Below are 57,671 nucleotides of genomic sequence, written 5' to 3' on the forward strand. Positions count from 1 at the left end.
CGGTCGTCGAAATCGAACGTGAGATCGGCATTGACGCGAACTGGCACGAACGGCCCGGCGGACTCACCAACCGGCAAACCCATGAGCTCGGCGAAGAACGCCGCCGCAGCGGTTCGATCGGTGGCGCGAACGATCGTGTGATTCAAAACGATGGACATCTCGACCTCCTCGATTGAATGCGATACGCATACATATTACATGTGATTCGCATGTAACTGCCGACGTGCGACTACCCTGAACCTCATGAACAGGACCCCCACCCCGGACACCGCCGTCGACGGCGGACCCGCACTGTTCCAGGTGGTCCGGTTCTGGTCTCGGCGGTGGATCAACCGCAGCTCGGCGCGCCTGCCCGAGGAACTGCGGCACGTGCAGCACATCCAAGTCGTGGAGGCGGTGGCGACGGAGACCGAGCGCGACGGTGAGCCCACCGTCACGGCCGTCGCGCACCAACTCGGGCTCGATCAGTCCGGCGCCAGTCGCATGGTGCGCGACGCGACGGCGGCGGGATTCATCGCCCGATCGGAATCGGAGGTCGACCGCCGCCGCACCGCCCTGCGCCTCACCGCCAGCGGCGAACGCCTGCTCGCCGACGCCCGCGACTGGCAGCGGACCGTCTTCGCCGAGCTCACCGCCGACTGGTCCGCCGACGACCGCCGCCGCTTCGCCGGCTACCTCCAGCGCCTCGGGGCCGAACTACGCGACTGAGTCCGGTTTGTTAGATCACACCCAATTGCCTTGACGCTCTTCTGAAGCCGCCCGTCGGCCGGTAAGTTGTCGGCGGACAAACCGGACATCGTGAACCGGACGGCGCGACAGGAAGCACAGGATGAGGATCAGCAGAATCACCGCGACGGCGTTGCTGGCACTGGCGGCCACCGGTCTCTCCTCGGGCGTCGTGCACGCCGAGCCCGCGGACCCGCCCGCGCAGACCGCACCGGCCGCGGCGGCGCTGAACCTCAGCGGCGCGTTCCACGAGATCGCCTACCGCGTGGCCGTCGCCGAGGACCGCCGCTCCACCGTGACCACGCTGGAGGAGGGCACCTTCGGCCTGGTCAACGACGATCGCATCGTCACCATCGCCGACCGGGCGGGCCAGATCGTCGCCGCCCTGCCGATGACGTTGCACATCGAGGGCCACCGCGTCGATCTCACCCCGACCGTTGACGAGGCGGGCACCCGGCTGACCCTCGCGCCGACCGCGATGCCGGAAACCCCGGTGCGCGAGATCAGTTCGCAGGAGCGCTTCTTCGCCGAGGCCGAGAAGGCCATGCCGCAGATTCTCGCGGGCGCCGCCATCGGCGCGGGCATCGGCTTCCTGGTCGGATTCCCGCTGGGATTGTTCGTTCTCGACTTCATCACGGTCCCGATCACCACCGTCGTCGGCGGCGTGATCGGCGCGTTCGCCGGGCTCTACCAGGCGGGCGGTCAGCCTGCCATCGATGCGGCCCAGGCGTACCTCACCGGCCAGCCCTGACTCACGTCTCGTTCGAGGGCGCAGGGGTGAGCTCCTGCGTCCCGACGACCCGCGGCAGTTCCCTCTTCTCTGCGGCGTCGGTCCCCGGCCACGGCTGGAGCGAACGCGGAGGTGCGCAAGACGCGCATGGCCGGAGCGAACGCGGAGGTACGCCTACTTCCTTCTCGGCCTGATGACAGCGGTGAAAGCCGCTGCGGCAACCGGCTTTCCGGAGCCGTCGGCGATCTCGACCGGCACCTCGAGCTCTACCGCCACGCGTCCCGCGATATCCGAGCGCAGGCGCTCGAGGGTGTCCGCGTCGAATTCCGAGGTGGCGTGGAAGGGGCCGGCCGAACCCTTGGCCCGCGCCAGATACTCGATGCGGCCGTCGCGGGCGACGATGAACGTCTCGCCCATCAGGTCCACGATGCCCGAGACGGCTGCGCCCATCGCGGCCGTCTCGGCTAGGCCGAACAGCACGGCCGCGTGCAGATCGCCGTTGTGGTTGAGGTGTTCGGCGCGCGGGGCGATGGATACGACATTGCGCCCCGCGGCGAACTCCACGCCCTCGATACCGGCGTACTGGATGAACCCGAGCTTCTGGAACCCGGCCATCACCAGGTTGCCCATGGTCGCGCTGTCCATCCGAACTCCCACCGGGTCGCGGCAATTGAAACGTGTTCCAGTTTTACCGCGTCGCCACCGGGCTTGTCCACTTCGGGCGCGGCGCCCGCGCGGTAGTCGATCGGATTCGTGCGCGGGTATTGACTCGCGGACGCCAGGTCGCAATACTGAACCTGATGGTTCAGTATGACTTCCTCGACGCCTCGTTCGGGGCGCTGGCGGACCCCACCCGACGTGGGATCCTCGAGTGCCTCGGCCGCGGGCCCGCGACCGTCAGCGAACTGGCCGAGCGTTTCGAGATGACCCTGACCGGCATCAAGAAGCACATCAGCCTGCTGGAGGACGCGGGCATGATCGTCACGGAGAAGCGGGGCCGGGTCAGGTATTGCCGACTCGGCGAGAACGTCTTCGACCGCGAAGTGGCGTGGCTGCAGGGTTATCGGCGAATGGTGGAAGCCCGGATGGACCGTCTCGGTGAATTCCTCGAACGAACGGAGCCAGACCAATGAGCACGACAACCCGCGATGCCGACATCACCACTCCCGTCGATCGGGAGATCCACGTCGAGCGGATCTTCGACGCCCCGCTGGACCGGGTGTGGGACGCCTACAGCCGGATCGAGCAGCTGGTCCAGTGGTGGGCGCGTGGCAATCGAATGGACGTGGAGCGCTGGGAATTCCGCAAGGGCGGCCACTACCGCTTCGTGGAGAACTCCGAGGACGGTTCGCACGGCTTCGAGGGGCGGTTCCGCGAGATCACCCCGAAGGAGCGGATCGTGCAGTCCTTCGAGTGGGACGGCATGCCCGCGCACGTCGCCATCGACGCGACCACGTTCATCGACCTCGGCGACGGTCGCACCAAGGTCGTCACCGACAGTCAGTTCCACACGCCGGAAGAGCGCGACGGCATGCTGCAGTCGGGCATGTCCGAGGGCCTCAACGCCAGCTACCGCGCGCTGGACGAACTGCTCGCCAAGTCGGCCTGAGCCGGATCGCCCGCGGGCGGGGTCGAGCTGCCTGTCGACTCCGCCCGGCGGGTCCAGCGATCGTGCGGGGTTCGGCTGCCGGACGATCTCGTCTGGGGTCACGCACGGTCGGCGCGCGGGTCGCCGAGTCCGACCGATACGGCCTCCGCGGAGCCTCGGGGCGGAACCTGATTCAGGAACGATCCGTGCCGATGCGCCGCTTGCGCGGCTTCAGGTGCAACGCGGGCATCGGCGGCGCGGGGATGCGTTGCTCGGGCGAGTGACCGGCGATGTCGGCGAATCGCTCGACGCGGCGGTTCTCCCAGTCCTCGCGGGCCGCCACGATCTCTTCGTGACTGCGCCCCACGAAGTTCCACCACATCACCAGTTCCTCGCCGAACGGCTCGCCGCCGATCAGCGCGAAGTGCGCGCCGGTGCCGCTGGCCAGCCGCAGCTCGGTGCGGTCGGAACCGAGGTAGAGCAACGGACCCGGCTTGACCTCGGTGTCGGCGGCGGTCACCTCGCCCTCGATCACCAGCAGCGCGTGCTCGAAGGACGGGTCGAGCGGAATGGTGATCCCCGTGCCGGGATCGATCCGGACGTCGGCGCCGACGATCGGGGTGTAGGCCTTGGCGGGCGAGGTCAGCCCGGCGAACGAGCCGATCAGCACGATGGCACGCACGCCTTCGGCTTCGTAGACCGGCAGGTCCCGATGCTGCTCGAAGTGCGGGTCGATGCCGGTGCGGTCGCCGGGCAGTGCGATCCAGAGCTGGAGACCGTGGCCGGCCGGGGCGTCGGGAACGCCGTATTCGGAATGCGCGATGCCGCGGCCGGAGGTCATCAGGTTCAGCTGACCTGGATTGATCTCGACATCGGATCCGACCGAGTCCCGATGCCGGATGCGTCCCTCGAACGGCCAGGTCACGGTCTGCAGGCCGATGTGCGGGTGCGGATCGATGTCCGGCGGCGCGTCGGTCTTGGTGACCGTCGGCGAGCCGAAATGATCGAGAAAACACCAGGCGCCGACCGTCGGCAGATCCCGTTGCGGGAGCACCCGTTCCACGAAAACGCCGCGCACGCCGCCAAGTGGTACCTCGCGCGCGGGGTAGAGCTCGGCGATCGGGCCGGGGCCCGGCGCCGGTTCGCACACCGACTCCGCCGGATGTGGATCGAGATCGCTCACTGCTCGCCGCTCTTGCCGGTCAGGTGCTGGCCGTACTCCGGGTGCTTCTCGATGAACGCCTTGATGAACGGGCAGTGCGCGGTGATGGTGCGGCCGCGCGCGACCACGTCGTCGAGCGCCTCCTTGGCGAGTTTGCTGCCGAGGCCCTTGCCCTCGAAGGTCTTGTCGATCTCCGTGTGCACGAAGTCGCTGTCGATGCCGCGTTCGACGTATTCGGTGAAGCCCGCGAGCTCGCCGCCGTAGTAGATCTCGTAGCGGTTCTGCTCGGCATTGCGCGCGACCTTGATCTCCGCGAGATCGGTCATGGTTGCCTCCTCGTTGTGCGCCCGGACCGGGTGCTTGCTCATGATCGACACGCGGTTGAACGCGCCGATCGTGGTGGCTACCCAGACGATTACCGACATCTGGTCATCCGACAAATGCTCTCGTGCCAAAGCGTACTCACGCTCGAGTGTCGCTTCATCCGGCAGAACGGCCGTGACCTCGGCGAGGGCGAGCGCGGCGCGGTCCACCGCCGAGTAGGGTCCGCCGCGCCGCCAGCCGGGCAGGACCGCGATCTCCTGCTCGGTGGCGCCCGCCCGCAGTGCCGCCCGGTGATGGACGTCCAGGCAGTGCGTGCAGCCGTTGAGCTGGGAAACCCGCACGTTGACCAGTTCGACGAGCCTGCGGTCGAGCCCGGCCGCCGCGGCCGCGGCCCTGACCTCTTTCGCCGTGGCGAGCAGGGCGCGGTAAGCGACTGGTGTTTGTTTGTCGACCCACACCCGGTTGTCGAGGTTCATGGTGTCGAATCGTAGTCGCAATTGGTTGACATGTCACCCTGATGCCGAGCAGTCGACCGCCGCCCGGCCGTTTCCGGGCCGGGCGACGATCGCGCGAAGTGTCCTACTCCCGTCCGGCGGACGTGAAAGACATGTCCGCGTACCGGTTTCCGGCCACCTGCGCCGCGATCGGCTCGAGCGTCGCGAGCTCGTCGGCGGACAAGACGAGCGCGGCGGCGGCGACGTTGTCGGCCAAGCGCTTGCGGCTGCGGGTACCGGGAATCGGGATCACCGGCAGATCGTGCGCGGCCGCCCTGCTGTGCACCCAGGCCAGCGCGACCTGCGCGGGCGTGACGCCGCGCTCCTCGGCGATGGCGCGCACCGGGGTGAGCAGTTCGGCGTTGCGAGCCGCGTTGTCGCCGGTGAAGCGCGGCATCGCCCTGCGGAAGTCGTTCGCGTCGGCCAATTCGCTCGCCGCCTTGAACGATCCGGTCAGGAAGCCGCGGCCGAGCGGCGAATACGGGACGAAGGCGACGCCGAGCTCGGCGGCCGCGGGCACCGCGGTGTTCTCCACGTCCCTGGAGAACAGCGACCACTCCGACTGCACCGCGGCGATCGGGTGCACGGCATGCGCCGCGCGCAGCTCCGCGCCGGTCACCTCGGAGAGGCCGAGCGCGCGCACCTTGCCCGCCGCCACGAGCTCGGCGAGGACGCCGACCGTGTCCTCGATCGGCACCCGCACATCGCGGCGGTGCATGTAGTAGAGGTCGATGGTGTCGATGCCGAGCCTGCGCAAACTGGCGTCGACGGCGGCGCGGATGTACTCGGGGGAGTTGTCGATGCCGCGGAAGGTGGGGTCGTCGGCCTTGCGGACGATGCCGAACTTGGTGGCCAGCACCACCCGATCGCGATTGGCCCGCACGAAATCGCGGAGGAATTCCTCGTTGTGTCCGGAGCCGTAGACGTCGGCCGTGTCGAACAGGGTGACACCGAGTTCCAGCGCCCGGTCCAGAGTGGCGCGCGACTCGGTGAGGTCGGACTCGCCGTAGAACTCGCTCATGCCCATGCAACCCAGGCCCTGCGTCCCCACCTCGATGCCGCCCGCGCCGAGCGCGGTGGTGGGGAGCGTGTCGGTGGTGGTCATGCCTTGATCCCTTCGCTGTCGTCCGTGGCGAGCGCGGCCGGTCCGGTCCAGGCGGATTTGCCCTCGTAGATGGCGATCTTGTAATCCAGGACGGCCACGGTCTGTTGCAGTTCGGCGATCTTGGCGAGTACTTCGGCGCGCGTATCCCGGAACATCGCGAGCCGCTCGGGGAAGGTGGAGTCACCGGCGCGGACCAGCTCCGCGTAGCGGAGCATGTCGGCGACCGACATGCCGGTCGTGCGGAGTTTGCCGATTAGGGCGAGCCACTCCAGGTCCCGATCGCTGAACCGGCGCTTGCCCGTGTGGTCGCGGCCGACGTAGTCCATCAACCCGATCCGCTCGTACCAGCGCAGTGTGTCGCGACTCAGACCCGACCGCTCGGCGGCCTCGCCGATCGAGTACCTCGGCCGTTCCCGGTCGCTGTCCCCGACGCGTGGTGCCGTCGCGGTCACGACTTCGCCCCGCTGGCGCGCGGCTTGGTTGTGCCCGAGAGCGCACTGTGCAGACGACTCACTCGCTGACGCTCGCTCACTGAAATTCGCCCCTCTCGTCGAACACGGACGACGCTAGTCACCTGGAGTGCACTCCAAGCAAGACTGATTCTGCCGAACGCCCGCGACGTGTGCGAAGGGCTGTCAGTTGTACTTCGGCAGCTCCTGTACGGCCCACTTGTTGCCATCGGGATCGCTGAAGAAGGTGAACAGGCCCCAGCCCATGTCCTGGACGGGTGTGGCCTCCACACCGGCCTCGACCAGCTGCTGATAGGCCTTCTCGGCGCTGGCGACCACCATCTGCATGCCCTCGACGCTGCCGGGAGCCGCCTCGGTGATGCCGCGCCCGACGCAGATCGAACAGCCCGAACCGGGTGGCGTCAGCTGCACGAAGCGGATGTCCTCGCTCGGCGAGTGGTCGTGGTCGGCGTTGAAGCCGATGCGGGTGTAGAAATCCTTGGCCCGGTCGACGTCGGTGACGGGAATCGCGACGAGTTCGATTTTCCAATCCATCGGGTCAGCATCCCACCGCCCACCGACACTGATGGCCGATATCGGCGGTTCCGGGTCGGCGGGTCGAAACGGGCCTACCCTGGTGGCATGCCTGGAAAGGAAATCGACCGGATCCGGGCCCGCTCGGCCTGGGCCACGGTCAAGGAGAGTCCCGTCATCACCGCGATCGCGGTGGCGCCGTTCGTCGTCGCGCTCGGCGTCGTCTGGTGGCTGACAAACGGATTCGTCGCGTTCCTGCTACTGATCCTGCTCGGCGTCGTCGTCGTGGTCGGTGGCAGGCTGCTGAAGTGACCGCGGGAGCCCAGCACGGTAGATAGCTTCAGCGGGGGACGTGAAAGCGCACGAGTTCGCCGGTGCCCGGGTCGATGTCGGACCACGGGCGGTCGAATTCGAGGACCGCGAGCGCCGAGGTGGGGAACTTCCTGCTCAGCTCGACGGCCTGGTTCGAATTGCGGTTGGCCGCGAGTTCCCATGCGGTCCACGGCATTCCGGGTGCGTGGCCGATCAGCAGCAAGGTCTCGACGTCGTCGTCGCTGAGCTGGATCAGTTCGATGAGGGTCCGCGGCGACGCCTCGTAGATGCCGCGTTCGTAGACGACCGGCGCGGTGATCCCGGTGGCGGCCAGCGTTTCGCGGGTCCGAACGGCGGTCGAACAGCGCACCGCGTCGATCGGCGGCTGGGTCTCGCGCAGCCAGTCGCCCGCCAACCCGGCCTCCCGCTGGCCGCGCGGCGCGAGCGGGCGCTCGTGATCGCCGACGCCGTCCGGATAGCTGGACTTGCCGTGCCGCATCAGGATCAGGGTCCGAACCATGGCAATACCGTAAGCCTCCGCCTGTGACCGGGGTGTGATAGGCACGTAGGCAGTCCGAAGAGAGGCGTACGCCACTCTCGAGGCACACTGAAAGCGGCGTCACATATCGCTATCCGCTCGCTGTGACACCGCGGCCCACCACCGCAACCCAGGGTGGCACCAGCCCACGCACATTTTCGAGGATCTGCACAATATGGCCTACGTAATCACGCAGCGTTGTTGCAACGACGCCAGCTGCGTCTCCGAGTGCCCGGTCGACTGCATTCGTCCCACGCCGGACCAGCCGGAGTTCGCGACGACCGAAATGCTCTACATCGACCCGGACACCTGCATCGACTGCGGCGCCTGTGTGGACGCGTGCCCGGTCGAGGCCATCTACTCCGAGGACGATCTGCCTGCCACTCTCGCGCGGTTCCGCGACATCAACGCGGCCTACTTCGAACGGCATCCGCTCGAATCCAACTTCGACCCGATCGTGGCTCCGCAGCGGCCGCCGAAGGAACTCGGCACCCTACGCGTCGCCATCGTCGGCGCGGGGCCCGCGGCCTGCTACGCGGCCGACGAACTGTTGCGCCGCTGCGACGCCGAGGTCGAGATGTTCGACCGGCTACCGACGCCGTGGGGTCTGGTGCGCGCGGGCGTCGCCCCCGACCACCCGGGAACCAAGACGGTCTCGGGCATGTTCGAGTCTGCGTTCCGCCGCGAGACCCTGCAGTACTACCTCAATGTCGAGGTGGGCACGCACATCTCGCACGAGGAACTGCTCGGGCACCACCACGCGGTGATCTACGCGGTCGGCGCGGCCAGCGATCGCCACATGAACATTCCCGGCGAGGACCTGCCGGGCAGCCACTCGGCCACCGAGTTCGTCGCCTGGTACAACGGCCACCCCGACTACGCCGAACGGCAGTTCGACCTGTCCGGCGAGCGCGCAGTGATCGTCGGCAACGGCAACGTCGCGCTGGACGTGGCGCGGGTGCTCACCGTCGACCCCGACGAACTCGCCAAGACCGACATCGCCGACCACGCGCTGGATGCCCTGCGCGGCAGCAATATCCGCGAAGTCGTCGTGCTCGGCAGGCGCGGTCCGCTGCAGGCGGCCTACACCTCGCCGGAGTTCCTCGCGCTCACCCACCTGAAGGGCGTCGACGTGATCGTCGACGAGGCCGAACTCGAACTCGACCCGAGCAGCAGCGCGCTGCTGGACGACCCGGACGTCGAGCCCTCGTTGCAGCTGAAGTACACCCTGGCCAAGGAGTACGCCGCGGGCCGCCGCGATCCCGCCAACAAGCGGATCGTCTTCCGCTACTTGGCTTCGCCGACGGCGGTCACCGGCGCCGAGCGCGTCGATGGCATCGAATTCGTGCGCAACGAACTGGTCGAGGAGGGCGGCCAGCTGGTCGCCCGCGCGACCGACCAGACCGATCGGCTGGACGCCTCGCTGGTGCTGCGCTCCATCGGCTACCGCGGCGAGCCGGTCGCGGGCCTGCCATTCGACGAGCGCCGCGCCGTGGTGCCCAACGAGCACGGCCGGGTGCTCGGCGAGGACGGCGTCCCGCTGCCTGGCGTGTACGTCAGCGGCTGGATCAAGCGCGGCCCGCGCGGGGTCATCGGCTCGAACCGCGTCGACTCCGAGGAGACCGTCGAGCAGCTCGTCGCCGACTTCATCTCGGGCAAACTCGCTGTGCCGCAAGGCGATCGCGCCGCGCTGAAGGCACTGATCGCACAGCGCCAGGCCGACCTCGTCGACCGCGCGGGGTGGAAGTCGATCGATCAGGCGGAGAAGGCGGCGGGCAAGGCCGCGGGCCGTCCGCGCGTCAAGTTCACCACTCGCGAGGATCTGCTGAAGGCCGCTCGGGGCTGAATCCGGGACATGAGGCCGTCGGACGGGTCCGCGTGATCCGCCCGGCGGTCTCCTGGTGAGCGGGGATCGGCCGTCGTCGCGTGTCAGCCGGGCAGCGGCATGATGCGCACGACGGTCGTGGTCGTCCCGCCGACCACGAACCACAGCCGCAGCACCGGCCGCCCGTTGCGATCGCCCGGTTCGTAGCGGCTGCGCACGCTGATGTGCTGGCGCGCGAGCACCGGGGCGACGTACTCGATCACCGCGCGGTGCGGACCCGCGACCAGCTTCGGATAGTCCACCAGGAACTGCTCGACGGCCTGCCAGTAGCAGGCGTTGTTCACGTGGTTGTACGAGTCGATGTCGGTGGCCCGCACCGGAAATGGCAGGTCGGTGTCCGATTCCGGGGGAGTCGAATCGGTCAGGTACGGCCGCCACCGCAGCCGGTGCTCGCCCGCGGTCCTGGCCAGGTAGGACAGGCCCTCGTCGCTGATCCGGGTCGGCCGGTTGGTCGACTCGTTGATATTGATCCAGAAGCCCTCGGTCTCGATCAGCCCGCCGTTGTCGCTGGTGATCCGTACCCGCATATTCGTCCACCTGGTCGACATGCTCGAACACCAGCGCAGCAGATGCACCTGGTCCGGCCAGACGATGGGGCGGATGACGTCGATGACCGTGCGGCGAACGATCCAGCTCGGATCAGACCGGTGCAGGAACGTCTGATGCAACTGTTCCCAAGCGATATCCTGCAGGTATCTGGCGACGGCGTCGAACCTCAATCGGTCGTACGGATCCACATCGCCAGCCCGTACCGGCCACGCCGAGGCATAGCCCATGCCCTCCTGGCTCAGCGGGGCGAGTGGCTGATCGAGTGACACTGGTGCTCCTCGCGCTGCACGTTGTGCCGCGTCTTCTTGCGGTGCTGTTGTGAGACGACTTTACGGGGCGTACGTCACACCCTCGCGTCGAGCCGCCTGTACTCACTGGTATGCGAACCGGCGCACCGCATCCGGAATCGTCCTCCGACCGGCGGCTCGGCGAATCGTCCGAGCCGTGAACCCGCTGGTGATCAGTAGCCGACGTACCCCTCTCCCCGGCTCATCGCCGCGATGCCTGGAACGTTGCTGAGCGATCCGTACCGTTCGATGGCGTAACGCGTTCCGGCGATGATGTTGTCGACGGGGTTCCAGATGTCGTCGTGGCCGGGCAGCTTGTAGGAGTTGAACGTCGGGTCGATGGTCTGCATCATGCCCTTCGAGGGGATGCCCGCCGCGGCGTTGCTGTCCCAGAGGTTGATCGCGTGTGGGTTTCCGCCGGATTCCTTGTCGATGATCATCGAGATGATCGCGGCGTCGCTGTCGCTGATGTCGTACCCCTTGGCGCGCAGCGCTTGGATCGCCTCCTGGATCCACTTGGCCTTGTCGCCGGTCGGCATTGGCCCGGTCGGGGCGCTCGAGGACGACGGGCTGCCCGAATACGACGAATCGGAGGACGAGCCGGAGTAGCTGTTGTTGCCGCCGGACATCACGTAGTTCGGCTTGCTCGGGGATTGCGTCGTGGGTGGGGTGGTGGCGGCCGGTGCAGTGGTGGTCGACGGGGGTGGGATGAGGTTGGTGTCGGCGAGGCCGTCGAGGGCCGACTGGAGTTTGGTGATCGCGGTGTCGACCTTGCGCTGTGCTTCGGTGGCCACGTTCTCGGCGGTCTGCAGCGCGGTGGTGATCTGGGTTTCCCAGTTCGCGGCGTCGGTGCGGATGCGCAGGCGCAGGTCGTCGGCGGCTTGGCCGGGGAGGCCGCGGAGCAACTCGTCGGTGCGCGCGGTGGCGTCGACGGTGCCGTTGTCGTTCACGGTGAAGCCGGTGATCAGTCCCATGCCCGCGCCGGGGACGGGACCCGCGTTCGCCGCCTGGTCGCGCAGCCGCAGGACGTTGGATTTGGCTTCGTTCAGGTTGCCGACCTCGGCCTCGAAGGCGGTGGCGAGCTCGAGCAGGGCGGCGCTCACCGCGCCCGAGCGGGTCTTCTCGGTGTCCATCCGCTGGTTGGCGGCGTCGGCTGCCGCGCCGGACCACACCTTGTCGGTACCGAGCCGGGCGGTGTCGTCGGAGCCTTTGCGCACCGCGGCGTCGAGTTGCTCGGAGAGCTTGCGTGCGTTCGCGCCCGCGGTGCCGACCTGGTCGGGCTGCCAGGCGGAGACGTTCCCGATGGTGAGCGTCATGGCAGCTCGAGTGCGATGGTGCGGAGGCGGGCCGCGAAATCGTCCTCGGCGACCTCGTAGGCGCCCGCGGCGGTGCGGGTGCTCTGGGCGACCTTGTCCAGCCGGTCGGCGATGCGGTGCAGGCACTGGTTGGTCAGGTCGGTGGCGCGGCCCGCGGAGTTACCGAAGGGGGTGCCTTGCAGGGCCGATACAGCCGGATTGAACCCATTGCCGATGTTGAGCCCGCGAATCACCCCCGCCTCGGCGCCCAAATCGTTCGCGAACGTCTGTAGCGCTTGCGGATTCACCTGCAATTGTGCAGGCGGCTGTGCGCCGTCGACCATGGAAAAGCCCCCTTCTCCCCGACCTGAAAGTCGCGCCCAGCTTAGCGTTATGTTGGTCACGGTGTCATCGACGACGACCGATGTCGTCGAATCGGACAGAGAGGTCGGCACATGCGCGCAGCCCAGGTCAGCAAGCTGGAGGGACCGGAAGCGGTCGAGGTCGTCGAGATCCCCGAGCCCGCCTCGTATCCGGGCGGTGTGGTGATCGACGTGCACGCCGCGGGCGTCGCGTTTCCCGATGTGCTGATGACGCGCGGGCAGTACCAGATGAAGCCGGAACTGCCGTTCGTCGTCGGCGGCGAGGTCGCGGGCGTGGTGCGCGAAGCGCCCGCCGACGCGCACGTGCGGGCCGGTGACCGGGTGGTCGCGTTGACGCTGCTCGGCAACGCCATGGCCGAGGTCGCGGTGGCGCCCGCGCAGATGGTGTTCAAGCTGCCGGACAACATCTCCCTGGAGGCCGGCGCCGGCATCCTGTTCAACGATCTGACGGTGCACTTCTGCCTGCGCAACCGCGGCAGGCTGGCCGAGGGCGAGACCGTGCTCGTGCACGGCGCGGCGGGCGGCATCGGCACCTCGACGCTGCGGATGGCCGCGGCGCTCGGCGCGGGCCGGGTGATCGCGGTGGTGAGCACGCCGGAGAAGGCCGAGGTGGCCAAGGCCAACGGCGCCACCGACGTGGTGCTCACCGACGGCTGGCTCGCCGCGGTGAAGGAGCTGACCGGCGGCCGCGGCGTCGACATCGTGCTCGACCCGGTGGGCGGCGACCGCTTCACCGACAGCATCCGCTCGCTGGCCTCGGCCGGTCGGCTGCTGGTCGTCGGCTTCACGGCGGGTGAGATCCCGACGGTGAAGGTGAACCGCCTGCTGCTCAAGAACGTCGAGGTGACCGGCGCTGCGTGGGGCGAATGGGTCATGACGCACCCGGGCTACCTGGCCGAACAGTGGGCCGAGGTGGAGCCGCTGCTGGCCTCGGGCAAGATCGCGCCGCCGCAACCGGTGCTCTACCCGCTGGACCGGGCCGCCGAAGCCGTCGCCTCGCTGGACAATCGCACCGCGACCGGCAAGGTCGTCGTCACCCTGCGCTGATCGCTGCTCGCGCGTCATGACGCTTTCCCGCCGGGTGTTGAACCGGACCTTGTTGCAGCGCCAGCACCTGCTGGAGCGATCGTCGCTGACGGTGGCGCAGATGTGCGATCACCTGGTCGGCTTGCAGGCGCAGGATGTGCCGCCGCCGTTCGTCGGATTGTGGAGCCGCCTTGCGGATTTCGATCCCGAGGTGGTCTCGGCGGGCCTGGAGGACCGTTCGCTGGTCCGGATCACCTTGATGCGCGGCACCATTCACCTGGTGACGCCGCCGGACGCGCTGCGCATCGCGCCGCACATCCAGCCGGAGTTGGAGAAGGTCCCGTTCCGCAAGGGCTTCAACTACGGCGCGATGGTCGGCCTGGATCCGGACGCGGTGCGGGCCCGCGGCGAGGAGGCGCTCGGTGACGAGCCGACGCCTGCCGCCGAACTGCGGGCCCGCGCCGCCGCGTTCTGGCCGGACCGCGATCCCGGCGCGGTGGTGCAGACCTGGCTGTATCAGCTGCCGGTCTTGCAGACACCCCCGCGCGGGAAGTGGAAGGACAGCAGTCGTCCGGTGTGGTCGCGGGTGGAGCCGTGGCTCGGCGCGCCGCTCGACCCCGGCTACCCGCTCGCGGAGCTGCTGGTCCGGTATCTGCGGGCGTTCGGTCCCGCGACGACCATGGACATGCAGACCTGGTCCAAGCTGACCGGATTGAAGAAGGCCGTCGACGCGCTCGGCGACCGGCTGCGCACCTACACCGACGAGCGCGGCCGCACCCTCTACGACCTCGCCGACGCCGAACTGGCCGACCCGGATCTGCCCGCGCCGGTCCGGCTGCTCGGTTGGTACGACAATGCCGTTCTCTCGCACCAGGATCGGAGCCGGATCGTGCCGAACGGCGCGCCACCGACCCTGCGCGCCTACGCGACCGCGGTGTCTCCGGTGCTGGTCGACGGTTTCGTCGCGGGTGTGTACAAGGTCTTCCCGCAAACGGGGGTCGCGCGGCTGCGGATCAGCCCGAGCCGCGCGTGGTCGGCCGCCGAGCGAGCCGAGGTCGAGGCGAAAGCGCTTGCGCTGCTCGGCTTCCTGGAGGACGACAAGCGGCCGAGCGTGGAGATTCTCGAGGTCGGCGCGGATCTGCGGCTGTGAGATGGGCTAGTGAGGGTCGCGGTAGGCGGGAGCCTTGCTGCTTCCGGTCGGCGTCAGCGTGCGCAGCAGTGGCAGCGTCCGGCGCGGCACCACCGTGGACAGCACGATGACGCTGTGCGACCGGTCCACCGAACTGGTCCGGTCGATGCTGAGCAGTACCGCTTGCAGCCCGGCGTGCGAGTCGGCGCCGATGCGGCACAACACATCACCCGATCCGGTCGTCGCGTACGCCTCGAGCACGCCGGGGATGGCCTCGAGTTCGGCGGCGACGGTGTCGAGCGCGCCCTGGGCGATCTCCAGCGTGACGAACGCTTGCACGTCGAAACCCGCTGCGGTGACATCTATTTGCGGGTCGTAAGAAGCGATCACGCCCGCCTCCTCCATGCGCCCGATGCGCGACTGCACGGTGGCTCGCGCGACGCGGGTGCGCCGGGAGAGCTCCAGGATTCCGGCCTTCTGGTGCTCGTGCATCGCGGTCAGGATGGCGAGGTCGAGTTCGTCCAGCTTCGCTGGAGTACGTGACATGGCGACCTCCTGTGGGGCGCGGGCGAGGGCAGCGTGGTGTCCCATCGGTACTATTCAAATTGTCCAGCATCGCGCGGCCTTTGCTAGCCGAATCCGCCACTGTGTCTACAGAAAATCGGAGCGGTTGCCTACCGGTTGGCGGCCGATATTTCCTTGATTCATGACCATCGAGCACCTGCCCACCGATGGCGAGCTACGCGGGCTCGTCGGCCTCGTGGATCACGACGACAGTGTCGACCCGTTCCCCGTCATCGGCTGGGATGCCCTGGTCTGGGTGGTCGGCAACGCGACGCAGACCGCGCACTTCATGCAATCGGCGTTCGGGATGCGGCTGGAGGCGTACTCCGGACCCGAGACCGGCAATCGCGACCACAAGGCGTTCGTGCTGCGTAGCGGCGCGGCGCGGTTCGTGATCACCGGCGCGGTGCATCCGGAAAGCCCGCTGATCGCCCATCACCAGCGGCACGGCGACGGCGTCGTCGACATCGCGCTCGAGGTGCCCGACGTGGACCGCTGCATCGAGTGGGCACGCACGCACGGCGCGACCGTCCTCGTCGAACCGCACGACGAGACCGACGAGAACGGCACCGTCCGCACCGCGGCGCTGGCTACCTACGGTGAGACCAGGCACACCCTCGTCGACCGTTCCAACTATTACGGTCCGTATCTGCCGGGCTATGTGGCGCGCCGCTCCGGCTACCAGCCGCGTGCGGAGGCGCCGACCCGGCTGTTCCAGGCGATCGACCACGTCGTCGGCAACGTGGAACTCGGCATGATGGACCGCTGGGTCGAGTTCTACCGCCGCGTCATGGGTTTCACGAACATGGCCGAGTTCGTCGGCGACGACATCGCCACCGAGTACTCGGCGCTGATGAGCAAGGTCGTGGCGAACGGAAACCACCGGGTGAAGTTCCCGCTGAACGAGCCCGCCGTCGGCAAGAAGCGCTCCCAGATCGACGAGTACCTGGACTTCTATCGGGGGCCCGGCGTCCAGCACATCGCGCTGGCCACCAGCGACATCCTGACCTGCGTCGACAACCTGCGCCGGGCGGGCGTCGAATTCCTCGACACCCCCGACACCTACTACGAGGACCCGGAACTGCGCGCCCGCATCGGACGGGTGCGCGTGCCGGTCGCCGAATTGCAGCACCGCGGCATCCTCGTCGACCGCGATGAGGACGGCTACCTGCTCCAGATCTTCACCAAGCCGCTTGCCGACCGCCCCACCGTCTTCTTCGAACTGATCGAGCGCCACGGCTCCCTCGGCTTCGGCAAGGGCAACTTCAAGGCCCTGTTCCAAGCGATCGAACGCGAGCAGGCCGCCCGCGGGAATCTTTGACCCGGAGGTCGCGCCCGCCGAACAAGTAGAGTTCGAATCATGCGGATCGCGTCGGCGCTCATCACTTGTCTCGCCCTGACATTGACGCTGTCGGCGTGCGACTCGGACGACGATTCCGGGTCCTCGAACACCCCGCTGCGCCCGCCGCCCAAGGTCGCGACGCTCGGCCCGTTCGTCGGAGAATGCGGGCACGTCACCGACGACGAGGTGCGCGAGCTGGCCGGGCTCGGCCAGCTCTCGACCGTGTTCAAGAACTCGGTCGGCTGCAACTACCAGTCCGCCGGATTGTCCTCGCCCAGCGTCACCTTCGCGTCCTACCGTGGCAGTCCGATCGACCGGGAGAAGGCATGGGTGGCGAGCGTCGGCCGGGAGCCGGACAAGATCGAGGTGGGCGGCAGGCCGGGATTCCAAGCGCTGGATCCCAGCGGCACGGTCTGCGATCTCGCCGTGCAACTCGACGACGACTTCTTCGAATGGTCGATGTCGTACGGGGCGTTCGCGGCCGCCGGGAATCCGTGCGAGAAGACGCGCAAGCTCGCCGAGCTCACCGTGCAGCGGCTGAAGTGAGGGGGACGGGCATGAGTGCACATCCGAAGACACGGAACGTGGTGCTCGCCGCGACGGCGGCCGCGCTGGCGCTCACGATGACGGGCTGCGGCAGGACCATCGAGGGCGAGGCGTTTCCGGCGGGCGGCAGTCAGCAGATCAACACGAATTTCGACAAGCTGCTGCGCGAATGCGAGGTCGTGGAGCCCGACAAGATCGGCAAGGCGGTCGGCGACGCGCGGTTCGTGCAGGGCTCGTTCAACGGTGCGGTGTGCATGTGGGACGTCGAGGACGCGCCCGGCGGGCGGGCCATGGTCACCCTCAACTGGTACGAGATCGGCTCGCTGAACAACGAGAAGGCGACCAACGACAAGCTCGGCTACAAGTCGGAGAACACGACCGTGCAGAGCAGCCGCGCGTTGCAGACCCGCCGCCCCGGCGACCCCGATTCCTGCGGCGTCAGCGCGAGCGCGGCCGACAGTGGCGTGGTCGGCTGGTGGATCAACTACCGCGCGGGTTCGACGCATCCTGATCCGTGCGGCGCGGCCAAGCAGCTGGTGGAGCTGACACTGAATTTGGCCAGGTAAACCGCCACGCGCCGGACCCCGCTTTGACCCTTCGCGAAGCCCGCGAGTATCGTGGATCGCTGTGCCCGGAAGCATGCGGGCAAGTTCGTGCGTTCGACGTAGGCCAGCGAAAGCGGCCGACCTCCCCGGCGTGCCCGGAATCAGGGTCCTGTCTCACGCACGACACGCCCGACCTCGGGACGCGAGAAACGTGGTTGGACGTGCGAGTGAAGACTCGATGAACACAAGACATAAGTTCCAGACACCGCGTTAGACAACAAGGAAAGCCGGTCTATGCCAACCATCAACCAGCTGGTCCGCAAGGGTCGCCGTGACAAGGTCGCCAAGACCAAGACCGCGGCCCTCAAGGGGAGCCCGCAGCGTCGTGGCGTGTGCACCCGCGTGTACACCACGACCCCGAAGAAGCCGAACTCCGCGCTGCGTAAGGTCGCGCGTGTTCGCCTGACCAGCGCGGTCGAGGTCACGGCTTACATCCCCGGCGAGGGCCACAACCTCCAGGAGCACTCGATGGTGCTCGTCCGTGGCGGTCGTGTGAAGGACCTCCCCGGTGTCCGCTACAAGATCATCCGTGGCTCGCTGGACACCCAGGGTGTGAAGAACCGCAAGCAGGCCCGCAGCCGCTACGGCGCCAAGAAGGAGAAGAGCTGATATGCCGCGCAAGGGCCCCGCTCCCAAGCGTCCGTTGATCAACGACCCGGTCTACGGGTCGCCGCTGGTCACCCAGCTGGTCAACAAGATCCTGCTGGACGGCAAGAAGTCCACCGCCGAGCGCATCGTCTACGGCGCGCTCGAGCAGGCGCGCGAGAAGACCGGCACCGACCCGGTCGTCACCCTCAAGCGCGCGCTGGACAACGTCAAGCCGTCGCTCGAGGTGAAGCCCCGCCGCGTCGGTGGCGCCACCTACCAGGTTCCGGTCGAGGTTCGTCCCGGCCGTGCCAACACCCTCGCGCTGCGCTGGCTGGTCAACTTCGCCCGCGCGCGTCGTGAGAAGACCATGGTCGAGCGTCTGGCCAACGAGCTGCTCGACGCTAGCAACGGCCTGGGCGCTTCGGTGAAGCGTCGCGAGGACACCCACAAGATGGCCGAGTCGAACCGGGCGTTCGCGCACTACCGCTGGTGATTGCCGGCCGGCCCGTCGCTCCGTGTCGGCGCCGGAAGGCTCACAGTCGCGAGGCGGCACTTCGGTGCCCCTCCCGGCGTTGACATAGTGATGACCCGACAGGGTCTGGAACCCGAAGATCCCAACTAGCTACGAGCGGGGAAGATTTCCGTGGCACAGGACGTGCTCACCGACCTGAACAAGGTCCGAAACATCGGCATCATGGCCCACATCGATGCCGGTAAGACCACCACTACCGAACGCATCCTCTTCTACACCGGTATCACCTACAAGATCGGTGAGGTCCACGACGGCGCGGCCACGATGGACTGGATGGAGCAGGAGCAGGAGCGTGGTATCACCATCACCTCCGCGGCTACCACGTGCTTCTGGAACGACAACCAGATCAACATCATCGACACCCCCGGGCACGTCGACTTCACCGTGGAGGTGGAGCGGTCGCTGCGCGTGCTCGACGGCGCCGTCGCGGTGTTCGACGGCAAGGAAGGCGTCGAGCCGCAGTCCGAGCAGGTGTGGCGTCAGGCCGACAAGTACGACGTGCCGCGGATCTGCTTCGTCAACAAGATGGACAAGCTCGGTGCGGACTTCTACTTCACCGTGCGCACCATCAAGGAGCGCCTCGGCGCCAAGCCCCTGGTCATCCAGCTGCCGATCGGCGCGGAGGACACCTTCGTGGGCATCGTCGACCTGGTCGAGAACAACGCCAAGGTGTGGCGCGGTGAGACCAAGCTCGGTGAGCAGTACGAGGTCGTCGAGATCCCGGACGACCTGAAGGAGCAGGCCGAGCAGTACCGCCAGGAGCTGCTCGAGACCGTCGCCGAGTCGGACGAGGCGCTGCTGGAGAAGTTCTTCGGCGGCGAGGAGCTCACGATCGAGGAGATCAAGGGCGCCATCCGCAAGCTGACGGTGACCTCCGAGCTCTACCCGGTGCTCTGTGGTTCCGCGTTCAAGAACAAGGGCGTGCAGCCCATGCTCGACGCGGTCATCGACTACCTGCCCTCGCCGCTGGACGTGGAGGCCACCACCGGCCACGTGCCCGGCAAGGAAGAGGAGCTGCTGACCCGCAAGCCGAGCGCCGACGAGCCGTTCGCGGCGCTGGCGTTCAAGATCGCGGTGCACCCCTTCTTCGGCAAGCTGACCTACGTCCGCGTGTACTCCGGCAAGGTCGACTCCGGCGCCCAGGTCATCAACTCGACCAAGGGCAAGAAGGAGCGTCTGGGCAAGCTGTTCCAGATGCACTCCAACAAGGAGAACCCGGTCGGTGCGGCCTCCGCGGGCCACATCTACGCGGTCATCGGCCTCAAGGACACCACCACCGGTGACACCCTGTGCGATCCGCAGAACCAGATCGTGCTGGAGTCCATGACCTTCCCGGACCCGGTCATCGAGGTCTCCATCGAGCCCAAGACCAAGTCCGACCAGGAGAAGCTGGGCACCGCGATCCAGCGTCTCTCGGAAGAGGACCCGACCTTCTCGGTCAAGCTGGACGCCGAGACCGGCCAGACCGTCATCGGCGGTATGGGCGAGCTCCACCTCGACATCCTCGTGGACCGCATGAAGCGCGAGTTCAAGGTGGAGGCGAACGTCGGTAAGCCGCAGGTGGCCTACCGCGAGACCATCACCAAGACGGTCGAGAAGCTCGAATTCACCCACAAGAAGCAGACCGGTGGTTCCGGTCAGTTCGCGAAGGTGATCATCGCCCTCGAGCCGTTCGTCGGCGAGGACGGCGCGCACTACGAGTTCGAGAACAAGGTCACCGGTGGCCGTGTGCCGAGGGAGTACATCCCTTCGGTCGACGCCGGTGCGCAGGACGCCATGCAGTACGGTGTGCTCGCTGGCTACCCGCTGGTCAACCTGAAGGTCACCCTGCTCGACGGTGCCTACCACGACGTCGACTCGTCGGAAATGGCATTCAAGATCGCCGGCGCGCAGGCCCTGAAGGAAGCGGCCCGTAAGGCCGGTCCGGTGATCCTCGAGCCGATGATGGCTGTCGAGGTCACCACGCCCGAGGATTACATGGGCGACGTGATCGGCGACCTGAACTCCCGCCGTGGCCAGATCCAGGCCATGGAGGAACGCAGTGGTGCCCGTGTCGTCAAGGCGCTGGTTCCGCTCTCGGAGATGTTCGGTTACATCGGTGACCTGCGGTCGAAGACCCAGGGCCGGGCGAACTACTCCATGGTGTTCGATTCGTACGCGGAGGTTCCGGCCAACGTGTCGAAGGAGATCATCGCCAAGGCGACCGGCGAGTAGTCCCCTCCGGGGCAGGTGGCACACTTGCCCCGGAACTCACCGGGAGTCAGCAAGACCCCGAATTCCCGCACTCGCGGGGATGACCCCCGCACTGCTGCAACTGCAGGAACCAACACAGTCCAGGAGGACCCAAAGTGGCGAAGGCGAAGTTCGAGCGGACGAAGCCCCACGTCAACATCGGCACCATCGGTCACGTCGACCACGGCAAGACCACGCTGACCGCGGCGATCACCAAGGTGCTGGCTGACAAGTACCCCGATCTGAACGCGGCCTTCGCGTTCGACCAGATCGACAAGGCGCCGGAGGAGAAGGCTCGTGGTATCACGATCAACATCTCCCACGTCGAGTACCAGACGGACAAGCGCCACTACGCGCACGTCGACGCCCCGGGTCACGCCGACTACATCAAGAACATGATCACCGGTGCGGCGCAGATGGACGGCGCCATCCTGGTGGTCGCCGCCACCGACGGCCCGATGCCGCAGACCCGTGAGCACGTGCTGCTCGCCCGCCAGGTCGGCGTGCCCTACATCCTGGTCGCGCTGAACAAGTCGGACATGGTCGACGACGAGGAGATCCTCGAGCTCGTCGAGATGGAGGTCCGCGAGCTGCTGGCCGCCCAGGAGTTCGACGAGGACGCGCCGGTCGTGCGTGTCTCCGGCCTGAAGGCGCTCGAGGGCGACCCGAAGTGGGTCAAGGCCGTCGAGGACCTCATGGACGCGGTCGACGAGTCGATCCCGGAGCCGGTCCGTGAGACCGACAAGCCGTTCCTGATGCCGGTCGAGGACGTGTTCACCATCACCGGTCGTGGCACCGTCGTCACCGGTCGCGTCGAGCGTGGCGTGATCAACGTGAACGAGGAAGTCGAGATCGTCGGCATCCGTCCGGAGAAGACCAAGACCACGGTCACCGGTATCGAGATGTTCCGCAAGCTGCTCGACCAGGGCCAGGCGGGCGACAACGTCGGTCTGCTGGTTCGTGGTATCAAGCGCGAGGACGTCGAGCGCGGCCAGGTCATCGTGAAGCCGGGCACCACCACCCCGCACACCGATTTCGAGGGCCAAGCGTACATCCTGTCGAAGGACGAGGGCGGCCGCCACACCCCGTTCTTCAACAACTACCGCCCGCAGTTCTACTTCCGCACCACCGACGTGACCGGCGTCGTGACCCTCCCCGAGGGCACCGAGATGGTCATGCCGGGCGACAACACCGAGATGAGCGTCAAGCTCATCCAGCCGGTCGCCATGGAAGAGGGCCTGCGCTTCGCGATCCGCGAGGGTGGCCGCACCGTCGGCGCCGGCCGCGTCACCAAGATCATCAAGTGATTCGCTGAATCACCGATCTCCCCACGGCGCCGCTCCGCAAGGAGCGGCGCCGTTCGGCGTTTCCGGGGAGGAACTGTAATTCGGTGGACGGCCGGATGGGTGGGGCGGTAGACATGGGACATGGTTACTTCGGGTCCGCGAGCGCGGGGGTAGATCGGCGGCGTGTCTTCGGCGCCGGTCGGCGTCGCGCGACACGATGCTCGTGCCGTCACCGGAGCGCACCAACTAGGCGAGCGTCGACATCTTCGACGAAACCAGTTGGGGGATCCCATGACTCGCGGGACGCAGGCCGATCTCGGCCGGGTACGCAATATCGGCATCATGGCGCACATCGATGCCGGAAAGACCACCACTACCGAACGAATCCTGTTCTACACCGGCGTCACTCACAAGATCGGTGAGGTGCACGACGGCAACGCGGCGATGGACCGCATGGTGCAGGAGCAAGAGCACGGCATCACGATCGCCGCTGCCGCCACTACCTGCTTCTGGAAACAGCACCGCATCAACATCCTCGACACGCCAGGCCATGTCGACTTCACCGTCGAGGTGGAGCGTTCGTTGCGCGTACTCGATGGCGCCGTAGCGGTTTTCGACGCCAAAGAGGGTGTCGAGCCGCAGTCCGAGCAGGTGTGGCGGCAGGCCGACAAGTACGACGTGCCGCGGATCTGCTTCGTGAACAAGATGGACAAGCTCGGTGCGGATTTCGATTTCACCGTGCGCACCATCGCGGAGCGTCTCGGCGTGACACCGCTCGTCGTGCAGCTGCCGATCGGCGCGGAGGACGCATTCACGGGCGTCATCGACCTGGTGGAGTGGAAAGCGATTGTGTGGCACGAGGATACGGAGCTCGGTGCGCGCTACACCGTCGCCGACGTCCCGGCCGAGCTGCGCGAGCGGGCCGAGCGCGAACGCGAGCGACTGCTCGAAACCCTCGCCGACACCGACGAGGAACTGCTCGAGCAGTATCTCGCAGATGCGCCTACCTCCGCATTCGCTCCGGCCGTGCGCTCTGTGCCGACGATCGCGCAGATCAAGGCCGCCATTCGGCGGTGCACGGTCGCCTCGAAGCTTTATCCGGTGCTGTGCGGTTCGGCGTTCAAGAACAAGGGAGTACAGCCGATGCTCGACGCGATCGTCGACTATCTGCCCTCGCCCCTGGACGCGGGCGGCGTCGACGGTCACCTGCCCGGCCGCGAGGACACACTCGTGCACCGCGAGCCCCGGGAGGACGCGCCGTTCGCGGCGCTGGCGTTCAAGGTCGCGGCGCACCCGTACTTCGGCAAGCTCACCTATCTGCGGGTGTACTCGGGCCGCGTCGAAACCGGTGCCGCCGTGCTCAATTCGACGAAGGGAGGAAAGGAGCGGCTGGGCAAGCTGTTCCAGATGCACTCGAACATCGAGCGCCCGATCGGAGCGGCGGCGGCCGGTGACATCTGCGCGGTGATCGGCCTGAAGGACACCGCGACCGGCGACACCCTGTGCGACCCGCACGACCAGATCGTGCTGGAGTCGATGACGTTCCCCGATCCGGTGCTCGAGGTCTCGATCGAGCCGCGAACCAAATCCGATCAGGAAAAGCTGAGCGAGGCGATCCAGCGCTTGGCGGACGAGGATCCGACGTTCTCGGTGCGGGTCGATGCCGAGACCGGGCAGACCGTCATCGGCGGCATGGGCGAGCTGCACCTGGAGATTCTGCTCGACCGGATGCGGCGCGAGTTCGGCGTCACGGCGACCATCGGCGCGCCGCGGGTGTCCTACCGCGAGACCGTCACCGTCTCGGTGGACCGGTTCGAGTACACCCATCGCAAACAGGTGGGCGGACGTGGACAGTTCGCGAAGGTGGTGCTCGCGGTGGAACCGTTCGCGGCCGACGACGGCGCGAGCTACGAATTCGAGAGCCGGGTGACCGGCGGCCGGGTGCCGAAGGAGTACCTGCCCGCGGTGGACGCCGGTGCGCAGGACGCGCTGCGCAGCGGTGTGCTGGCCGGGTATCCGGTGTTCGGCGTGCGCGTTGTGCTGCTCGATGGCGCTGCGCACGTGCAGGATTCGTCCGAACTCGCGTTCCGCACCGCGGCCGCGCAGGCGGTGCGGGAGGCGCTGGTGCGTGCCGGGCCCGCGCTGCTCGAGCCGGTCATGGCGGTCGAGGTGGTCACCCCGGAGGAGTACCTCGGCGAGGTCATCGGTGATCTGAACGCGCGACGCGGCCGGATCCAGACCGTGGCGCAGCGCGGCGGCGCGCGAGTGGTGCGGGCGCTGGCTCCGCTGACGGAGATGTTCGGCTACATCGGTGACCTACGGTCGCGGACGCAGGGCCGGGCGAACTACGCCATGGTGCTGGATTCCTACGCCGAAGTGCCCGCCGCGCTGGCGAACGCGATCATCGAAGGCAGGTGACCGGTAGACGGCGCCGTTCCGTACGGAACGGCGCCGTTCGCGTGTCCCGTCGCAACGAACGGCCTACCCGCGTCCTCGCGGCCGCCGGACTGCTCCGACTCGGCGGCTGCGTGGTGCGGTCGTCCTGACGCTCGGAGCGCGGCGACGCGAAGCCGCACCTGCGCGGATCTGTCGGGGCCTGCCGATACGGTCGACGTGTCGAGCCGTCGTCGCCACCGGAGGGAAGCATGAGCAGGTCCGCACACACCGATCTCGATATCGTCGAGGGTGCGCTCCAGCACGGAATGCCCTATCTCGCTTTGGGTTCCGGCCGTCCGCTGGTGTTCCTGCGGTGGTTCACTCCGAACCACGCCAATCCCACCGGATGGATGCGCGAGTCCGAGATCAAGACCCTCGCGCCACTGGCCGGGCACTTTCGCGTGTACGCGGTGAACAGGGCGCCCGATATGGCCGAGGGCACCACGATGGCCGAGATCGCCGCCCAGCACGCCGAGGCGCTGCGCGCCGAATTCGCCACGCCCGTGGACATTCTCGGCATCTCCTCCGGTGGATCGCTCGCGTTGCAGCTGGCCGCCGACCATCCCGATGTCGTCCGGAGGCTCGTCATCGGCGCTTCGGGCTATCGCCTGGAGGACGCGGTGCGCACCTCGCAGCTGAACTACGCCGAAGCGGCGGCCGAGGGTCGCAGGGCGCTGCACCACATGATGCCGTCGCCCACCACCTTCACCGACCGCCTCACCAAGGGCGCCATGTGGCTGCTCGATCCGTTCGTGCGTCCGGCGAACCCGTCCGACACCCTCGCCTTCGTCCGCGCCGAGGACGCCTTCGACCTCTCGGACCGCCTCGGCGAGATCACCGCGCCCACCCTCGTCATCGGCGGCGAACGCGACGAGTTCTACACCACCGCCACCTTCCGCCGCACCGCCGACGGCATCCCCGACTCCCGCCTCCACATCTACCCCGGCGCCTCCCACATGGGCACCGTCAAACACCCCCGCTTCGCCCCCGACGTGGTCGAATTCCTCACGGAATACGAGGATTGACGCCATTCAGCCGAGTTGGGTCATTCCGGCGGCGACGACCTGGGCGACGTTGAGGATTTCGTCGGTGGTGGGGAGGGGGATGCCGTCGAGGGCGTGCAGGCGGTCGGTGCTGGCGATGGCGAACATGGCCGAGACCCAGGCGGCGGCGCAGGCGCGCAAGGTGCCGGGGCGGACCGGGGCGGGCGCGCTGGCCTGGAGGACGCGGGCGGTCACGTCGAGGAGTTGGTCGCGCAGGTGGCGGAGTTGGCGGCGCACGTCGGGATGGGTGTCGGCCTCGCGCCACATGATCACCCGCAGCACCGAGGAATGGTGGTCGCGCAGGTTCAGCGCGGCGTCGAGGTTGACCAGGCTGGTGGCCGGGTCGCCGGGTGCGACGACGGCGCCGATGTCGTCGATCGGCTGCGTGGGCATGCGCTCGGCCATGAGCGCGGACAGGATCGAGTCCTTGGTGGGGAAGTAGTAGAAGACAAGGCCTTTGGGCACGCCGGCTCCCGCGGCGATGGCCGCCGTCGCGGTGGCGTCGAAACCCTGGGCCGCGAAGAGGCTTTCAGCGGCGTCCAGGATGAGCTGCCGGGCGTTGCCGTCGATCTTGGCGCTGCGGCGGCGCCCGGTCCGGGTGGGATCCACCGATCGCCGGACCAGGTGGCGACCGGGTTTGGGCATCTGCATCAGTGCTGCGTCCTCGTTGCCGTCCGGCCGAAGACCGGTGCGCGATGGGGGATTAGCACGTCACGCATCAGAGGTGCGGAGCCATTCCTCCGCTGGTCGTCCGGTGCATGCGCGCCGTGACCGCGGGCAGCGCCGCGACCGCGACGACTACGGTGACCACGCCGACGATCCACGAGGTCCAGGATGCACCGCGGAACTCGGTGTAGTCCATCGCCCAGGGCGCGATGAACAGCAGCGCACCGAACAGCGCCATGGCGTAGTCGGCCATCGCCATGGCCGGTCGGGCCATCTGGGCCAGGCCGGTGAGGGCGATCAAGACGCCGAGGACGATCATCGTCCACATTGCCCGGTCGTTCGTGTCCACCCAGATGGGGGACAGGGCGGTGAAGGCGCCGAGTATGACGGCAAGCAGGTCCTGCGCGCGACTCTCGGTGAACATGGTGTGCCTCCTAGGGCTCGAATTGTGCTCTGACCTCGGTATAGTCCTGATTGACCGCCCGATCAATATCGGTACGGACACGATTGCGTGGCGATAGCCGACCCATCGAGAGTGACCGCCGACACATCCGAACTTGACCAAGCAGACGCTAGGGTGAGGATCGTGCCGACGGATGAAGGGATTGCCGCATGACCGCGCCGATCGTGATCGTGGGGGCCGGACTCGCCGGGCTGCGCACCGCCGAGGAACTGCGCCGCGCCGGATACACCGGCGAACTGGTCCTGATCGGCGACGAGGCGCGGTTGCCCTACGACCGCCCACCGCTGTCCAAGCAATTCGTCCGCGGCGAGACCGACGACACGACGCTGCGCCCCGCGGAATTCTTCGAGGAGAAGCGGATCGAGCTGCGCCTGAACACCGCGGCGACCGCCCTGGACACCGCGGCGCGGCGGATCACCCTGGCCGACGGCAGCGTCGTCGACTACGACCAGCTCGTCATCGCGACGGGCCTGCGTCCGCGCCGCCTGCCCGGCCTGCCCGAGCTGACCGGCGTGCACGTGCTGCGCGGGCACACGGACGCGGCCGCGCTGCGCGACGAATTGCGTATCGCCACAAGGGCTCTCGTGGTCGGTGCGGGCTTCATCGGCTGCGAGCTCGCGGCCAGCTTCCGCGCGGCGGGTGTCGAGGTGACGCTGATCGAACCGCAGCCGACGCCGCTGGCCTCAGTGCTCGGCGAACAGGTCGGCGAGCTGGTCGCGCGCATGCACCGCGCCGAGGGCGTCGACCTGCGCTGCCACACCGGACTGGACACCTTCCTCGCCGACGACGCGGGCCGGGTGCGGGGCGCGTTGTTGTCCGACGGCACCGAGCTGGTCGCGGACTTGGTCGTGATCGGCGTCGGCTCGCGCCCGGTGACCGAATGGCTGACCGATTCCGGGATCGCGCTCGCCGAACCCGCCGACGGTGGCGGCGTGCTCGCCGACGAGGTCGGCCGGACCTCCGCGGACCGGGTGTGGGCCGTGGGCGATGTCGCCGCGTGGCGGCATGAGACCGGTCAACGCAAGCGGGTCGAGCACTGGACCAACGCGGGCGAACAAGCCAAGCTGCTGGCCTGCGCGTTGCTCGGCGCGGAGCCGCCCACCGCGGCGCGGGTCCCGTACTTCTGGAGCGACCAGTACGACGTGAAGATCCAGGCCCTCGGCACCCCGAGCGCCGCCGACGAGGTCACGGTTGTCACCGACGACGGCCGCAAGTTCCTCGCCTACTACGCCAGGAACGGCGTCCTCACCGGCGTCGTCGGGGCGGGGATGACGGGCCAGGTGATGAAGGCCCGAGCGAAGATCGCCGCGGCGGCGCCGGTCGCCGACCTGCTCGCGTCCACCTGAGACGGTTCGGCCGGCGGGTTCGCCTGTAATACGGTGGTCGATGTGATCGTCGCGCTCATCGACTCGGGGCTGGGTTTGCTGCCCACGGCCGCTTGGCTGCGCAAGCTACGGCCGGACGTGGACCTGCTGCTGCAACTCGACCCGGACGGCGCTCCCTGGGGCCCGAAGCCGGAGCGGTGGACCGTCGATCGCGTGGTCGGCGCGGCCCGCAGGTCGGTCGAGTCCGGCGCCGAAGTGATCGTGCTGCCGTGCAATACGGCCAGCGTCACCGCGTTGGAACACGTGCGCGCCGACGTCGGCCCGGGCGTCCCGGTGATCGGCACCGTGCCCGCCATCAAGCCCGCGGCCGCGGCCTGCCGCTCGGTCGCGGTATGGGCCACCGCGGCGACCACCGCGAGCAAGTACCAGGCCGACCTCATCGCGGAGTTCGGCGGCGACGCCAAGGTGGTCGGCGTCGCCTGTCACGGCCTCGCCGACGCCATCGACCGTGGCGATCTGGTCGCTGCCCGCGATTCCATCGCCCGCGCCGCCGAGCAGACGCCCGACGACGTCGAGGGCGTCGTCCTCGGCTGCACGCACTACCCGCTGGTCATCGACGCCATCGTGGCGGCGCTGCCGGTCGGCGTCCGCCTGTTCGACAGCGCGCAAGCCGTTGCCGCGCAGACCATTCGGCGGATGGACGCGCTCGGCAGGCCGACCACCGGCAACGGAGTGGTTCGGGTACTGAACAGCGGACGGCCCGGCACGCTGCCCGCGAGCGCCGCGGCCTTCGAATCGGGGCGCATCCTCGGCGCTGTGTCTGATTGAACGCGCGGGTCTGATTGAACGCGCGGGTCTGATTGAACGCGCGTGTCCGATTTGAACGCGCGGGTTCGATCCGGCTTTCCTGCTTCGTTCCCTCGGCGGTGTTGAATGATCGCGTGCGGGACGGATCCCGCGCCGCGCCGAGGGACGGGAGCCGTCGATGATCGAAACAGTGCCGACCGCGGCGGATGTTCGGCAGGCGCTCGCGGAGGTCGCCGATCCCGCCGACGCGATCCATCTCCAGCGCTTCTTCAAGACCGGTCCCGGCGAGTACGGCGAGGGTGACGTGTTCGTCGGTGTGCGCGTCCCCATGACCCGCGCGGTCGCCAAACGCTTTGCCGCACTGGAACTCAGCGAGATCGACGACCTGCTCGACAGCGCCGTGCACGAGGAGCGCCTAGCCGGTCTCGTCATCCTGAACGCCCGCTTCGCCAAGGCGGCCAAGCCGCGCACGCTCGACGTGGCGGGGCAGGAGAAGATGGTGCGGCTGTACCTGGACGCCGTGCGGCGCGGCCGGGTGAACAACTGGGACCTCGTCGACGTGTCCGCCGAGAACGTCCTCGGCCCGTGGTTGCTGGACCGGCCACGGGATCTGCTCTTCGAGCTGGCCGCCGCGGATTCGCTGTGGGAGCGCCGCGTCGCCCTGCTGACCACCTTCGCCTTCATCAAGGCAGGCGATGCGAGCACGACCTTCGAGCTCTGCGAACGACTCCTCACCGACCGCCGCGACCTCATCCAGAAGGCGGTCGGCTGGATGCTGCGCGAGGTCGGCAAGCGCATCGACCGGGCGCTGCTGACCGGCTTCCTGGACGAGCACGCGCCCCGGATGGGCCGCACCGCGCTCGGCTACGCCACCGAACATCTCGGGGCCGCCGAACGAGCCGCCTACCGCGCGGCGCGGTGAGGGCGCCGATCGGCGCGGCGTCCGAAGACCGGCCCCACGCCAAGGGCGGCCTCGGCGCCAGCTCCGAACGCCCACCCGGGCGGCGCGCTGAGCGCAGGCAGGATGCCGCGATGCGCGGTCGGCGTGCTGAGGCACAGGCTGAACCTGCGCGGTCGAGCGCCCCTCAGAACTGGATGCGCAACCGATCCGTGACCGGCCGCGCCTGGCAGCCGAGGATGTACCCGTTCTCGATGTCCTCGGGATCGAGGATCTCGGCGTTCTCCATCTCGACCTTGCCCTCCAGCACCGTGCAGGCGCAGGACCCGCATTCGCCCTCCTGGCAGGAGTAGGGCACGTCGAGACCCTTGGCGAGCATGATGTCGACCAGCGTCTGCTTGCGCGGCCAGCTCAGCTCGTGCACCTCGCCGTCGAGTTCCACCTCGACGGTCGCCGCGTCGGCGGCCTCCTCGTCGCTCACCTCGACCGGCGCCTGGTCGGCGAACGGGTCTCCGGCAAGGGAATTGAACACCTCGGCGTGCGTGCGCGACCGTGGAACGCCGAGCCGGCCGAGCGCGTCGTGCACCAGGTCCATGAACGGCTTCGGCCCGCACATGAACGCCTCGTAGCCGGTGTAGGGCGCGACGAGGGTGGCGACCGTGTCGGCGGTCGGCAGGCCGAGCAGCGGCTCCAGCCAGTGGATCACAGAGAGCCGCTGCGGATGCTTGTCGACGAGTTCGCGCAGTTCGCGGGCGAAGATCACGGTTTCCGCGTCGCGGTTGGCGTAGACGAGCACGATCTTGCCGGTGCCGCGGGCCAGCGCGGACTTCAGGATGGACATCACCGGCGTGATGCCGCTGCCCGCCCCGAACAGCAGCAGGTCCTCGTCGAGGTTCTTCGGTGTGAAGACGCCGGAGGGCGGCAGCACCTCGAGCTGATCGCCCGCTTTCACGTTGTCGCACACCCAGTTCGAGCCGTAGCCGCCCTCGGTGCGCTTCACGGTGACCTTGGGCTGGTCGTCGGTGTGCGGCGAGCTGGCCAGCGAGTAGCAGCGGGCCACCGAGCCGGTCAGGTCGCTGGGGATGCGCAGCGTGAGGAACTGTCCGGGCTTGTACTCGAACTTCTCGCGCAGCTCGTCGGGGACGTCGAAGACCAGCGAGTTGGTGTCGGCCGTCTCGGCGATGACCGCGGCAACCCGCAGCACGACCGAGCGCGAGCCGTGGGGAACTTCGACGGTTGTCATGACGTCCTCTCGAATCCGGCACCGTCGGCGACCGCGGGTCCAGCAGCCGCCGACAAAACTAGAACGTGTTTCAGTTTCATCGTACGTCGCGGTCCGGCTGGTGGACAAGCTGGGCCTCGAGACCGGCGATCAGCACCTCCATGCCGAAGTCGTAGGCGTACTTGCCGCGCAGGTCGGATATGTACTTCGTGGCCCGCTCCACCGACTCGGGCAGCGCGACTTCCGACAGCGGGGCCCGGTCGCGGGGATTCACCCGGCTGCGGCCGAACAGGTAGGTGTGGATCGTCGCGTAGGCGGCGAGCACGTTGCGGTCGGAGAACCCCGCCTCGAACAGGATCTCCATGATGGCGGCGATCAGGTCGAGCTGTTTGCCCAGCATCTGCTCGATGAGCACATCGCCGAGCCCGGGGTGCTTGCGCAGTTTCTCATCGATCTGATCGATGAGTTCGCGCAGGCGCTGCTGCCAGGGCCCGGATTCCGGCGGTGGCTTGCGCACGCCGGTGAGCGCGGCGCTGGCGACGAGGTCGAGCAGCTCGCGCTTGTCGGCCACGTAGTAGTACGGCGCCATGGGGGAGACGCCGAGTTCGCGGGAAAGTCGCCGCATCGACAGCTTTTCCACGCCATCCGCGCGAACCACGCGCAGCGCGGCCTCCACGATCTCGGACTCCGACAGTGTGTTTCCGCCCCCGCTCGCCTGCATTCGACCGACTCCCATGCCACCTCTACTGCCGCGGGCATGTGCCGCCCGTCACGTTCTGTTCAGCTGCGCTACACCCGAAGTCTAGAGTGCCGCGTTGTCGGCCGGTGGCGGTGCGGGCGGTGCCCGTGCGACCCGCGGTGGCGGCGTGCTGCCGCGGCGGCGCCGCGCGACGGCGGAAGAGCGGGTCCCATCGATTGGAACGTGTTTCACTTTTGCGGGGCTTGTCGCTATGGTGTGACAGGGACTACACAGGTGGTCGCGGTCCGTCGTCAACTCGGAGGTTCTCATGCCGCATCAGTTCATCGCACCGAGCGACACCGACGAAGCGGAGCTCGTCGAGGAGAGCCTCATCGAAGAGGTATCCATCGACGGCATGTGCGGCGTCTACTGACGGGGCGACCGGGATGCTCGATCTCGATGCCCGATGGCAACTGCATCCGAGGGTGGCGCTGCGGCCCGAGCCCTTCGGTGCGCTGCTCTACCACTTCGGCACGCGCAAGCTCTCGTTCCTGAAGAGTCCGCGCGTCGTCGAGATCGTGCGGTCGCTGCCAGAGCACGCTTCGGCGCGTTCGGCCCTGCGCGCCGCCGGTGTCGCCGACGAAGGCGCCGCGCCGTACGTGCGGGCGCTCGCGCAACTGGCCGAAGGTGACATGATCATCGGCGCGCCGGTGCTTTCGGCCGGCGCCGCGGGAGCCAAGCCCGCGCTGGCGCAGGCCGTCCGGCCGGATGCGGGGGTGGTCCCGCGGTCGGACGGCGCTGCGCCCATCGGCAGCGTGTCCACCGCCACAACCGCTGCGCCGCAAGCCGATCGGGCGGTCCGGCTGGTCGATCGTTTCGAGAGCGGCCTCGCCGCGCCGATCTGCCTCACCTGGGAGCTCACCTACGCCTGCAATCTGTCTTGTGTGCACTGCCTTTCGTCGTCGGGTCGGCGCGATCCGCGCGAGCTGAGCACCGAGCAGTGCAAGGCGCTGATCGACGAGTTCGAGAGCATGCAGGTGTTCTACGTGAACATCGGTGGCGGCGAACCCACTGTGCGCCCAGACTTCTGGGAGCTTGTCGATTACGCGACCGCGCACCACGTGGGAGTCAAGTTCTCCACCAACGGCGTTCGCATCACGCCGGAGGTCGCGGCCCGGCTGGCCGCGAGCGACTATGTGGACGTGCAGATCTCGCTGGACGGCGCGGACGCGGCGGTCAACGACGCGGTGCGCGGACCCGGCTCCTACGACATGGCGATCCGGGCGCTGGAGAACCTGTCGGCCGCCGGTTTCCGTGACGCGAAGCTCTCCGTCGTGGCGACCAGGCACAACATCGGCCAGCTGGACGAGTTCCGCGCTATCGCCGAAAAGTACGGCGCCACTTTGCGTCTCACTCGGCTGCGGCCCTCCGGGCGCGGCGCCGACGTGTGGGACGAGCTGCACCCCACCCCGGACCAGCAGCGGGTGCTCTACGACTGGCTGTTGCGCAACGGCGAGGGTGTGCTGACCGGCGACTCGTTCTTCCACCTCTCGGCCTTCGGGCAGGCGCTGCCCGGCCTGAACATGTGTGGCGCGGGTCGTGTGGTCTGCCTCGTCGACCCGCTGGGCGACGTGTACGCCTGCCCGTTCGCCATCCACGACCGCTTCCTTGCCGGAAACGTGGTGTCCGACGGCGGTTTTCGCAACGTCTGGCAGACCTCGGAGCTGTTCTCCGAGCTGCGCGCGCCCAGCGGCGGCGGCGCCTGCTCGGGGTGCGCGCACTACGACGCCTGCCGTGGTGGCTGCATGGCGGCGAAGTTCTTCACCGGACTGCCCGCCGACGGACCCGACCCGGAGTGCGTGCAGGGCTACGGCGAGGCCGCGCTCGCCGACACCGGACGGACCATTCCCCGCTCCACGGTGGACCACTCGCGCCGGGCGGCGCCACGCCGAGGCGGCGCGGCACGCAAGGCGGGGCCGATCCCACTCACCCTCTCGGCCCGGCGTCCGTCGCGCGCCTGCGACGAGAGTCCCCTGGCATGATCGCCCGCCGGTTGCCAGCCGTGCGCTGCCAGCCGGCGAGCGCAGCGGATCGAAGGTCCGTCGATGAATAGCCAACGAATTGCTGCACTGTGCGACCGAGTTGTCCGCAACTCCACCGCAACACGCCGCGGCGCGACGGGCGCACGGTCACGGGCCTATTCGCGCGGAATTCGATCTTTTTTTCGGGACCGATGATGCCCGCGCGCGAATCTCCGCCTAGCATGCCAGGAATGCGCCATGATCGACTGCCCGACGGCTTCGGGGTACGGATCGATCCACGGGTACGCGCATACTCCGGAGGACGCATCCTGATCGGGGGCTCACCCGCCAGGTTGCTACGACTTGCCCCGGAGGCCGCCGAGATGATCGGCGACGGGTACCTCGAGGTCACCGACCCCAAGTCGGCGGTTGTTGCCAGACGGCTGCTCGATTCCGGAGTCGCCAACCCGCGGCCGAGACTGCTGCCTTCGCCCGACGACGTGACCGTCATCGTGCCGCTGCACAACAACGCCGACGGCCTCGCCCGGCTGTTGACGACGCTGCGCGGCCACAACGTGATCGTCGTGGACGACGGCTCCGACCAACCGGTGCGGATCCCCGAGTCCCGGGGCACCCGTTGCCGGGTCACCGTGCTGCGCCACGACCGGCGGCAGGGCCCCTCGGCGGCCCGCAACGCCGGGCTGCGGGCGGCGACAAGCGAATTCGTCGCCTTCCTGGACTCCGACGTGGTGCCGCGCAGTGGCTGGCTCGAGGTGATGCTCGGGCACTTCAGCGATCCCGAGGTCGCCCTCGTCGCGCCGCGCATCGTGGCGCTGGATCCGGAGTCCAACGCGCTGGCCCGCTACGAGCACACCCGCTCCTCGCTGGACCTGGGCAGACGGGAAGCCGCCGTGCGCTCGCGCGGCCTGGTCTCGTACGTGCCGAGCGCCGCGCTGCTGGTGCGGCGGCAGGCGCTGCTCGCCGAGGGCGGCTTCGACGAGACCATGCGGGTCGCCGAGGACGTGGACCTGTGCTGGCGGCTGGAGCGGGCGGGCTGGCGGCTGCGCTACGAGCCCGCCGCGCACGTGGCGCACGATCACCGCGTCTCGTTCCCGTCCTGGTTCGGGCGAAAGCTGTTCTACGGCACCGGTGCGGCGCCGCTCGGCGCGCGGCACGGCGACGGCATGGTCTCGCCGCTGTCGGTGCCGTCCTGGACGGTGCTCGCCGCCGTGCTGTTCGGGACGATGTCGAAATGGGGCCTGCTGGGCGGCATCGTCACCCTCGCCACCGCGCTCGCGCGGCTGCGCAGGGTGTTCACCGCGCTGGACAACCCGACGCGCATCGCGGCCATCTACCTCGCCCGCGGGTTCTTCGCCGGGCTGTGGCGGCTGGCGTCGGCGATGTGCAGGCACTACTGGCCGGTGACCGTGCTCGCGATGCTGGTCTCGCGGCGCGTCCGGCGGATCGCGGTGACCATGGCGGTGGCCGACGGCCTCGCCGACTGGTTCACCCATCGCGACGCGGGCGGGCTCGACCCGTTCCGCTACCTGGCCTACAAGCGTCTGGACGACATCGCCTACGGCACCGGGCTCTGGCTCGGCGCCTACCGGGCGCGCAGCGTCGAGGCGCTCAAACCCACGGCGCCGTCGCGGTGAAATCCACCGCGCCGCCGCGCTGATCGTTTCTTGCCGGGCCGACGGCCCGCCCGTCGGATGAGCTGGTTCCTATGGTCGACACCCTGATCGTCGGTGGCGGCACCGCGGGCTGCGTGCTCGCCGCAAGGCTGAGCGAACAGCCGGACCACACCGTGCGCCTGCTGGAGGCGGGCCCGGTGTGGTCGGCCGTGGCCGAAATGCCCGCGCCGCTGCGCGATGCCACGCGCTTGCCGATCGGGCCCGAGTCGCGGTGGCTGTGGCGATATCCCGCGACACTGGCGGCGAGCTCGGACGACGATCGCGCCGTCGAGGGGAACCTGGTGCGCGGGCGGGTGCTCGGCGGCTCGAGCACGATCAACGGCAGCTACTTCGTGCGTGCGCCCGCGGCCGATTTCGCGGCGTGGAGCGCGGCGCTCGGCGGTGCCGCGGAATGGTCCTTCGAGTCCGTGCTGCCCGCCTATCGCAAGCTCGAGGACGACCGCGACTACGGCGACCGGCCCGGCCACGGTCGCGGCGGCCCGATCCCGGTGCGCCGCACCGCCGTTCCGACGCCGGTGAGCCGCGCGTTCGCCACGGCCGCGCGCGCCGCGGGCTTCGCCGAGGTGCCCGATCTGAACGCATTGCCAGGGACAGGTCCCGCCGAAGGCGTCGGCCCGGTGCCGTGCAATGTCGACGGTGGCGCGCGGGTAGGCACCGCGTCGGCTTATCTGCTGCCCGCGCTCGGCCGACCCAATCTGACCGTGCGTGGCGGAGTCGTGGTCTCGCGCATCCTTTTCCGCGGTACCAGGGCGGTCGGCGTCGACTACGAGCACGGCGAGACCACCGGCACTATGACGGCCGATCGGATCGTGCTGTGCGCGGGCGCGGTGGAGTCGGCGGCATTGCTGCTGCGGTCCGGGGTGGGGCCGCCGGATCAGCTCCAGGCGCTCGGCATACCGGTCGTGGCGCCGTCGCCCGTCGGCGTGCGGTTCGACGACCATCCCGAGATCGGTCTCGAATACCAGCTCGGCGCTCCGACGCCCGCCACGGTGCCGCTGGAGTACGTGCTGAGTCTCGACGACATCGAAATCCGGCCTTACACAGTCCCGTTCGCCGGGGACCGGCACCGCATGGGCGTCGCGTTGATGCGTCCCGAGTCCGCGGGGGTGTTGCGGTTGCGCGGCCCCGAGCCGCTCGTCCCGATCGGAATCGAGCACCGCTACCTCGCGGGCGCCGCCGATCGCGCGCGATTGCGGGAGGCCGTCGCACTGGCTGTCGATGTGCTGCGACGAATACCGGGTGCGTACCCGTCTCACCCGCCGCCGGAGGGCGGCGACGACGCCTGGCTTCGCGCGAATCTTTCCACCTCGCAACATCTCTCGGGAACCTGCCGGATGGGCGCCGAGCGGGACGAGCAAGCGGTGGTCGACGCGCGGTGCGCGGTGCGCGGGGTGAGCGGACTGTCCGTGGTGGATCTGTCCGTGGTTCCGGTGCCGCTGAGCCGGGGGCCGCAGGCCACGGCGGTGATGCTGGCCGAACATGCTGCGGGCTGGCTCACATCGTGAAGTGAAAGACGACTGGGTCACAAAATGAGGAGGTCCGCCCCGGGTGTGAGCTGGCGGACAAAGCGGAATAACCGCCCTTGCCCCTGAATACGCGCCGGTACAGTTTGGGTCGGAAAGAAAGGCAAATGGTCAGCAATCTTGCAGGTGGGCGGTCCCCACGGCACGGCGTCGAACCCGGCACGCAACTCGGCGCTTTGGAAGCCTATGCCGCACAAGCACACGGATATCTTAGCGCGGGTGGCGAACAGCTGTCGCAGCTAGCCGGTCTGCTGCGTCCGCTCGTGCTGGAATCCTGGCTGCGCAGCCTGCGTAGCGGCGTCGATCCGATGGACGTGCTCAGCGAGCGCGGCCTGCGCGGCGCCGATCTGCGACGCTACCGCGACGCCCATCCGATGGCTGGCCTGATGCCGCTCATCGACAAATTGCTCGTCGAGGACGCGGCCCGCACGGGCTTGATCGTTTTGATCGCCGACCAATTCGGCCGGGTCCTTTGGGTACACGGCAAACCCGAACAAATCACCGCCGCGGCCGAAATCGGTTTGCGGGCGGGCGACGATCTCAGCGAACGCCGGGTCGGCACCAATGCCGTCGGCTTGGTGGTCCGCACCGGCCGTGCCGCCTGGATCCACGGGCCCGAGCATTTCCTGCACCGCATGCACCAGATCACCGGCGCCGCAGCGCCCGTGCACGATCCGGACGGCAGGCTCGTGGGCGTCCTGGTGATAGCTGGTGGTGTGCGGGTGGCGAAGCCGGAGATTCTCGCGCTGGTGAAGGCGACCGCCACCGCCGCGGAGATGGACCTCGTGCTCAGTGCGATGCGCTCGGGACGGCACGGCGGGCCTGGGCGGGACCGACCCGAACCCGCGGCGCCCGCCGAGTCGCGCGGGCTCGGGCTCGACGTCCTCGGCCTCGGGCAGCCGCAGCTGACCATCGCGGGCGATCGAGTTCCGTTGTCGCAGCGGCACGCCGAGATCCTGCTGTTGTTGGCCGAACATCCGGAAGGACTCGGCGCGGACCACCTCGCGCTGCTGCTGGACGACACCGATCTGGACAACGGGACGATTCGCGCCGCCATGTCCCGGTTGCGCTCGGTGGTCGGCCCAACCGTGTTCGGCTCGCGCCCATACAAGTTGCGCGTCCATGTCGCAACCGATGTGGAGGCGTTGCGGGCCGCGTTGGATTCCGGTGATGTCGATTCCGCATTACGTCTCTATGCCGGCCCGGTGCTGCCGCGTTCCACCGCTCCGGGAATTATCGATATTCGTGACGAACTGCGCGTCCGATTGCGCACCGCGGTTCTCGGTTCGCGCGAGGCCTCGGTGTTGCGGCGGTGGACCGCCGGTGCGGAGGGCCGCGACGACGCCGCGGCGTGGGCCGCGTACCGGTCGGTAGTAGATCGCGATTCTCCGCTGTATGCGCAGATCGAAGCCAAGATTCGGGTGCTCGATCGCCGCCTCGGCGCGGATGCAACGCGGATGCAACGTTCCGGCTCATAGTCTGCACATCCGAAAGTGCGGTAGCTCACATAGCGGCCCTGTTTGTGGTCGCGCGCACAAATCTGCTCGGAGTTAACTGTCTCCCGAGATCGAGATGGACAAGCGTCCAGATTTTTTTAGCTGAACTTGTTCCTTTTTATTTCCCGACCGCCTAATGTTCGCAATGCGCGGTGACATCCGTGTGATGTAGGAAACACCACCGGGGGCGTGGACCGACCCCCCGGTAGCGGAGTTGGAGGAACGATCAAGAGTTAGGCCCGGTGGCTCCGGCCGCCGATCTCTTCTCACCCATTGTTGGATCTCGCGCCGGTGACGTCGTCACCGTCCGCGCTCTCGCCGAATCGCCTTCCGGTGGCACCCATGCCGTCTCTTTGTGCTGCCCAAAAGCGCTCGGCCAGCAGTTGTTTCGCTATCGAGGAGGCTCTGGTGCACGGTACGGAGTTGGGTGGGTTCAGCGCGCGGCCGAACGGGAACGCGGCGAGCCATGCACCGTCCCCCACGCCGTTTTCGCTGGCTCCCGCACAGCTGGGCCTCTGGTACGCGCAGCTGCTCGAGCCCGAGATCCCGATCAACGTCGCGCAATACGTCGATGTGCGCGGTGAGCTGGACGCGGCTCTGCTGCAAGAGGTTTCGCGCGAGGCGGCACTCGACTACGGATCTACGCTGGTGCGGCTCGGCGAGGACGGCGGCACGCCGTACCAGTGTGTCGATCCCGAATTGGCCATCGAGATCCCGCTGATCGACTTCCGCTCACACGCGGATCCGATCGCCGCCGCGACGGAATGGATGCGCGCCGACGCCTGCGCCCCGGTGGATCTCGTGCGAGACCGCCTGTTCGCGGGCGCGGTACTGCGGGTCGCCGACCAGCGCTACTTCTGGTACCTGCGCGCCCACCACATCGTGCTCGACGGCTACGGCGCGCTGACCAACACCATGCGGGTCGCCGAGCGCTACACCGCGCGGGTGCTCGGCACCGAGCCGGAAGCGATCCGGCCGGGCAGCTTGGAAGCGCTGGTCGAGGGCGAGATCGCCTACCGGGAGAGCGGGCGCTACCAAACCGATCGCGCACACTGGGCCGAACGAGTGGCCGGGCTGGACGGCGTGACGAGCCTGGACCCGCGCACCGCGCCGCGTGCGGCGACCAACCTCGTCGTCGGACGCGGCCTGCCCGACGAGCTGGTCGAGCGGATGAACGCCGTTGCCGAGAGCCAGGATTCGACGCTCGCGGTCGTGCTGCTCGCGGCCTTCGCCGGCTACCTCGGCCGCCTGACCGATCGCGACGACGTGGTGCTGAGTCTGCCGGTCACCGCGCGCACCACCGCCGCGATGCGGCGCTCGGCGGGCATGCTCTCCAATATCGTGCCGCTGCGGATGACGTTGGGCGCGGCCACCTGGGGTGACCTGCTGCGCGCCACCCGCGTCGAGGTCGCAAGTGCGCTGCGCCACCAGCGGTACCGGCACGAGGACATCCGCCGCGACGCCGAACACGACGGCCGCCCGGCCCGGCGCGCGCTGTTCGGGCCGCTGGCCAACATGATGCTGTTCCGTAGCGACCTCACGCTCGGCACCACGACCGGCCGGTACCACGTGCTCTCCACCGGGCCGGTGGAGGATCTGAGCCTGAACGTCTACTACGGCGAGCGCGACCGCGTGCACGTCGACTTCGAGGCGAACCCGAACCTCTACGCAGCCGACGATCTGGCCCGCCACCACGCGCGCTTCCTCCAGTACCTGGAGCGCTTGGTGGCCACGGACCTGGAAACGCCGATATCCGCGATCGACGTGACGACCGAGCTGGAAATCGAGGTGAGCACCAGGATTTGGAACGCCACCGGCTGCGACGTCGACGCGCTGCTCGCCGCCCGCGCCCCCGGTGCGCATTCGCCCGCGACGCTGGTGTCGATGTTCGAGGCGCAGGTCGCCCGCACCCCGGACGCGGTCGCGCTTCGTTTCGCGGGCGCTGAAGAAGCCACTCTGACCTACCGCGAGCTGGCCGCCCGGGTGAACCGGCTGGCCAGGTATCTCATCGAGCGCGGTGTCGGGCCGGAGAGCCTGGTCGCGCTGCACCTGCACCGGTCGCCGGAGCTCGTCGTCGCCATGTACGCGGTGCTCACCGCGGGTGCGGCCTACGTGCCGCTGGACCCGGACCATCCGGCCGAGCGCACCGCGCACATCCTCGCCACCGCCCGCCCCGTCTGTGTCCTCGGCGCCGAGGACCTGGAGCTCTGCGCGCGGACGGTGCGGCTGGATCACCTGGATCTCTCCGAATACCAGGACGGTCCGGTGTGGGAGCGCGAACGGATCGCGGCGCTGCGACAGGACCACCCCGCTTATGTGATCTTCACCTCGGGCTCCACCGGCAAGCCCAAGGGCGTGCTGGTGACCCACGGCGCCATCGTGAACCGGCTGGTGTGGATGCAGGAGACCTACCGGCTGACACCCGCCGACGTGGTGTTGCAGAAGACGCCCGCCACTTTCGACGTGTCGGTGTGGGAGTTCTTCTGGCCCTTGCAGATCGGCGCCGAACTGGTGCTCGCGCAGCCGGACGGACACCGCGACCCGGCCTACCTGCGCAAGGTCATTGCCGAATATCACGTCAGCGTCGCGCATTTCGTGCCGTCGATGCTGGAAGTGTTTCTGGCGCACCAGGACATCGCGCGCGAGTCGACCCTGCGAGCGGTGTTCGCGTCCGGCGAGGCTTTGCCCGCGTCGCTGGCGCAGCGACTGCGGGTGCTGACCGGCGCCCGGCTGCACAACCTGTACGGTCCCACCGAAGCCGCGGTGGACGTCACCTTTCACGAGGTGACCGATACCGATACCCTCTCGGTGCCGATCGGCGCGCCGGTGTTCAACACCCGGCTCTATGTGCTCGACTCGCGGCTGCGGCCGGTTCCGGTCGGGGCTCCGGGTGAGCTGTATCTGTCGGGGGTACAGCTCGCCCGGGGTTACGTGGCCAGGACCGGCCTGACGGCCGAACGTTTCCTCGCCGACCCGTTCGCCGGTCCGGACGGCCCCGCCGCGCCGGGCGACCGGATGTATCGCACCGGCGACCTGGTCAGATGGATACCCGCATCGCGAAGCGATTCGATGGGGGGTGGTGGCCGGGCGACGGGTGGGCCTACCAACGGCGAGCTGGAATACCTCGGCCGCACTGATTTCCAGGTGAAGCTGCGCGGCCTGCGGATCGAGCTCGGCGAGATCGAGGCGGTGCTCGGCACGGTCGACTCGGTGGTACGCGCGGTCGTCGTGGTGCGCGACGACGCGGGCGCGGGCGAGCAGCTGGTTGCCTACGCGGTCGAGTCCGAGCCGGACACAGTGCGTCCCGAGCAGCTGCGGGCCGCGGCGACCGCGGCGCTGCCCGGCTATATGGTGCCCGCGGCCTACGTGGTGCTCGATGCCCTGCCGGTCAACGCCTCGGGCAAATTGGATCGCGGTGCGCTGCCCGCGCCGCAGCGTCGCACCGGTGAATACCGCGCGCCGGTCACGCCGGTCGAGCAGGCGGTCGCCCGCGTGTTCGGCGAGGTGCTCGGCCGCGAATCGGTCGGCCGCGACGACGACTTCTTCGCACTCGGCGGCAACAGTCTGGTGGCCACGCAGGTGGCCGCCCGGCTGGCCGCCGACTTGGGCTGCCCGCTCGGGGTTCGCGAGTTGTTCACCGCCACCACGGTGACCGATCTCGCCGAACTGATCGAGCGGGCGGGCGGAACCGGCGGCGCGTCCGCGCCCCGCCTGCTGCGGGTGGTGCCGCGGCCGCCGCTGGTTCCGCTTTCTCTCGCGCAGCAACGGATCTGGTTCCTGAACCGATTCGAACGCTCCGCCGACTACAACATGCCGTTCGTGGTGCGGTTGCGCGGCGACGTGGACGTGACCGCGCTGCGGCTGGCGGTCGCCGACGTGGTGGCGCGGCACGAGGTGCTGCGCACCGTCTTCCCCGCCGTGCTCGACGAGACCGGCGTCCCGGCCCAGCAGATCGTGCTGCACGACGACGAGGTCACCGTGCTCGCGGCGGCCGAGCCGATCGGCGCGGACGAGCTGGACGCGGTACTCGCCGGTTTCGCCGCCACCGGATTCGACCTGGAGCGGGAGATCCCGCTGCGCGCCCGGTTGTTCGCCGTGGACGCCGACGGCTACGCGCTGGCCCTCGTGTTGCACCACATCGCCGCGGACGGACTTTCGCTGCGCGTGCTGGCCCGCGACGTGGCGACGGCGTACCGGGCCCGTCGGACCGGCGCCGCGCCGGACTGGGCGCCGCTCGCGGTGCAGTACGCGGACTACGGTCTGTGGCAGCGAAAGTCGCTCGGCGCGGCGTCGGACCCGGACACGCCGCTGGCCCGTCAGCTGGCCTACTGGACCGAGGCGCTGGCCGAAGCCCCCGATCTGCTGGAGCTGCCCACCGACCGCCCGCGTCCCGCGTTCGCCACCGGACGTGGCGCGGTGTACCGCTTCGAGGTGCCCGCCGCGATCGCCGAGCGCGTCACCGCGACGGCACGCGCCAACGGCCTTTCCGACTTCATGGTTCTGCACGCCGCGCTCGCGGTATTGCTCGCCCGGTTGTCGGGGAGCGCGGACATCGTGATCGGCACCCCGGTGGCCGGGCGCGGTGAACGTGAACTCGACGACCTGATCGGCATGTTCGTCAACACGCTCGTGCTGCGGACCCGGGTCGACGCCGCGGCGACCGGCGTGGAGTTGCTCGCCGCGGTGCGCGCGGCCGACCTCGCCGCATTCGGTCACGCGCAGGTTCCGTTCGAGCAACTGGTCGAGGCGCTGAATCCGCCGCGCTCCCAGGCCAGGCATCCGCTCTTCCAAGTGCTGCTCTCGGTCGACAATGCCGCCGACATCGAGTTCGCGCTCCCCGGAATGTCGGTGCGCACCGGTACTCTGGACACCGGGGTGACCAAGTTCGATCTCCAGCTCACGGTCACCGCAGGCTTCGCCGGTGCCGGACTCGGGGAAGGTTCGGCACCGGCGGGGGTTCCGGCCGAATTCACCTACGCCACAGATCTGTTCGACGAGGCGAGCGTCGCCGATTTCGCGCGGTGGTACCTGCGCGTGCTGGAAGGGCTGACCGGCGATCCGGAGACGGCGGTCGGTGATCTGCCGCTGCTGGATACCGCGGAATTGCGCTGGGCTATCGAGCTGGGGACGGCTCCGGGGGCGAATTCGGCGGCGGTGCTGGACTTCCCGGGTGAGCTGGGCTCGTCGGCGGTCCTGGGTTCCGCGCCCGCGACGCGCACCGCGGGGGAAACGGTGCTCGCGGCGTTCGAAGCGCAGGTCAGCCGCACTCCGGACGCCGTCGCCGTGATCGACGGTCACCGCACGCTGACCTACGCGGAATTCGCGGCCCGGGCGCATCGGCTGGCCCGGCACCTCATCGACGCCGGGGTAGGCCCCGAGACGCTGGTCGTGCTCGGCATGCGGCGCAGCGCCGACTTCGTGATCGCCGCCTACGCGGTGCTGACCGCCGGCGGCGGGTACGTCCCGGTCGACCCGGATCAACCGGCGGCTCGGATCGCCCACGTGCTGGCCGCCGCCCGTCCGGCGTGCGTGTTGACCCGGTCCGCCGACGACTGGGCGTCGGAAGAAGTCCCGGTCGTCGAAGTGGACACACTCGACCTCACGGAGTACCCGGCCGCCCCGGTCCTCGACGGCGAACGCCAGCGCCCGCTGCGCGCCGCCAACACCGCCTACGTGATCTTCACCTCCGGCTCCACCGGGCGCCCGAAAGGCGTCGCGGTGCAGCACGGCTCGATGGCGAATCAGATCTGCTGGATCGTCGGCGAATACGGTGTCGGCCCCGCCGATGTGGTGCTGTTCAAGACACCTGCGACCTTCGACGTCTCGGTCTGGGAACTGTTCGCGCCGTTGACGAGCGGCGCGCGACTGGTGGTCGCGGCGCACGACGGGCACCGCGACAGCGCCTACCTCGCGTCGACCATCGCCGCGCACGGCGTCACGATGACCTCCTTCGTCCCCTCGATGCTCACGGTGTTCGCCGCGGCCGCGCCCGCCGCCTCGCTCGCCAGCCTGCGCACCGTCCTCGTCGCGGGCGAGGCGATGACCGGTGAGGCCGCCGCGTCCTTCGCCGCCGTCAGCCGCGCCGAACTGCACAACCTCTACGGGCCGACCGAATTCACCGTGCATGCCACGCACGCACCGGTCACCGCGACGGCGGGTCCGACCCCGATCGGGCGGCCGGTGCGCGCCAGCCAAGTGCTCGTGCTGGACGGCCGGCTGCGACCGGTGCCGGAAACCGTTGTCGGCGAGCTGTATCTGTCGGGGATACAGGTCGCGCGCGGCTACCACGGCCGCGCCGAGCTGAGCGCCGAACGGTTCGTCGCCAATCCGTACGGACCCGCGGGCGCGCGCATGTATCGCACCGGCGATCTGGTGCGGCGCAACCGGGATGGACAGCTGGAATACCTGGGGCGCAGCGATTTCCAGGTGAAGCTGCGTGGCCAGCGCATCGAGCTCGGCGAGATCGAGGCCGCCCTGCTCGCCGCCGCCGATGTGCGCGCCGCCGCGGTGCGGGTCTTCGCCCATCCGGCCGGTGAGCTGCTGGTGGCGTACGTGGTGACCGACCTCCCGAAGGACGAGGTGGCCGCGGTACTGACGAGCAGGCTGCGCGCGGCGCTGCCGTCCTACATGGTGCCGACGGCTTACGTCGCTCTGACGGCCATGCCGCTGACCACCTCGGGCAAGCTGGATCGCAACGCGTTGCCCGATCCGGTTCTGGCGGCCAAGGAGTTTCGCGCTCCCGGCACCCCGGCCGAACGGACGGTGGCCGAGGTGTTCGCCGAAGTGCTCGAGCTCGACCGCGTCGGCCTGGACGACGACTTCTTCGCGGTGGGCGGAAACTCGTTGGTGGCCACCCGAATCGCCGCGCGGCTCGCGGCACGGGCCGAAGTCGACGTGCCGGTCCGGCTGCTCTTCGAACATCCCACCGTGGCCGCGCTGGCCGCCGCGCTCGCCGACGCGCGGACCACACGCACCCGTTTTCCGCTGGTCGCCGCCGAGCGCCCCGACTTCGTGCCGCTGTCCTACGCGCAGCAGCGGATGTGGTTCCTGAACCAGTTCGACGCGGCGTCCACGGCGAACAACCTGACCGCCGCGGTGCGCCTCACCGGCCCGCTGGACCGGGCGGCGCTCGCCGCCGCCTTCAGCGATGTCGTCGCCAGGCACGAGGCGTTGCGCACCAGGTACCCGGCCGTCGACGGCATCGCACGGCAAGAGGTACTGCCCGCCGACCGAGGCCCCGTCTTGGCGGTCGACGACGAAGCCGGTGATCTGCTCGAACGGGTACGCGACCTCGCCGCAACACCTTTCGTCGTGACCCAAGCGCCGCCGGTGCGACTGACGCTGCTGCGCTGCGCCGACGATCTGTGGCGCACCGGCCCTGGCGGAGGTCATCGTGATGCCCGCGCCGCCGTGGTGCACGACGAACACGTGCTGGTCGTCGCCCTGCACCACATCACGGCGGACGGCTGGTCCATCGCGCCCTTCACGCGGGACCTGTTGCGCGCCTACGCCGCCCGCCGCGACGGCGCCGCGCCGGACTGGTCGCCCCTCCCGGTGCAGTACGCCGACTACACGCTGTGGCAGCGCCGAACCCTGGGCTCGGCGGACGATCCCGGCTCGCTGCTGGCCGAGCAACTGCGCTTCTGGTCCGCCGAACTGGCCGACCTGCCCGATCTGCTCGCCCTGCCCGCCGATCGGCCGCGCCCCGCAGCCGCTTCGGGGCGCGGCGCGCGCTACGCCTTCCGCATCCCCGCCGCGACCCACAGCCGCCTGCGCGAGATCGCCGAGTCCGCGAACGCCTCGCTGTTCATGGTGCTGCACGCGGCCTTCGCCGCCACGCTGGCGAAGCTCTCCGGCCAGCACGACATCGCGCTCGGCACCCCGGTGGCGGGCCGCGGTGACCAGGCGCTCGACGAGCTGGTCGGCATGTTCGTCAACACCCTGGTGCTGCGCGCCGACGTGCGCCCCGACCGCACCTTCGCCGAACTGGTCGCGGCCGTGCGCGACGGCGACCTGCGCGCGTTCGCGAACGCCGACGTGCCGTTCGAGCGGCTGGTCGAGGCGCTCGAACCCGAGCGGTCGGCGGCAAGGCACCCGCTGTTCCAGGTGATGCTGGACTTTCAGAACACCGCGAGCGCCGCCGTCGAGCTGGCGGGGTTGCGCGTCGATCGGCTCGACATCGACACGCGCACAGCCAAATTCGATCTCCAGCTGACCCTCGCCGAGACGGCCGACGGCCTCGACGCCGCCTTCGAGTACGCGACCGACCTGTTCGACGCCGACACCGTCGCCGCGTTCGCGGCCCGGTTGCAGCGCGTGCTCGACGCGGTCTGCGCCGACCCAGGGGTGCTCGTCGGCGACATCGACACGCTCTCGGCCGGTGAGCGCACGCGACTGCTCGGCTCCTGGAACGCCACCGCGCGCGCCCTCGACCCCGCCGCGACGCTGGTGTCGCTGTTCGAGGCGCAGGTCGGACGCACGCCGGACGCGGTCGCGGTGAGCTTCGATGGCGAGTCGCTGGCCCACCTGGCGCCCGACCATCACCTCTCGTCGAGACGCGACGCGACGCTTGCCCATCCGTCGCCCGACCACCTCTCACCGAGTCGCGACGCGACGCTGACCTATTCCGAGTTCGCGGCTCGGGTCAACCGCCTGGCCCGGCTGCTGGTGTCCATCGGCGTCGGCCCCGAGAGCACCGTGGCGATCGGCATGCGCCGCTCGGTGGACCTGGTCGTCGCCATGTACGCGGTGCTGACCGCGGGCGGCGCCTACGTCCCGGTGGACCCGGACCATCCGGCCGAGCGCATCGAGCACGTGCTGCGCGGGGCGCGGCCGGTGTGTGTGCTCAGCCGCACGGGCGACGGCCTGGATCTCACGCCTTCCGACCGCGATTCGCGGGTGTGGGCGGTGCTGGACGTCGACCAGTTCGACACCACCGACTACTCCGACGCCCCGCTGACCGACGCTGACCGGCTCGGTGCGCTCGTCCCGGGCAACGCGGCCTACGTCCTGTTCACCTCGGGGTCGACCGGCGAGCCCAAGGGCGTCGCAGTGTCGCACGCGGCGATCGTCAACCGGCTGCTGTGGATGCAGGCCGAGTACGAACTCACGGCCGAGGATGTCGTCCTCCAGAAGACGCCCGCGACGTTCGACGTCTCCGTGTGGGAGTTCTTCTGGCCGTTGCAGGTCGGCGCGAAGCTGGCCGTGGCGCGCCCGGACGGCCACCGCGACCCGCGCTACCTGGCCGAACTCATCGGCCGGGAACGGGTGTCGGTGACGCACTTCGTGCCGTCGATGCTCGCGGTGTTCGTCGCGGAACCGGAAGCGGCGCGGTGTGATTCGCTACGCATGGTGTTCGCCTCCGGCGAGGCGCTGACGCCGGGCCCCGCGCAGCAGCTGCGCACGCTGACCGGCGCTCGGCTGCACAATCTGTACGGGCCGACCGAAGCGGCCGTGGACGTCACCTACCACGAAGTCTCCGACGCCGACATCGACAGCGTGCCGATCGGCGTTCCGGTAGCCAATACCCGCGTGTACGTGCTGGATTCGCGCCTGCGTCCGGTACCGGTCGGCGTGCCGGGCGAGCTGTACCTCGCGGGCGCGCAGCTGGCGCGCGGGTACGTCCGGCGGCCAGGCCTGACCGCGGACCGGTTCGTGGCCAACCCGTTCGCCTCCGCCGAGCGCATGTACCGCACCGGCGATCTCGTGCGATGGATTCCTGCGCGAAGCGATTCGACGGGGAGCGGTAGAACGGGTGGACCCGAGCGCGGTGAGCTGGAGTACCTGGGCCGCACCGATTTCCAGGTCAAGCTGCGCGGTCTGCGCATCGAGCTCGGCGAGATCGAGGCCGCGCTGACCGCGCTGCCGGAGATCGACCAAGCCGTGGTAGTGGTGCGCGACGATTCCCAGCTCGTCGCATACCTGATAGGCACGCCCGCCATCGACGCCGACTCGCTGAAAGCGGCATTGGCGCAGCGCATTCCGGCATACATGGTGCCCTCGGCGTTCGTGTCGATGGACGAGTTCCCGCTCAACGCCTCCGGCAAGCTCGACCGCAAGGCGCTGCCAGCGCCGGTGTTCGAGGCGGCGGCGTTCCGCGCGCCGGTGACGCCCGCGCAGCAGATCGTCGCGCGCGTCTTCGCCGATGTGCTCGGCGCGCCGCGAGTCGGACTCGACGACGACTTCTTCGTGCTCGGCGGCAATTCGCTCACCGCGACCCGGGTGGTGGCCCGGCTCGGCGCCGCGCTGGACACCCAGCTGCCGGTCCGGCTGCTCTTCGACGCGCCCACCGTGCATGCCCTGGCGACGCGGGCGGAGGCGCTGCGCGGTCGCGGCGGGCGTCCCGCGATCACCACGCGCCCGCGGCCGGAGCGGTTGCCGCTCTCGCCTGCGCAACAGCGGGTCTGGTTCCTGAACCGCTTTCTCGCCGACGCCGACGGGCCGGGCGACGCGGTGAGCAACATCCCGGTCGCGCTCCGGCTCGGCGGTGACCTCGATGCCGAGGCGCTCACCGCGGCGCTGGGCGATGTCGTCGAACGGCACGAGGCGCTGCGCACCGTGTATCCGGCCGGACCGGACGGCGCCGAGCAGGTGATTCTGCCGCGCCGCACGCCCGTACTGCGCCGCGAAGCGGTGGCGGAGTCGGCACTGGTCGAGCGCCTCGCCGCGTGCGCCGCGGTCACTTTCGATCTCACCGAAGAGACGCCCTTGCGCGCTCACCTGTTCGCGCTGACCGGAACCGGAACGGCCGAGCATGTGCTGCTGCTCGTGCTGCACCACATCTCGGCCGACGGATTCTCGCTCGGCCCGCTGGCCGCCGACCTGATGACCGCCTACGCCGCCCGCCGTGACGGCAGCGCGCCGCAGTGGGCTCCGCTGCCCGTGCAGTATGCGGACTACACCCTGTGGCAGTCCGAAATCCTCGGCGACGCCGACGATCCCGAGTCGCGCGCGCATCGCCAGCTGGAGTTCTGGCGGCGCGCCCTCGACGACCTGCCCGATCAGCTGGAGCTGCCCGCCGACCGCAAACGTCCGGCCGTGTCCACCCACCGCGGCGCGACGCACCGGCTGCGCATCGATTCCGACCTGCACAGCGAACTGCGCGAGCTGGCACGCAAGCGGGAGACGACGCTGTTCAGCACCGTGCACGCGGCGCTCGCGGTGTTGCTCGCCCGGCTGTCGGGCAACGCGGACGTCGCCATCGGCACCCCGGTCGCCGGGCGCGGCGAGGCCGAACTCGACGGCTTGGTCGGCATGTTCGTCAACACCCTGGTGCTGCGCAGCCGCATCGATCCGCGCGCGCGGTTCGAGACCGTCCTCGACGAGGTCAGGGCGCGCGATCTGGAGGCGCTCGCGCACGCCGACCTGCCCTTCGAGCGGCTGGTCGAACTGGTCGCCCCGAAGCGCGCGCGCAACCGCCACCCGCTGTTCCAGGTGGCGCTCACCATGCAGAACTTCACCGTGCCCGTGCTGGAGCTCGCCGGACTCCGGGTGCGTCCGGTCGAGCTGGACGCGGTCGCGGCCGAGTTCGACCTCCAGTTCACCGTGCTCGCCGCCGACGACGCGGACGGCCGCGCCGACGGCATCGACATCGAGATCACCTACGCCACCGATCTTTTCGACCACGAGACGATCGCGGTGCTGGCCCGCCGTTTCACCCAGGTGCTCGCCGCGGTCGCTGCGGACGCGACGGTGGTGGTCGGCGACATCCAGCTGCTCTCCGCGGAGGAGCAGCGGCGGGCACTGGTCGAGTGGGCTTGCACCGGAGCCGATCTGGCGGCCACCGACGAGACGCTGGTGGACCGCTTCCGCCGCGCCGCCGCGCTCGACCCGGCGGCAGTCGCGGTGCGCGCGGGCGAGGACGTGCTGACCTACGGCGAGCTGTCCGCCAAGGCGAATCGGCTGGCTCGTCGGCTGATCGCCGCGGGTGTCGGACCGGAAACCTCGGTGGCGGTGGCGCTTCCGCGTTCGGTCGAGCTGGTCGTCGCGTTGCTGGCCGTCCTGGAGGCGGGCGGCGCTTACCTGCCGATCGACCCCGACTATCCGGCCGACCGCATCGAGTACATGATCGACGACGCGCGCCCGATCTGCGCGGTCGGCTCCGCGGCGACGGGCAGGCCGCGCGACTGGTTCGGCGGCCCGGTGCTGGACGTGCACGCCGACCTCGAGTCGGTGAGCGCCGAGCCGCTGACCGACGCCGACCGCCGCGCGCCGCTGCACCCGGCGCAGACCGCCTACGTCATCTACACCTCCGGGTCCACCGGCCGCCCCAAGGGCGTCGTCGTCCCGCACCGGAATGTGCTGCGGCTGCTGGACAACACCCGGCGTCACTTCGAGTTCGGGCCGTCGGACGTGTGGACGATGTTCCACTCCTATGCCTTCGACTTCTCGGTGTGGGAGCTGTGGGGCGCGCTGCTGCACGGCGGTGAACTCGTGGTGGTGGACTACTTCACCTCGCGCTCGCCGGAGCAGTTCCGTCGCCTGCTCGTCGAGCGCGGGGTGACGGTGCTGAACCAGACGCCGTCGGCCTTCTACCAGCTCATCGCCGCCGACGCCGCGGCCGTGCCCGCCGAATTCGCCTTGCGGCATGTCGTTTTCGGCGGCGAGGCGCTGGAGCCGCAGCGGCTGGCCGGATGGTTCGCGCGGTATCCCGACGGGCCGCGCCTGGTGAACATGTACGGCATCACCGAGACCACGGTGCACGTGTCGTATCGTCCGATCGAGCCGGGCGCGGGCTCGGCCAGCGTCATCGGCGGCGCGATTCCCGGCCTCGCGGTGCGGGTGCTCGACGCGCGGCTGCGGCCGGTCCCGGTGGGCGTGCCCGGCGAGATCTACGTCTCCGGCGGCCAGCTCGCCCGCGGCTATCTCGGTAGGCCGGCGCTTACCGCGAGCCGCTTCGTCGCCGACCCCTACGCAGCGGACGGCTCGCTCGCCTACCGCTCCGGCGATCTGGCGCGCTGGACCCCCGACGGCGACCTGGAATACCTCGGCCGCGCCGACCAGCAGGTGAACCTGCGCGGGTTCCGCATCGAGCTCGGTGAGATCGAGGCGGCCGTGCTGGATACGGGCGCGGTCCGCGAGGCCGCGGTGGTGGTGCGCACCGATCTGGTGGACGAGGCGCGCATCGTCGCCTACGTCGTGGCCGACGGCTCGGTGGACGCGGCCGCGCTACGCGGAGAACTGGTGCGGACGTTGCCCGAGCACATGGTGCCCGCTGCGATCGTCGCGCTGGAGCGAATCCCGTTGACCGTCAACGGCAAACTCGATCGTGCCGCGCTGCCCGCACCGGTCTTCGCGTCGACGGCCTACCGCAAGCCGGGCACGGCCGTCGAGGAGATCGTGGCCGGGGTGTACGCCGACGTGCTCGGTCTGGCCGCCGACGCGCGCCAGGTCGGCGCCGACGACGACTTCTTCGCGCTGGGCGGCAGCTCCCTGCTCGCCGCCAAGGCCGCCGCCCGGATCGGCGCGGCGCTGGGCAAACCGGTCGGCGTGCGCGCGCTGTTCGAGGCGCCGCGGGTCGCCGAACTCGCCGCGACCGTGAGCGCGGGCGAGGCCGGAACCGCGCGGCCGCCGCTGGTGGCCGGTGCGCGTCCGGATACGCTGCCGCTCTCGCCCGCGCAGCGGCGGATGTGGTTCCTGAACCGCTTCGACGGCGCGTCCGTCGCCTACAACATCCCGCTGACGCTGCGGCTGACCGGCGATGTGAACGTCGCGGCGCTCCAGTCGGCGCTGGCCGACGTCATCGGCAGGCACGAAGCGCTGCGCACCACCTACCCGGAGCTGGACGGCCTGCCGACGCAGCGCATTCTGCCCGCGACGCAGGCAGTTCCGGCGCTGTATTCCGTCGACGTGTCCGAAGCCGCACTGCCGGAGCGCGTTCGGGAGCTGGCGAGCACGGCCTTCGATGTCACCGCCGAGATCCCCTTGCGCATGAGGTTGTTCCGGATCGGATCCGCCGACTTCGTGCTGGCGGGCGTGCTGCACCACCTCGCCGCCGACGGATCTTCCGTCGCGCCGTTCGTGCGCGATCTGATGACGGCCTACACCGCGCGCTTGGACGACCGCGCGCCGTGCTGGTCGCCGCTGGCGGTGCAATACGCCGACTACGCGCTCTGGCAGCGGGAACTGCTCGGCGCGGAGGACGACCCCGACTCCCGCGCCGCTGAGCAGATCGCCTACTGGACCGAGGCGTTGGCCGGACTGCCCGATCAGCTCACGCTGCCTACCGATCATCCGCGCCCGGCGCGGCAGAGTCTGCGCGGCGCGAAGACGACCCGGCCGGTGTCGCCGCGGCTGCACGAGCAGCTGATCGGCCTCGGACGCGCGCACGGTGCGACGCTGTTCATGGTCGTGCACGCCGCGTTCGCCGCGCTGCTCGCCCGGTTGTCCGGCACCGGCGACATCGCCGTCGGCACCCCGATCGCCGGGCGCGGTGCGGCCGAACTCGACGACGTGATCGGCATGTTCGTCAACACCCTGGTACTGCGCACGCGCGTCGAAGGCGGGCAGACCTTCGCCGAGCTGCTCGGGCAGGCCCGAGGCGCCGACATCGCCGCCTTCTCGCACGCCGACGTGCCGTTCGAGCGACTTGTCGAGGTGCTCGAGCCGCGGCGCTCCACCGCGCGGCACCCGCTGTTCCAGGTCGGCTACTCGTTCCAGAACCACGAGCGCGGCGAGCTGCGGCTGCCCGGCCTCACGGTGCATGAGCTCGAATTCGACAACGAGGTCGCGCAATTCGACCTGCACCTGTTCGCCGTCGACCGATACGCCGCCGACGGCACGCCGGAGGGCATCGAGCTGACGCTCGGCTACGCGACAGATCTGTTCGAGTCCGCGACCGCCGAACGGGTGATCGGCCGACTGGTGGATGTGCTGGAATGCGTTGTCGCACAGCCCGCCACACTGGTCGGAGAGCTGGATATGCTCGGCGAGGAGCGTGCCCGCGTACTGGGGGAGTGGAACGCCACAGCCCATCCGGTCGAGCCGGTGACTCTCGCCGATCTGGTGGATGGGCAGGCAGCACGGACGCCGAACGCGCCCGCGCTGATCGACGCCGACACCGAAAAGACGCTGAGCTACGCCGAGTTCGATGCTCGCGTGAACCGGCTGGCACGGGCGTTGATCGGTCATGGCGTCGGCCCGGAGCGCACGGTGGTGCTGGCCATGCGCCGGTCCGTCGAGCTGGTGATCGCCATGTACGCGGTGGTGCGAGCCGGTGGCGCGTACGTGCCGGTCGATCCGGATCACCCGGCCGACCGCATCGCCTACATCGTCGACACCGCCGCGCCGGTTTGCGCGCTCACCACCGTGGCCGACGGCATGCCGATCGAGACCTCGGTGCGGGTGCTGGAGGTGGACTGGCTCGAGGCGGCGCACCGATCGGCGGCGCCCGTCACGGACGGCGAGCGGATTCGGCCGCTGCGCCCGGAACACCCGGCCTACGTCGTCTTCACCTCCGGCTCGACCGGGCGGCCGAAGGGCGTCACCGTTCCGCACGCGGCGATCGTCAACCAGTTGGTCTGGCTGCGTGAGCGTTTCGCGCTCGGCGCGACCGACCGGACACTGTTGAAGACCCCCGCGACCTTCGATCTCTCGGTGTGGGAGTTCTGGTCCCCGCTGGTCACCGGCGGCGCGCTGGTGGTGACCCGGCCCGGCGACGAGCGCGACCCGGACCGGTTGCGCGCGCTGATGGCGCGGCACGGCGTGACGGTGCTGTACGCGGTGCCGTCCCTGGTCGGCATGCTGCTCGCCGCGACGCCGGATGCCCCACTGCCCGCCGGGATGCGGCAGGTGTTCGCCATCGGCGAGGCGCTGGCGCCCGCTACCGCCGCTGAGTTTCTCGATAGAGCGGCAGGCACGCGGCTGCACAACCTCTACGGACCCACCGAGGCGGCGGTCTCGATCACCGCGCACGAGGTGGTCGCGCGGCCGAGCCGGACGGTGCCGATCGGCGCGCCCGCGTGGAACAGCCGGGTGTACGTGCTGGACGGCAGACTCCAGCCGGTCCCGGTCGGCGTCGCGGGCGAATTGTATTTGGCCGGAGTGCAATTGGCGCGCGGCTACCAGGGCAGGCCCGGGCTGACGGCGGACCGTTTCGTCGCGAACCCGTTTACCGAGGCGTCGCGGATGTACCGCACCGGCGATATCGTCCGGTGGCGCGCCGACGGCGAGCTCGAATACCTGGAGCGGGCCGATTTCCAGGTCAAGATCGGCGGTTTCCGCATCGAGCTCGGCGAGGTCGAGTCGGCGCTGCTGCGCCTGCCCGAGGTCCGGGCCGCGGTGGCGGTCGCCAAGACGGACGAGCGGGCGGGCGCGCGGCTGGTCGCGTACGTCGTACTGGGTGACGGGCACGCCGAATCCGCAGCGGACCTGCGCGCGACACTCGCGACGCGGCTGCCGACCTATATGGTGCCCGCCGCCATCGTCGTGCTGGATTCTCTGCCGCTCAACGCCAATGGCAAGGTCGATCGCGCGAAGTTGCCCGAGCCGGTGTTCGCCGAGGCGGCCTTCCGCGCACCGGCCACCGAACTGGAGCGATTGGTCGTCGCCACCTTCGGCGAGGTGATCGACGGTGCGCACGACCCTGAGGCCAGCCGGATCGGCGCCGACACCGACTTCTTCGCTCTCGGCGGCAATTCCCTGCTCGCGACGCGGCTCGCGGCCCGGCTCGGCGCCGAACTCGGCGTACGGGTGCCGGTCGCCGCGGTGTTCGAGGAGCCGACGGTGGCCGGGCTCGCCCTGCGGCTCGCCGAGCTGGACGACGCCGAAGCGCGACCCGCCCTCGTACGGCGCGACCACAGCCGCCCGGCCCGCCTCGCTCCGGCGCAGCAGCGCATGTGGGTGGTGAACCGGCTCGCTCCGGACTCCGCCGCGTACAACATCCCCGCCGCCATCCGGCTCACCGGCGCACTGAACCACGACGCGCTGACGGCGGCCGCGCGGGACGTCCTCGCGCGGCACGAGGCGCTGCGCACCCGCTATCCGGACCTGCCGGAAGGCCCGGTGCAGGACGTGTTGGACGCCGCCGCGGTGTCCTTCGACCTGACGCCGATTCCGGTACCGCCCACCGAGATCGACGCCTGCATCGCCGAATTCGTCGCCCTCGGTTTCGACGTGACCGTCGCACCTCCGGTCCGTGCCGCGCTCTTCGCACCGGCCGCCGACGAGCACGTCCTGGTCGTCGTGCTACACCACATCTGCGCGGACGGCTACTCCATCGCACCGCTGACCAGGGATCTGGTCCGCGCCTACGCCGAACGCGCGGCGGGCCGCGCGCCCTGCTGGACTCCGCTCGCGATCCAGTACGGCGACTACAGCGAATGGCAGCACGCTCTGCTCGGCGCAGCGGACGACCCCGATTCGTCGCACGCACGGCAACTCGACCACTGGACAACAGAATTGGCGGGGGCGCCCGAAGTCTTGGCGCTACCGACCGATCGTCCACGCCCGGCGCACCGCGATATGCACGGCGGGGCTGTCGATTTCGAGGTCGACGCCGAGTTGACGACCTCGCTCGAGCAGACCGCGCGTGAGCACGGCACCACGCTGTTCACCCTGATGCACGCCGCGCTCGCGGTGCTGCTGGCCAAACTGTCCGGCACGTCCGACATCACCATCGGCGCACCGGTGGCCGGGCGCGGCGCGGCCGAACTCGACGATCTGATCGGCATGTTCGTCAACACCGTCGCGTTGCGCACCGAGATCGACCCGCGCTCCCGCTTCGCCGATCTGCTCCGCCAAGCCAGGGATCGCGACCTGGCCGCGCTCTCGCACGCCGACGTGCCCTTCGATCAGGTGGTCGAAGCCATGGGCCGCACCAGATCCAGCGCCTACACGCCGCTGTTCCAGGTGATGTTCACCTTCCAGAACATGCCCACCGGCCGGGTCGAACTGCCGGGCCTCGCGGTCGAAGTCCTCGATCCCGCGCCGGACGAGGCGAAATTCGACCTACAGCTCACCGGCATCGAGCGCTTCGACGCCGACGGTGCGCGCACCGGTATGGGGCTCCGATTCGGCTATGCCACGGATATTTTCGATGCGGCGACTGTCGAGCGATATGCCGAACGACTGCTGCTGGTGCTCGCCGCGGTAGCGGCGGACCCGACCGTCGCGATCCGCGCCATCGACATCCGCACCGACGGCGAGCAGCACCCCTCGGCAGCGCCGACGGCAACGGTCGCCGACCTGCCCGAGCTGATCGCGTCGGCCGCCGCTGTCGCTCCAGGCGCGCTCGCCTTCAGCCACGGCGCGCACCGGGTGTCCTACGCCGACCTCGCCGCGAAGCTGACCACCGTGGCCAAGGCCATGGGCGCGGCGGCGACACCGGAAGTCCTCATCAACGTCTCGCTCGCCGGGCTGGTGCCCGGCGTACTCGCGGCGCTCGGCGGCGATGGCCTCGCCGCCGCGCTGCACCGCCTCCTCGCCGAGGCTCAGGCCGTGGTCTCCGAAAGGAATTAGCTGATGTCTCACGCAGAATCGGTCGCATCCAGCGGGCTCGGCAACCGCAACCACCCCCGACATGCCATGCTGCGCCGGGCCTACGGCGTCGAAGACCTACCCGGCCTAATCGAGACCGTGGCCGACCTGGCGCCCGACCGGATCGCGCTACGGCACGGGGCTACCGAGATCGGCTACGCGGCGCTGGCCTCCGAGATCGCGGCGCTCGGCGCGGCCATGGGCGGCGGCCTGAGCCCGGATGTCCTTGTCTCCGTGGTCATCTCCGGACAGCTGCCCGAACTGCTCGAGTCCGGCGACGGCGCGCTCGGCGCGGTGCTCGACCAACTGCTCGACGACGCGCTGCTGATCGCCGCCGACGTGCTGCCGACCGCCTTCACCCCCGTGGAGACGCTGGTCAGCGAATTCGAGGAGCAGGTGCGGCGCACGCCGGACGCCGTCGCGCTGCAATGCGGCGACGCCACCCTCACCTACGCCGAGTTCGACGCGCGCGCCACCGCGCTGGCACGGCGGCTGCTCGAGCTGGGTGTCGGGCCGGACGCGCTGGTCGGGCTGGCCGTGCGGCGCTCGTTCGAACTGCTCGTCGGCATGTACGCGATCCTGAAGGCGGGCGGCGCGTACGTGCCGATCGACCCCGAGCATCCGGCCGAGCGCATCGCCTACGTGCTCCAAACCGCGGCGCCGACGATCGTGCTCACCACGACCGCCGACCAGCCGGACTCGCTGGCCGACAG

Annotated in this window: 43 protein-coding genes and 2 pseudogenes (2 of these 45 cut by a window edge); 28 read left to right on the top strand and 17 right to left on the bottom strand. The window is 69.3% G+C overall.

Translation table 11 applies throughout. From position 1 onward, the window contains the following. Positions 1-158, bottom strand: the start of a protein-coding gene (locus ABZV58_RS05620; RefSeq protein ID WP_354998938.1) for a VOC family protein. Its footprint begins 214 nt before the window's first position; 158 of the gene's 372 nt are visible here — the first part of the coding sequence; it begins with the start codon at positions 156-158; its stop codon lies beyond the left edge, outside the window. 85 nt (positions 159-243) lie between these two features. Here ABZV58_RS05620 and ABZV58_RS05625 point away from each other — a divergent pair, with 85 nt between their 5' ends. Together ABZV58_RS05625 and ABZV58_RS05630 are read left to right on the top strand one after the other, a co-directional pair. Continuing rightward, positions 244-708 carry a MarR family winged helix-turn-helix transcriptional regulator gene (locus tag ABZV58_RS05625; protein ID WP_354998939.1) on the top strand — a complete coding sequence of 155 codons (465 nt, stop codon included), beginning with the start codon at positions 244-246 and terminating at the stop codon, positions 706-708. Between the two features lie 121 nt (positions 709-829). Next, positions 830-1,477 carry a hypothetical protein gene (locus ABZV58_RS05630; protein ID WP_354998940.1) on the top strand — a complete coding sequence of 216 codons (648 nt, stop codon included), beginning with the start codon at positions 830-832 and terminating at the stop codon, positions 1,475-1,477. 153 nt (positions 1,478-1,630) lie between these two features. Here ABZV58_RS05630 and ABZV58_RS05635 read toward each other — a convergent pair whose 3' ends face one another. Beyond that, on the bottom strand, positions 1,631-2,101 hold the full coding sequence (locus tag ABZV58_RS05635; protein ID WP_354998941.1) for a PaaI family thioesterase: 471 nt from the start codon (positions 2,099-2,101) through the stop codon (positions 1,631-1,633). A gap of 155 nt (positions 2,102-2,256) precedes the next feature. On the opposite strand from ABZV58_RS05635, the gene ABZV58_RS05640 reads away from it, so the two are divergent. Both ABZV58_RS05640 and ABZV58_RS05645 read left to right on the top strand, forming a co-directional pair. Continuing rightward, positions 2,257-2,589, top strand: coding sequence for a metalloregulator ArsR/SmtB family transcription factor (locus ABZV58_RS05640; protein WP_354998942.1), 333 nt, complete (start codon positions 2,257-2,259; stop codon positions 2,587-2,589). After that, positions 2,586-3,065, top strand: coding sequence for an SRPBCC family protein (locus tag ABZV58_RS05645; protein WP_354998943.1), 480 nt, complete (start codon positions 2,586-2,588; stop codon positions 3,063-3,065). Before ABZV58_RS05640 ends, ABZV58_RS05645 begins: the two co-directional genes overlap by 4 nt. Before the next feature lie 172 nt (positions 3,066-3,237). On the opposite strand, the gene ABZV58_RS05650 is transcribed toward ABZV58_RS05645, so the two are convergent. From ABZV58_RS05650 to ABZV58_RS05675, 6 genes and pseudogenes are all read right to left on the bottom strand, one after another. Further along, complete coding sequence (locus ABZV58_RS05650) at positions 3,238-4,227, bottom strand: pirin family protein (protein WP_354998944.1); 990 nt, start codon at positions 4,225-4,227, stop codon at positions 3,238-3,240. After that, positions 4,224-4,574 (bottom strand): GNAT family N-acetyltransferase, encoded by a 351-nt coding sequence (locus ABZV58_RS05655; protein WP_354999050.1) that lies wholly within the window; start codon positions 4,572-4,574, stop codon positions 4,224-4,226. Before ABZV58_RS05655 ends, ABZV58_RS05650 begins: the two co-directional genes overlap by 4 nt. Beyond that, a pseudogene (locus ABZV58_RS05660) lies at positions 4,554-5,006 on the bottom strand (carboxymuconolactone decarboxylase family protein); the annotation flags it as partial. The gene ABZV58_RS05655 and the pseudogene ABZV58_RS05660, both read right to left, overlap by 21 nt. A gap of 103 nt (positions 5,007-5,109) precedes the next feature. Further along, positions 5,110-6,129, bottom strand: coding sequence for an aldo/keto reductase (locus ABZV58_RS05665; RefSeq protein WP_354998945.1), 1,020 nt, complete (start codon positions 6,127-6,129; stop codon positions 5,110-5,112). Further along, on the bottom strand, positions 6,126-6,581 hold the full coding sequence (locus tag ABZV58_RS05670) for a MerR family transcriptional regulator (RefSeq protein WP_354998946.1): 456 nt from the start codon (positions 6,579-6,581) through the stop codon (positions 6,126-6,128). Before ABZV58_RS05670 ends, ABZV58_RS05665 begins: the two co-directional genes overlap by 4 nt. A 183-nt stretch (positions 6,582-6,764) precedes the next feature. Continuing rightward, the gene (locus ABZV58_RS05675; protein ID WP_354998947.1) at positions 6,765-7,133 is read right to left on the bottom strand and encodes a VOC family protein; all 369 of its coding nucleotides are present in this window, start codon (positions 7,131-7,133) and stop codon (positions 6,765-6,767) included. An 87-nt stretch (positions 7,134-7,220) separates the two neighbouring features. Here ABZV58_RS05675 and ABZV58_RS05680 point away from each other — a divergent pair, with 87 nt between their 5' ends. Then, positions 7,221-7,424 carry a hypothetical protein gene (locus ABZV58_RS05680; protein WP_354998948.1) on the top strand — a complete coding sequence of 68 codons (204 nt, stop codon included), beginning with the start codon at positions 7,221-7,223 and terminating at the stop codon, positions 7,422-7,424. 28 nt (positions 7,425-7,452) lie between these two features. On the opposite strand, the gene ABZV58_RS05685 is transcribed toward ABZV58_RS05680, so the two are convergent. Then, a complete protein-coding gene (locus tag ABZV58_RS05685; protein ID WP_354998949.1) occupies positions 7,453-7,944 on the bottom strand; it encodes a histidine phosphatase family protein in 492 nt (163 codons plus the stop codon). 193 nt (positions 7,945-8,137) lie between these two features. Between ABZV58_RS05685 and ABZV58_RS05690 the strand changes: the two genes are divergently transcribed. After that, positions 8,138-9,808, top strand: coding sequence for an FAD-dependent oxidoreductase (locus tag ABZV58_RS05690; protein WP_354998950.1), 1,671 nt, complete (start codon positions 8,138-8,140; stop codon positions 9,806-9,808). Between the two features lie 83 nt (positions 9,809-9,891). Here the strand turns inward: ABZV58_RS05690 and ABZV58_RS05695 are convergent, their stop codons facing one another. The 3 genes from ABZV58_RS05695 to ABZV58_RS05705 all read right to left on the bottom strand — a co-directional run bounded on the left by ABZV58_RS05695 (position 9,892) and on the right by ABZV58_RS05705 (position 12,322). Next, positions 9,892-10,665: an acyl-ACP thioesterase domain-containing protein gene (locus ABZV58_RS05695; RefSeq protein WP_354998951.1), complete on the bottom strand. Its 774-nt coding sequence runs from the start codon at positions 10,663-10,665 to the stop codon at positions 9,892-9,894. A gap of 191 nt (positions 10,666-10,856) precedes the next feature. After that, entirely contained in the window at positions 10,857-11,999 is a 1,143-nt protein-coding gene (locus tag ABZV58_RS05700; protein WP_354998952.1) for a transglycosylase SLT domain-containing protein, read from the bottom strand. Then, positions 11,996-12,322: a type VII secretion target gene (locus ABZV58_RS05705; RefSeq protein ID WP_354998953.1), complete on the bottom strand. Its 327-nt coding sequence runs from the start codon at positions 12,320-12,322 to the stop codon at positions 11,996-11,998. The genes ABZV58_RS05700 and ABZV58_RS05705 overlap by 4 nt, the downstream gene beginning before the upstream one ends. A 111-nt stretch (positions 12,323-12,433) precedes the next feature. Between ABZV58_RS05705 and ABZV58_RS05710 the strand changes: the two genes are divergently transcribed. Next, positions 12,434-13,408, top strand: a complete 975-nt coding sequence (locus ABZV58_RS05710) for an NADPH:quinone oxidoreductase family protein (RefSeq protein ID WP_354998954.1) — start codon at positions 12,434-12,436, stop codon at positions 13,406-13,408. A gap of 16 nt (positions 13,409-13,424) precedes the next feature. Further along, positions 13,425-14,537, top strand: a complete 1,113-nt coding sequence (locus ABZV58_RS05715) for a winged helix DNA-binding domain-containing protein (protein WP_354998955.1) — start codon at positions 13,425-13,427, stop codon at positions 14,535-14,537. Positions 14,538-14,543: 6 nt separating this feature from the next. On the opposite strand, the gene ABZV58_RS05720 is transcribed toward ABZV58_RS05715, so the two are convergent. Then, the gene (locus tag ABZV58_RS05720) at positions 14,544-15,062 is read right to left on the bottom strand and encodes an Lrp/AsnC ligand binding domain-containing protein (RefSeq protein WP_354998956.1); all 519 of its coding nucleotides are present in this window, start codon (positions 15,060-15,062) and stop codon (positions 14,544-14,546) included. A gap of 160 nt (positions 15,063-15,222) precedes the next feature. Here ABZV58_RS05720 and hppD point away from each other — a divergent pair, with 160 nt between their 5' ends. From hppD to ABZV58_RS05765, 9 genes are all read left to right on the top strand, one after another. Continuing rightward, positions 15,223-16,401, top strand: coding sequence for a 4-hydroxyphenylpyruvate dioxygenase (gene hppD, locus ABZV58_RS05725; RefSeq protein WP_354998957.1), 1,179 nt, complete (start codon positions 15,223-15,225; stop codon positions 16,399-16,401). 39 nt (positions 16,402-16,440) lie between these two features. Further along, complete coding sequence (locus tag ABZV58_RS05730; RefSeq protein WP_354998958.1) at positions 16,441-16,968, top strand: DUF3558 domain-containing protein; 528 nt, start codon at positions 16,441-16,443, stop codon at positions 16,966-16,968. A gap of 11 nt (positions 16,969-16,979) precedes the next feature. Further along, on the top strand, positions 16,980-17,534 hold the full coding sequence (locus ABZV58_RS05735; protein WP_354998959.1) for a DUF3558 domain-containing protein: 555 nt from the start codon (positions 16,980-16,982) through the stop codon (positions 17,532-17,534). 273 nt (positions 17,535-17,807) lie between these two features. Next, complete coding sequence (rpsL, locus tag ABZV58_RS05740; protein WP_014353064.1) at positions 17,808-18,182, top strand: 30S ribosomal protein S12; 375 nt, start codon at positions 17,808-17,810, stop codon at positions 18,180-18,182. A gap of 1 nt (position 18,183) precedes the next feature. Beyond that, on the top strand, positions 18,184-18,654 hold the full coding sequence (gene rpsG, locus ABZV58_RS05745; protein WP_011211611.1) for a 30S ribosomal protein S7: 471 nt from the start codon (positions 18,184-18,186) through the stop codon (positions 18,652-18,654). A 150-nt stretch (positions 18,655-18,804) separates the two neighbouring features. Then, on the top strand, positions 18,805-20,907 hold the full coding sequence (gene fusA, locus ABZV58_RS05750; protein WP_354998960.1) for an elongation factor G: 2,103 nt from the start codon (positions 18,805-18,807) through the stop codon (positions 20,905-20,907). A 134-nt stretch (positions 20,908-21,041) separates the two neighbouring features. Continuing rightward, a complete protein-coding gene (gene tuf / locus ABZV58_RS05755) occupies positions 21,042-22,232 on the top strand; it encodes an elongation factor Tu (protein WP_354998961.1) in 1,191 nt (396 codons plus the stop codon). A 270-nt stretch (positions 22,233-22,502) separates the two neighbouring features. Continuing rightward, positions 22,503-24,629 carry an elongation factor G gene (gene fusA, locus ABZV58_RS05760; protein WP_354998962.1) on the top strand — a complete coding sequence of 709 codons (2,127 nt, stop codon included), beginning with the start codon at positions 22,503-22,505 and terminating at the stop codon, positions 24,627-24,629. Between the two features lie 227 nt (positions 24,630-24,856). After that, on the top strand, positions 24,857-25,672 hold the full coding sequence (locus tag ABZV58_RS05765; protein ID WP_354998963.1) for an alpha/beta hydrolase: 816 nt from the start codon (positions 24,857-24,859) through the stop codon (positions 25,670-25,672). Between the two features lie 6 nt (positions 25,673-25,678). Here the strand turns inward: ABZV58_RS05765 and ABZV58_RS05770 are convergent, their stop codons facing one another. Together ABZV58_RS05770 and ABZV58_RS05775 are read right to left on the bottom strand one after the other, a co-directional pair. Then, entirely contained in the window at positions 25,679-26,335 is a 657-nt protein-coding gene (locus tag ABZV58_RS05770; protein WP_354999051.1) for a TetR/AcrR family transcriptional regulator, read from the bottom strand. A gap of 73 nt (positions 26,336-26,408) precedes the next feature. Further along, positions 26,409-26,780: an SPW repeat protein gene (locus ABZV58_RS05775; RefSeq protein ID WP_354998964.1), complete on the bottom strand. Its 372-nt coding sequence runs from the start codon at positions 26,778-26,780 to the stop codon at positions 26,409-26,411. Between the two features lie 188 nt (positions 26,781-26,968). Between ABZV58_RS05775 and ABZV58_RS05780 the strand changes: the two genes are divergently transcribed. The 3 genes from ABZV58_RS05780 (at position 26,969) to ABZV58_RS05790 (ending at position 29,873) form a co-directional block, all read left to right on the top strand. Then, on the top strand, positions 26,969-28,165 hold the full coding sequence (locus tag ABZV58_RS05780; RefSeq protein WP_354998965.1) for an FAD-dependent oxidoreductase: 1,197 nt from the start codon (positions 26,969-26,971) through the stop codon (positions 28,163-28,165). Between the two features lie 42 nt (positions 28,166-28,207). Beyond that, positions 28,208-28,972 (top strand): aspartate/glutamate racemase family protein, encoded by a 765-nt coding sequence (locus ABZV58_RS05785; protein WP_354998966.1) that lies wholly within the window; start codon positions 28,208-28,210, stop codon positions 28,970-28,972. A gap of 157 nt (positions 28,973-29,129) precedes the next feature. Then, on the top strand, positions 29,130-29,873 hold the full coding sequence (locus tag ABZV58_RS05790) for a DNA alkylation repair protein (RefSeq protein WP_354998967.1): 744 nt from the start codon (positions 29,130-29,132) through the stop codon (positions 29,871-29,873). Positions 29,874-30,036: 163 nt separating this feature from the next. Here the strand turns inward: ABZV58_RS05790 and ABZV58_RS05795 are convergent, their stop codons facing one another. Together ABZV58_RS05795 and mftR2 are read right to left on the bottom strand one after the other, a co-directional pair. Then, positions 30,037-31,092 carry a ferredoxin--NADP reductase gene (locus ABZV58_RS05795; protein ID WP_354998968.1) on the bottom strand — a complete coding sequence of 352 codons (1,056 nt, stop codon included), beginning with the start codon at positions 31,090-31,092 and terminating at the stop codon, positions 30,037-30,039. Positions 31,093-31,168: 76 nt separating this feature from the next. Beyond that, positions 31,169-31,807: a mycofactocin system transcriptional regulator MftR2 gene (gene mftR2 / locus ABZV58_RS05800; protein WP_245910086.1), complete on the bottom strand. Its 639-nt coding sequence runs from the start codon at positions 31,805-31,807 to the stop codon at positions 31,169-31,171. A 271-nt stretch (positions 31,808-32,078) separates the two neighbouring features. Here mftR2 and mftA point away from each other — a divergent pair, with 271 nt between their 5' ends. The 8 genes and pseudogenes from mftA to ABZV58_RS05840 all read left to right on the top strand — a co-directional run. Then, positions 32,079-32,183: a mycofactocin precursor MftA gene (mftA, locus tag ABZV58_RS05805; RefSeq protein ID WP_067784055.1), complete on the top strand. Its 105-nt coding sequence runs from the start codon at positions 32,079-32,081 to the stop codon at positions 32,181-32,183. Between the two features lie 13 nt (positions 32,184-32,196). Continuing rightward, positions 32,197-32,436: pseudogene (gene mftB, locus ABZV58_RS05810) on the top strand (mycofactocin biosynthesis chaperone MftB); the annotation flags it as partial. Between the two features lie 129 nt (positions 32,437-32,565). Beyond that, positions 32,566-33,792 (top strand): mycofactocin radical SAM maturase, encoded by a 1,227-nt coding sequence (mftC, locus tag ABZV58_RS05815; RefSeq protein ID WP_354999052.1) that lies wholly within the window; start codon positions 32,566-32,568, stop codon positions 33,790-33,792. Positions 33,793-34,022: 230 nt separating this feature from the next. Continuing rightward, positions 34,023-35,426: a mycofactocin biosynthesis glycosyltransferase MftF gene (mftF, locus tag ABZV58_RS05820; protein WP_354998969.1), complete on the top strand. Its 1,404-nt coding sequence runs from the start codon at positions 34,023-34,025 to the stop codon at positions 35,424-35,426. 71 nt (positions 35,427-35,497) lie between these two features. Beyond that, entirely contained in the window at positions 35,498-36,970 is a 1,473-nt protein-coding gene (gene mftG, locus ABZV58_RS05825) for a mycofactocin system GMC family oxidoreductase MftG (RefSeq protein ID WP_354998970.1), read from the top strand. Positions 36,971-37,095: 125 nt separating this feature from the next. Continuing rightward, positions 37,096-38,466, top strand: coding sequence for a GAF domain-containing protein (locus tag ABZV58_RS05830; RefSeq protein WP_354998971.1), 1,371 nt, complete (start codon positions 37,096-37,098; stop codon positions 38,464-38,466). Between the two features lie 426 nt (positions 38,467-38,892). Next, positions 38,893-56,940: a non-ribosomal peptide synthase/polyketide synthase gene (locus ABZV58_RS05835; protein ID WP_354998972.1), complete on the top strand. Its 18,048-nt coding sequence runs from the start codon at positions 38,893-38,895 to the stop codon at positions 56,938-56,940. A 3-nt stretch (positions 56,941-56,943) separates the two neighbouring features. Next, a protein-coding gene (locus ABZV58_RS05840) for a non-ribosomal peptide synthase/polyketide synthase (RefSeq protein ID WP_354998973.1) crosses the window boundary here: on the top strand, positions 56,944-57,671 show its 5' portion. 24,919 nt of this gene lie beyond the right edge of the window; only the first 728 of its 25,647 coding nucleotides appear in the window; the start codon lies at positions 56,944-56,946; the stop codon falls past the right edge of the window.

This window comes from Nocardia sp. NPDC004654, from assembly GCF_040609595.1.
Classification (GTDB): Bacteria; Actinomycetota; Actinomycetes; order Mycobacteriales; family Mycobacteriaceae; genus Nocardia.

What these genes read in the sequence shown, in the direction of transcription:
- ABZV58_RS05625 (WP_354998939.1), top strand. Translation starts at nt 244, where the DNA reads ATGAACAGGACCCCCACCCCGGACACCGCCGTCGACGGCGGACCCGCA.
- ABZV58_RS05630 (WP_354998940.1), top strand. Translation starts at nt 830, where the DNA reads ATGAGGATCAGCAGAATCACCGCGACGGCGTTGCTGGCACTGGCGGCC.
- ABZV58_RS05635 (WP_354998941.1), bottom strand. Translation starts at nt 2,101, where the DNA reads ATGGACAGCGCGACCATGGGCAACCTGGTGATGGCCGGGTTCCAGAAG.
- ABZV58_RS05640 (WP_354998942.1), top strand. Translation starts at nt 2,257, where the DNA reads ATGGTTCAGTATGACTTCCTCGACGCCTCGTTCGGGGCGCTGGCGGAC.
- ABZV58_RS05645 (WP_354998943.1), top strand. Translation starts at nt 2,586, where the DNA reads ATGAGCACGACAACCCGCGATGCCGACATCACCACTCCCGTCGATCGG.
- ABZV58_RS05655 (WP_354999050.1), bottom strand. Translation starts at nt 4,574, where the DNA reads ATGAGCAAGCACCCGGTCCGGGCGCACAACGAGGAGGCAACCATGACC.
- ABZV58_RS05665 (WP_354998945.1), bottom strand. Translation starts at nt 6,129, where the DNA reads ATGACCACCACCGACACGCTCCCCACCACCGCGCTCGGCGCGGGCGGC.
- ABZV58_RS05675 (WP_354998947.1), bottom strand. Translation starts at nt 7,133, where the DNA reads ATGGATTGGAAAATCGAACTCGTCGCGATTCCCGTCACCGACGTCGAC.
- ABZV58_RS05680 (WP_354998948.1), top strand. Translation starts at nt 7,221, where the DNA reads ATGCCTGGAAAGGAAATCGACCGGATCCGGGCCCGCTCGGCCTGGGCC.
- ABZV58_RS05685 (WP_354998949.1), bottom strand. Translation starts at nt 7,944, where the DNA reads ATGGTTCGGACCCTGATCCTGATGCGGCACGGCAAGTCCAGCTATCCG.
- ABZV58_RS05690 (WP_354998950.1), top strand. Translation starts at nt 8,138, where the DNA reads ATGGCCTACGTAATCACGCAGCGTTGTTGCAACGACGCCAGCTGCGTC.
- ABZV58_RS05700 (WP_354998952.1), bottom strand. Translation starts at nt 11,999, where the DNA reads ATGACGCTCACCATCGGGAACGTCTCCGCCTGGCAGCCCGACCAGGTC.
- ABZV58_RS05705 (WP_354998953.1), bottom strand. Translation starts at nt 12,322, where the DNA reads ATGGTCGACGGCGCACAGCCGCCTGCACAATTGCAGGTGAATCCGCAA.
- ABZV58_RS05710 (WP_354998954.1), top strand. Translation starts at nt 12,434, where the DNA reads ATGCGCGCAGCCCAGGTCAGCAAGCTGGAGGGACCGGAAGCGGTCGAG.
- ABZV58_RS05715 (WP_354998955.1), top strand. Translation starts at nt 13,425, where the DNA reads ATGACGCTTTCCCGCCGGGTGTTGAACCGGACCTTGTTGCAGCGCCAG.
- ABZV58_RS05720 (WP_354998956.1), bottom strand. Translation starts at nt 15,062, where the DNA reads ATGTCACGTACTCCAGCGAAGCTGGACGAACTCGACCTCGCCATCCTG.
- hppD (WP_354998957.1), top strand. Translation starts at nt 15,223, where the DNA reads ATGACCATCGAGCACCTGCCCACCGATGGCGAGCTACGCGGGCTCGTC.
- ABZV58_RS05730 (WP_354998958.1), top strand. Translation starts at nt 16,441, where the DNA reads ATGCGGATCGCGTCGGCGCTCATCACTTGTCTCGCCCTGACATTGACG.
- ABZV58_RS05735 (WP_354998959.1), top strand. Translation starts at nt 16,980, where the DNA reads ATGAGTGCACATCCGAAGACACGGAACGTGGTGCTCGCCGCGACGGCG.
- rpsL (WP_014353064.1), top strand. Translation starts at nt 17,808, where the DNA reads ATGCCAACCATCAACCAGCTGGTCCGCAAGGGTCGCCGTGACAAGGTC.
- rpsG (WP_011211611.1), top strand. Translation starts at nt 18,184, where the DNA reads ATGCCGCGCAAGGGCCCCGCTCCCAAGCGTCCGTTGATCAACGACCCG.
- fusA (WP_354998962.1), top strand. Translation starts at nt 22,503, where the DNA reads ATGACTCGCGGGACGCAGGCCGATCTCGGCCGGGTACGCAATATCGGC.
- ABZV58_RS05765 (WP_354998963.1), top strand. Translation starts at nt 24,857, where the DNA reads ATGAGCAGGTCCGCACACACCGATCTCGATATCGTCGAGGGTGCGCTC.
- ABZV58_RS05770 (WP_354999051.1), bottom strand. Translation starts at nt 26,335, where the DNA reads ATGCCCAAACCCGGTCGCCACCTGGTCCGGCGATCGGTGGATCCCACC.
- ABZV58_RS05775 (WP_354998964.1), bottom strand. Translation starts at nt 26,780, where the DNA reads ATGTTCACCGAGAGTCGCGCGCAGGACCTGCTTGCCGTCATACTCGGC.
- ABZV58_RS05780 (WP_354998965.1), top strand. Translation starts at nt 26,969, where the DNA reads ATGACCGCGCCGATCGTGATCGTGGGGGCCGGACTCGCCGGGCTGCGC.
- ABZV58_RS05790 (WP_354998967.1), top strand. Translation starts at nt 29,130, where the DNA reads ATGATCGAAACAGTGCCGACCGCGGCGGATGTTCGGCAGGCGCTCGCG.
- ABZV58_RS05795 (WP_354998968.1), bottom strand. Translation starts at nt 31,092, where the DNA reads ATGACAACCGTCGAAGTTCCCCACGGCTCGCGCTCGGTCGTGCTGCGG.
- mftR2 (WP_245910086.1), bottom strand. Translation starts at nt 31,807, where the DNA reads ATGGGAGTCGGTCGAATGCAGGCGAGCGGGGGCGGAAACACACTGTCG.
- mftA (WP_067784055.1), top strand. Translation starts at nt 32,079, where the DNA reads ATGCCGCATCAGTTCATCGCACCGAGCGACACCGACGAAGCGGAGCTC.
- mftF (WP_354998969.1), top strand. Translation starts at nt 34,023, where the DNA reads ATGCGCCATGATCGACTGCCCGACGGCTTCGGGGTACGGATCGATCCA.
- mftG (WP_354998970.1), top strand. Translation starts at nt 35,498, where the DNA reads ATGGTCGACACCCTGATCGTCGGTGGCGGCACCGCGGGCTGCGTGCTC.
- ABZV58_RS05830 (WP_354998971.1), top strand. Translation starts at nt 37,096, where the DNA reads ATGGTCAGCAATCTTGCAGGTGGGCGGTCCCCACGGCACGGCGTCGAA.